We start from the raw sequence: 55499 nt of genomic DNA on the forward strand, positions 1-55499 counted from the left end.
CCGGCCGTAATGGGTCAGGTACATCGCCTCGGGATCGCGCGCCAGCAAGGTACGGATCGAGGCCTTGAGCGGCTCGGGTTCGAATTGCACCGGCGAACTGGTCGGCAGCACGAACGGGCCGCGCGGCGTGTCGAATTCGCGATACGACAGGCCGAAGGTGTCGCCGGTGAACCAGGCGCGGCTGCGCTGATCCCACACGCACAGGTGATGGCGCGCATGCCCGGGCGTGTCCACGCACAGCAGCGGCCGTCCGGCCAGATCGACGACGTGGCCGTCCTTGGCGACGACCACGCGCTCGGCCGGAATCGGCACGATCTCGCCGTAACTGCGGGCGATTTCCTCGGCGCCGTAGACCGCGGTGGCACCGGCCACCAATACCGAAGGATCGATCATGTGCGGCGCGCCGCGCGGATGCACGACCGCGCGCGCATTCGGCAGCCGCCGCATCAGCGCGCCGGCGCCGCCGGCGTGATCGAGATGCACGTGGGTGAGGATCAGCCAGTCGACCTCGGCCGGGGTCAGGCCTTGCCGCGCGAGCGCATCGAGCAGGGCCGGGATCGAATGCTGGGTGCCGCAATCGACGAAGGCGGCGCGGCCGTTCTCGACGAGCAGATAGGCCGCGTCGAACACCGGGCGATGAAAGCCGGTGTCGACGGTGACGATGCCGTGTTCGCAGGCCGCGTTCGTGCTCGGATCGGAAGCTGGGGTCATGGCGAAGAATCGGGCTGTGACTGGCTTGCAGTCTATGCCGTCATGGCTGGTCGCCGCGATGCGGCTTTGGTCGGCATCGTTTCGCGGATTCGCCGGCGGATTCGCCCGTTCTCACTGACGATGATCGACCCCCCCGCGCAACCACCGCCAACGCACCGCGCAGGCGATCGCCAGCACCAGCAGGAACACGCCATAGCCCAGCGAGGTGGCGAGAATCTGCGGCCACATCGCGCCGTGGCCGCGTCCGGCATGCAGGTGCGCCCAATGCACGGTGAGCACGAACGCGCACACCGACACCGCCAGCGACACCGCATCGAACAACTTGCGCGCCGGGTTGCGCGGCCGGCGCGGATACAGCCAGAACAAGGCGCCGAGGATCGCGAACCACGGCAGGAACAGGATCAGCGCCAGATTGAGTTCGACGAAGCGACTCACGACTGGGCCGACTCCTTGGCCGCGCGCGCGTCGGCCTCGGCCTGCGCGATCGCCGCCAGCGCCGCGGCGATCGCCGCGTGTCGCGAGGCTTCGACCGGCTCGGACGCGGCCAACACCGCGTCCAGCTCGCCGCGACCGGCCTTGACCGCGCCGATCAGCTGGCCCACGTCCTTGGGCGAGGCGAAACCGCGGCTCTGCAGCAACACCTGTTCGCCATCGGCAAGCTTGAAATAGAACTGCCCATCGGCTTCGCGATACTGCTTGAACACCGGCACCGAAGCCGTTTTCGCATCGGCATCGGCGGATGCCGATGCGGCCGGCACCTGCGACAGATCGCGCAGACCCACCGCCGCGCGCAGGCGCTTCATGGTCGAATGCGCGTAACGCTCGCGCACCCGGCGCGCGCCGTCGATCAATATTTCCTCGATCTTGTGCGGCTGCGCGATCAGCGTTTCGTACTTCTCGCGCAGCGGAGAAATTTCCGCGTCGATGCGTTCGAACAAGGCCTGCTTGGCCTGGCCCCAGGCGATGCCGCCGGCGAATGCGCGCCGCATCGCTTCGGTTTCCTCGACGCTGGCGAACGCCTGGTAGATCTGAAACAGCGCCGAACCTTCGGTGTCCTTGGGTTCGCCGGGCGCGCGCGAATCGGTGACGATCGAATAGATCAGCTTCTTCAACTGCTCGCGCGGCGCGAACAGTGGAATGGTGTTGTCGTAGCTCTTGCTCATCTTGCGGCCGTCCAGGCCCGGCAGGGTCGCCACGCTTTCTTCGATCAGCGCTTCGGGCAGCACGAAATGCTCGCCGTACAGATGATTGAAGCGCTGGGCGAAATCGCGCGCCATCTCGATGTGCTGGACCTGATCGCGGCCGACCGGAACCTTGTGCGCGTTGAACACCAGGATGTCGGCCGACATCAGCACCGGGTACATGAAGAGGCCGGCATTGATCGCCGCGTCGTCATCCTCGCCCTCGGCGCGGTTCTTGTCGACCGCGGCCTTGTAGGCATGCGCGCGGTTGAGGATGCCCTTGCCGGCGACGCAGGTCAGGAACCAGCTCAGCTCCGGAATCTCGACGATTTCGCTCTGCCGGTAGAACCACACCTTGTCCGGGTCCAGGCCGCAGGCCAGCCACGCCGCGGCGATCTCCAGGGTCGAGCGCTGCACGCGCTCGGGCTCGGTGACCTTGATCAGCGCATGCAGGTCGGCGAGGAAATAGAAGCTCTCCACCTCCGGCGTGAGGCTGGCGGCGACCGCCGGGCGGATCGCGCCGACGTAATTGCCGAGGTGAGGAGTGCCGGAGGTGGTGATGCCGGTCAGGACGCGGGTCTGGGTCATGGTGAATCGCGGGTGGATCGTGGTCGGCCAGTGTACCCGCTGGCCGCCGCGGCCGACCCGGCGGGAGGGGCCGTCCGCCTGAGCGGCAGCTGAGCGCCGTCGGCCGGCGAACTCGCGCGATCGGGCCTGTGATCGCAGCCACAACCCCGTTTCGATCGGGCGGGCGTTTGCAGGATCGAGCCCCTCATCGACCACCAGGAGACCCGCCATGTTCCGCTCGCTAGTCCTGCTCGCCGGCGCCGCGTTGACCGCAAGCGCCTGCACCCCGAGCTACGCCCGCCCGCTGGTCGATGTCGCCGTGGTCGACCGCGACAACGGCGACTGGCTGCCGAGCTGGCCCCATCGCGGCCAGCAATGGATCGCCGGCACCCCGGGCCACCGCTATTCGGTGCGCCTGACCAACACCACCGGCCAGCGCGTGCTGGTGGTGCTGTCGGTCGACGGCGTCAACGCGGTCAGCGGTCAGACCGCCAACCCGTCGCAGGCCGGTTATGTGCTCGATGCCTGGCAATCCACCGAGATCAATGGCTGGCGCAAGTCGCTCGACGACGTGGCCCAGTTCGTGTTCACCGACCTGCCCGACAGCTACGCCGCGCGCACCGGCCGGCCCGACAACGTCGGCGTGATCGGCGTGGCGGTGTTCGAGGAGCGAACCTATCGCGAACCGCCGCGTCCGTATCCGTATCCCTACCCGTATCCGCCGATGGCGCGCGAAGGCGAAGCGGCCAAGGCCGAGCGTCGCGCCTCGGGCAATGCCGCGCCCGCGCCGGCGGCGAGCGAGATGAGCCGCGAATCGGCCGCCGCCGATGCGGCCGCGCAATCGATCGGCACCGGTCACGGCTCGCGCGAATGGTCGCCGGTGTCGCAGACCCAGTTCGTGCGCGCCTCGCGTTCGCCGGCGCAGATCCTGCAGTTGCGCTACGACGACTACGGCAGTCTGGTCGCGCGCGGCGTGGTGCCGCGCTATCGCGATCCGTACTACCGCAATCGCAACGAGCCCAACGCGTTTCCCAGCGGCTTCGTCGCCGATCCGCCGTCGCGTCGGTGGTGAGTCGCGAATCGTCTCGCGTCCTGCTTCGATCAGTCGAATGCACACGTAATAAAAACGGGCCGGATTCGCATCCGGCCCGCTTCTCCTCGTACCTCGCATCGGCGACTGTCCACAACCGCGCCGATGCGATTAGCGCGCGGCGCGATCAGCAGGTTTGATCGGCGCCGCTTGTTGCATCGATCAAACGCGTTGCGTCAGTTCAAGGTCTTGCCGAACTCGCGCACTTCCTTCTCGGCACGATCTTTTTCCCAGCCATAGCGTTCCTGCAGCTTGCCGGCCAGGTATTCGGAGTTGCCTTCGGCGACATCGAATACGTCGTCGGTCAGGTCGCCCCACTTCGCCTTGGCCTTGCCTTTGATCTGGGTCCACTTGCCGGCAATGATGTCTTTGTTCATCGATGTCCACTCCTTCAGTTGGGGGATTCGGATTCGGCGCCGCGCACTTCGCCATGTCGATGGCGTCGTGCGTGATCGGCCTGCCGAGATCACGAGGCCAGCTTCGCAGCCGCGGCATTCGCATCCGATCACGATTGCGTTAGCCCGGACTTGATGTCGATGAACGAAGTGAATCCTTCAGCCGTAAACTGAGCGCTGCTTGGCGTAACCATCACCCAAGCGCGCCTCGCGAACAAAACGCCGGGCAAACAAAAAGGCCGGATCGCTCCGGCCTTTTTGCTTATATCGGTTCGGGCTGCTTATTTGCCGTCGCGTACTTCTTCGGCCTTCTGCTCGACCTTTTCGCCGGCCTTCTTCACGTCCTTACCGGCGCCGGCCACGGTGTTGCAAGCACTCAGGGTGCCCATCGAGAACAGGGCCAGCAGCAACAGGGCAGTCAAACGCTTCATAGAATCTCCTTGGTCATAGCGGCCGCGCCACTCGTCGCGTCCTGAAGCCGATCAGACGCGAATGAACGTGAAGCCCGCGTGGAGTGAGACGCGAAAGCCACGCGAAACAATGCCTTACATGGGTTCGCCCGTTTCGGCGTCAGCCGCGATTCATCGCCGGCCGACATCGACGCGGCCGGCCTCACTCGCGCATCAAGGTGGATTTTCCGAACAGGCTTTCGACCAGGTCCACCGACAGTTTGGCGGTGCGGTTGCGCTTGTCGAGGATCGGATTGAGTTCGACGATGTCCAGCGACGCGAGCCGTCCGCTGTCGGCGATCATCTCCATCACCAGCTGCGCTTCGCGATAGTTCGGACCGCCCGGCACCGTGGTGCCCACGCCCGGAGCGATGCTCGGGTCGAGGAAGTCGACATCGAAGCTCACATGCAGATGGGTGTTGTCGTCCACGCCTTCCAGCGCTTCCTCCATCACCCGCTTCATGCCGATCTCGTCGATGTAGCGCATGTCGTACACGTCCAGACCGTGTTGCTGGATCAATTGCTTCTCGCCCGGATCGACCGAGCGGATGCCGATCTGGCGAATGTCCTCGGCGCGCATCGCCGGCGCCGGGCCGCCGAGCGTGGTCAGTTCCTGCGGGCCGATGCCGCACAGACACGACACCGGCATGCCGTGGATATTGCCCGACGGGGTGACCTGGCTGGTGTTGAAATCGGCGTGCGCGTCGAGCCACAGCACGCGCAGCTGCTTGCCGGTTTCGCGGCAGTAGTTCGCCACCGCGGTGATCGAGCCGAGCCCCAGGCAGTGATCGCCGCCGAGCAGGATCGGCATGCGTCCGGCGCGCAGTTCCGCGCCGACCGCGTCCATCACCAGACGGTTCCAGGTCACCACTTCGGGCAGATGGCGATAGCCTTCGACCGGTTTCTGCCAGGGATTGCGCGGGCCGTCGAGATTGCCTCGATCGACCACGTCGACGCCGCGCGCGGCCAGGGCTTCGCCGAGACCGGCGATGCGCAGCGCCTCGGGTCCCAGACGCGCGCCGCGATGGCCGGCACCGACGTCGGTCGGCGCACCGATCAACGAAACCGGGGGATAGGTACGATTCATAAGGATGTCCTCTGCCGCGCTGGCTGACGGATGAGCGCGCGGCATCGATAGGTGAACGCGGACGATGCCCGCGGCATCGCGCGATCGCCGCAACAGGGCCGTTGCGGCCGCCGACGATGGGGGCATTCTAGTGCCTAAGCGCGAACTGGGCTTAACCGTGAAGGCGTGCGCAAAATGGGGAGGTGAAGGCGCGTTGCGTTGATGCGCGGCGAGTTCAACGCGCTTGCGGTGCGCAGTTGCGTGGTGGGCAATTCGCTGCGTGTGGTTTAGCGGCTCGCGGTGCGAGCGAATGGTGGCGCACGCAGTGGATGCGCTTGGCTGGCGGCGGCGGAACTGCGGCGAGGTGTGCGGCCGGAAAGGGCGCGGCCTTCGGATGGGGTGGCCGGGCGCTTGTGTTCTTCTCGGCGTCACGTGGTGCCGCTTGTCCGAATCGAACGGACGACCGCTCGCTTACAAGGCGAGTGCTCTACCAACTGAGCTAAAGCGGCAGCTTGAGGTGACAGGCGACCATCGAGCGGATCAATGGCGCCGGCGCATTCTATCGCGCCCGGGTCTCATCGCGACAGCGCGACGGCCGGCGGGTCGCGATCAGCCCAAACCGGCGCAGGAACGGCCGCGCCAGCGCGAGGCGCCGGCGGCGCGGCGCAGCGCATCGCCGTTGGAGGTGGTGGTGGCGACATCGATCCAGGTCGGGCCTTCGCCGCTTTCGCCGAGCGCTTCGACCCGCGCGGTGAAGCCGGCCGCGCTCAACTCGGCGCCGCGCTTGCGCGCCGACTCCTCGCTGCGGAAACGGCCCAGGGCGATGGCGTTGGCTTCGCTGCCGCTCATCACGAACAGGTCGCTGAAACCGGCCGCGCGGATGCGCTGCGCGGTCGCCTGCGCGGCCTCGGCGCTCGCCTGCGGCATGTACACGCGCCAGCCGCGTGCATTGCTGGTGCCGGCCTGGGTGCGCGTGGCCAGTTTCTGCGCCAGCGGTTGCAGCTTGGCGCGTGCCTCGGCGGCCGCGGCGGTATCGGCGAACGGGCCGATGCTGAAGCATTGCGGCTTGGCTTCGGGCGGCGGCGCGATCGGCGCGGGCGTGGGAGCGGGTGTCGTCGGTAACGGCGTGGCCGTCGCTACCGCGGAGGTCGCAGGCGGCGATGCGGCCGGCGGCGTTGGCGGTTTCTCCGCCGCCGTGGTCGGTGTCGAACTCGCAGGCGCGGCCGACGCGGGCAGCGGAGCCGGCGATGACGCTGCCGGCGCGGCAGCGGCCGTCGCCTTCGCTGGCGCAACGGCTTGCGGCTTGGCCGTGCTGCGCGGTTCGTCGACCATCCGCAGCCGCGCCACGCCGAGCGGAAGTTGTTCCCGCGGCGGCGCGGGCGGCGCGGGCCGCGCGATCCACCACGCGGCGACGCCGAGGTTGAGCGCGATCAGCAGGACGATGAGGGCACGAACGAGCATGCGCGGATTCTAGCCTGCCCGGTCGCCGCCCCGCTCAACGCGAAGTTTCGATTCCGGCCCAGATCGCGAGACCTTCCAGCACCAGGGTCGGCGCGGCGATCGGCGCAGGCAGCGCGGCGGCGAGCGCGTCGCTGCCGCCGCCGTGCAGCAGCAACTGCGGCACCGTGCCCAGCTTCAACTTGGCCACGGTCAGGCTGCGTTCGATCAGCGCCAACGCCGCGCCGTCGCAGCCCGACGCCAACGCATCCTCGGTGTCGGAGGCGAACGACATGCGCTGGCCGCCGAGTTCGGGCAGTTGCGGCGCGCGGCCGTGCAGCGCTTCGCGCATCAGCGTCGGCGACGGCGCGATCAGGCCGCCGTGATGCAGGCCGTCGGCGTCCAGCAGGTCGATGGTCAACGCGGTGCCGACGCCGCAGATCAAGGCCGCGCCTTCGCCGCGCGCGTGCGCGCCCAGCAAGGCGAGAAAACGGTCGACACCGAGCTTGCGCGGGTCGGCATAGGCGATGCGCACGCGGCCGAAACCGTCCAGTTCGAAACTCGGTTGGGTGCGCGCGATCGAGATCCGTCCGCAACGTTCGGTCAGCGCCTGCAACACCGCCATGCGCAGCGCCGGATGGGCGACGCTGGCCAGATACGCGACCTCGATGCGCTCGTCGGGCAGCGCCTCGGCCAAGGCCGCGGCGACGTCTTCCTCGCGATGCGGCAACGCCAGCGCCGGGCCGGGGCGGCCGTGCGCATCCAGCGGCGCGCACTTGAGCCGGGTATTGCCCAGATCGAACAACCAGGCGCTCATCGCGCGTCTCCCGCGCCGCGGCGCACGCTGACTTCGCCGGCATGGAAACGGCGTTCTTCGCCATCGGCCAGACGCACCCGCAGCGCGCCGTCGTCGGCCAGGCCGATCGCGGTGCCGGCGTGATCGGCCTGAGCGCCGTGGACGGTCACCGCCTGCCCGGCCAGGGCGTCGAACGCGGCGTAGCGGTCGATGAAGGGCGCCAGGCCGGCGGCGTCGAATTCGTCCAGCGCCGGCAGCAGGCTGTCGAGCAAGGCGGCGGCGACAGTGTTGCGCGACAGCGCGCGCTGCGCCGCGAGCGTCGCCAGATCGCACCAGGGTTGATCGATCTGCGCCGCGGCCGCGGCCGGCATGCGCACGTTGAGGCCGAGGCCGATCACCGCCCGCGCCGGACCGGCGTATTCGCCGCCGCCCTCGATCAGCAGGCCGCCGAGTTTGCGCAGGCCGGCGCCGTCGAGCACGACCAGATCGTTCGGCCATTTCAATCGCACGTCGGCATAGCCCAGGCGCTGCAAGGCCTCGACCGCGGCGATGCCGGCGACCAGGCTCAGCCCGCCCAGACGCGCGAGGCCGCCGCCGAAGCTGCGCGACAGCGACAGGTACAGATGCGCGGCCAGCGGCGAGGCCCAGACCCGGCCGCGCCGGCCACGCCCGCCGGTCTGGCGTTCGGCCAGCAGCACCGCGGCGCCGTGCGCGGGCGTGGGCCGGCGCAGCAGCTCGCTGTTGGTCGAATCGATCGTCCAGGCCACGTCCAGCCCCGCCAGGCGCGCGCGCGCATCGGCCTGCATGGCGACGCTGATCACCTGCGCGTCGAGCAGGTCGAGCGGCTGCGACAAGGCATAGCCGCGACCGGGCTTGGCCTCGATCGCGACCCCGGCCTCGCGCAAGGCCTCGATGCGTTTCCAAACCGCGGCGCGGGTCTGCCCGGCCGCGCTGGCCAGTGCGTCGCCGGTGGCGGGACCTTCGATCAGGCGTTGCAGCAGCGCGCGATCGTCCATCAGCTCCGGCGCCAACGGTGCAGCAGACGGGCGCCGTTGAAGCGCGATTCGGTGCCGGCGCGCAGGCGCGCGAGATTGCCGCGATGGGTGAACACGATCAGCACCGCCGCGGCCAGGGCGAAATACAGCCGCGGCAGACCGGCATCGCCGAGCCAGGCCAGCAGCGGCAGGCACAGCGCGGCGATCAACGTGGCCAGGCCGACATAGCCGCTGAGCACGATCACCATCGCCCACACCGCCAGCAGGATCGGCAGCACGAACGGCCACAGCACCGCGAGCCCGCCGACCAGGGTCGCCGCGCCCTTGCCGCCGCGAAACCCGTGCCAGATCGGCCAGACATGGCCGAGCACCGCGGCGAACGCGGCCAGATACCCGTGCGAGGTCACCGACAAGGCATGCCCGACCGGCGCGTAGCGCAGCGCCAGCCAGGTCGCCAGCGCGCCCTTGCCGATGTCGAACACCACCACCGCGGCGGCGAAACGCAGGCCCTGGGTGCGGAAGGCATTGGTGCCGCCGGCATTGCCGCTGCCCTGGGTGCGGATGTCGACCCCGCGCAGCTTGCCCAGCAGCAGGCTGCCCGACAGCGAACCGATCGCGTAGGCGGCCACCAGCAGCGCCACCGACACCGGCGCCAGTTGGGTGACCACGGACAACTGCGGAGAGAGTGGGTCGAACGGCATGCGCGGATTATGCGGGAGCCAGCGCGGGTTCGAGCGCGGCGGGGATCGATTGGCGATCCGCGCAAGACGGTGGTGGCATACGGGTTGTGCCCCGCGTGCGGGTTGCATTCACCGAGGTGCGCGGTCGCCGTCGCGCCGGCGGCCCCGTATCCGACTGTAGGAGCTGCGTAAGCTGCGACCGCGAAACCTCGGCAACGACGTTGGCTGCCGTGACCTGCGCCGTAGCCGCATTCGCGCGGTCGCGGCTCGCGCCGCTCCTACAGGCAGGCCATGCGGCGGCGGTCCTAGGTCGCGTTCGCCCCCGGGCTGTCCCGTATCCGACTGTAGGAGCTGCGCAAGCTGCGACCGCGAAACCTCCGCAACGACGTTGGCTGCCGTGGCCTGCGCCATAGCCGAATCGGCGCGGTCGCGCCTCACGCCGCTCCTACAGGCAGGCCATCAGGAGTCGCCGCGGCGGCACCGTATCCGACTGTAGGAGCTGCGCAAGCTGCGACCGCGAAACCTCGGCAACGACGTTGGCTGCCGTGACCTGCGCCGTAGCCGAATCGGCGCGGTCGCGGCTCACGCCGCTCCTACAGACAGGCCGTCAGGAGCCGCCGCGGCGGCCCCGTATCCGACTGTAGGAGCTGCGTAAGCTGCGACCGCGAAACCTCGGCCACGACGCGGGCTGCAGGGACCTGCGCCGTAACCGCATTGTCGCGGTCGCGGCTCGCGCCGCTCCTACAGGTAGGCCATGCGACGGCGGTCCCGTGTCGCGACCGACGCCATCCTCAAACCGCTCCGGGTACCGGCTGCAACGACACCAGCAACGCGCCGCGCCCGGCATGCGCGCCCAGGGCCGGGCCGGTCTCGACCAGCCAGACCTGTTCCAGATCCAGCCGCCGCCGCAGCGCTTGGAGCAGGCGTTCGCCGTCCGCGCGCGCATCGCAATGGCCGACGATCGCGCGCCAGCGCTGGCTGCGCGGCGCGCGCCGGGCGATGTAGCGCGCGAACGCTTCCGGCGCGCCGGCCTTGGCGAACACCCCGCCGCTGACGCCCAACCGGCCCTCGGGCTTGATCTTCGCGATCGGGGTCAAGCCGGTGAACCGCACCAGCGGCGTCGCCCACGGCGGAATCCGGCCGCCGCGCACCGCATGCGAGATATCGCGCGCCATCGCCCAGGTCAGGGTCAACGGCCGCAGCCGTTCGAGTTCGGCCACGATCGCCGCCAGTTCGATCCCGTCGGCGGCCAGCTCGGCCGCGCGCCAGGCCAGCAAGGCCTGGCCGCCGGCGGCGTTGAAGGTGTCGAACACCTGGACCCGGCGCGAACCGCTGTCGTCGGCGCGGCCGGCGGCCTGTTCGCCCGACTGCAAGGTGCCCGACACCGCCCGCGACAGCCCCACGTACAGCACCTGGGCGCGATGGCCCAGCAAAAATTCGAAGGCGCGGCGGAAATCCCCCGGCGGCGGCTGGCTGGTGCGCGGCAGGTCCGCGCTGACCGCCATGCGCCGATAGAACTCGGCGGTCACCAGGCCGGTCTTGTCGAGGTAATCGCGGCCGTCGATCGACACCCGGACCGGCACCACGTGCAGGCCGTAGTGCTCGGCCAGTTCCTCGGGCAGGTCGGCGGCGCTGTCGGTGACCACGGCCACGCGCTGCACGCGTTCGATGCTGCGCTGCTGCGCGAGCATGTCGTCGGCCTTCATGCCCTCGACCGCGCCGAACCGCGCGCACGCGTCGAACAACGCCTGCGGGGCGCCGACGTGGGCATGCACGCGCATGCGCGTGGCGCCGCCGGCCAGCACCAGCGAATCGGCGCCGATCGCTTCGAGCGCCTCGCGCAAGCGATCGCGCGGCAGGTTCTCGCCAACCAGCAGGCATTCGCTGCACCAGCGCCGCAACGGATCGACCGTTTCGTGCAAGGCGGGAATCGCCGGATCGGCATGATCGGCGGCATGTCCATGGCCGCCGCAGCCTTCGTTCGCGGCGATGCCGGCGCCGTGCATGCGCAGCGCGCGCGGGCCGCCGTCGACGAATTCGGCGATGCCTTCGAGCAGGTCGACGAAACCTTGCGCGCCGGCATCGACCACCCCGGCTTTCTGCAACAACGCCATCTGCTGCGGCGTGTACGCCAGCGCCGCGCGCGCCCGCGCCAGCGCGCTGACGAAGCCCGGACGCGGGTCGCCGTCGGCGCTGGCCGCGGCGGCCTCCTCCAGCGCATCGGCGAAGGCGTTGATGACGCTCAGGATGGTGCCCTCGACCGGGTGCGCCAGCGCGGCCCGGGCATTGGCCGCGCCATGGCGCACCGACGCGGCCAGGGTGGCCGCGTCCAGTTCGGGCTGGGCGCGCGCGTGTTCGGCCACGCCGTGCAGGAACTGGGCCAGGATCGCCCCGGAATTGCCGCGCGCGCCGTCGATGGCGTCGTCGCCGATGCGCTTGAGCAGTTCGCCGATGTGGCGGCTGCGCCGGCTCAGCGCCCCGTTCAGCAGGCTGCCCAGGGTATGCGCGAGGTTGTTGCCGGTATCGCCGTCGGCGACCGGGAACACGTTGATCCGGTTGAGCAGGTCGCGGCCGGCGATGACCCGGCGCGCGCCGGAGATCAAGGCCCGGCGCAGGGCGGGCGCGGTCAGCGGCAGACGGGCGTTCGGCATGGACCCAGTCTGGCGCAAACCCGGACCGGCGCTTGCTGCGGCGCACAAGCGACGGCCCCGCCGGACAGCCGGGCGCACCTGACGACAATCCGGCCGAACGGCCGGGCGCACGCGATGACCATCCGGCCGAACGGCCGGATTCGGTAACGGTTTCGCGCTATAGTCGGCAATGGTCCCGGGCGCATCGCCGGGCCGACCTCCAAGGATTCCGCCATGTTACGGATCTGCACCTGCCTGCTGCTCGCCCTCGCCAGTGTCCTGGTCGTCGCGGAGGTGAGTGCGCGCGAGGTCAACAAGCTCAGCCAGGCCGACGCCTGCTCGGCCTCGCAGAAGACCGCCGCCGCCGACCGCCCCGCCGCGCGCACCAGCGCGCCGCCGCCGACCGCGCGCGACACCAAGGCCAAGCCGAGCATGCACAGCGATTCGGACAGCACCAACCGCTTGCAGTCGCCGCGCTGGCACAATTTCCTGCCGGGCATGTTCCGCTGATCGGATCGTCCCGCTGATCGTCCAGGCCGCCGTACCTTGTTCGAGTTCCTGCGCCGTCTGCGGCGCCCCGCCCCATCCATCGACGACGACCTGTGGCGCATCACCGTCGCCGCCTTGCCGTGGGCGAACGATCTGGACGCGCCGCGACAGCAGCGGCTGCGCGAACTGAGCGCGCGCTTCCTGCGCGAGAAAACCATCACCCCGGTACAGGGCCTGCAGCTGGACGAAGTCCAGCACTGCATGCTCGCGGCGATGTGCTGCCTGCCGCTGCTGGAGTTCGGCGCCGAAGGCCTGCACGGCTGGTCGCAGATGCTGGTCTATCCCGACGAGTTCCGGGTCAAGCTGGTCGACTTCGACGAAAACGACGTGCAGCACGAGTGGCACGAGGAAATCAGCGGCGAGTCGCACGACAACGGCGTGCTGATCGTGTCCTGGGCCGACGTCGCCGCCGAATGCGCGGCGCCGCATCGCGGCGACATGGTCGTGGTCCACGAAATGGCGCACAAGCTGGATTTTCTCGATGGCGTGGTCGACGGCACGCCGCCGCTGCCGCGCGAATGGCAGCTCGAATGGGCGCGCGATTTCCAGGCGGCCTACGAGGATTTCGGCGACGAGGTCGATGCCTTGCTCGATGCCGAGGACGAAGACCCGGATCGCTCAGCGAACGACGACGAAGACGCCGGCTACCTGCACGGCATCCGCATCACCGCGGCCGACGCGCCGGAGGAATTCTTCGCCGTCGTCAGCGAATGCCATTTCAGCAATCCCGACGCGTTGCTGGCGCGCATGCCGCGGGTGGCCGCGCACTTGATCCGGTTCTACGGGCCTTCGCCGTTTGCGTGAACGCAGTCGTTTCGCTTCACGCGGAAGCATTGACTCAAACAACCGTCGCGAACACGAAATCTTCTGCGTCAGGGCTTGGGTTGCGACGACCTTCGCCAGGATCGCCTCGGACTTTCGAACCCGCGAACCACAGGAGAGCGCCGGGACCGAAGCCTCGCCCGCCAAAAAGATTGAGTGAGTCGCAGGTCGATCGCCCTGCGCGCGAATCGAACTCAGGCCCGCGCAAACACCGCGCAAGCCAGGCCTACAACCCCGGCGGCAGCTTCACTTCGAACCGCGTCCCGCCCAGTTCCTGCGACGGCGTGACATCCAGGGTGCCGCGATAACCCCGCACCAGATCCTGCACGATCGCCAGGCCGATGCCGTGGCCGTGCACGCGTTCGTCGCCGCGCACGCCGCGCTGCAGGATCGATGCGACCTTCTCGGGCGGAATGCCGGGGCCGTCGTCGTCGACCGCAAGCAACAGGCCGGGCCGCCGGTTGGCCGCGGTCTCGCCGGGCTGGACCGTCAGCAGCACCCGCGAGTTCGCCCACTTGAACGCGTTTTCCAGCAGATTGCCGAGCAATTCCTGCAAGTCGCCGGGTTCGCCGTGGAACTGCACGCCGTCGGCGAGATCGAACTCGCACAGCACGCCCTTGGAGGCATAGACCTTTTCCAGGCCGCGCACGATTTCCTCGGCATGCGATTCGATCGCGATCGGCGCGGCGAACAAGGCGTGTCCGCCCGACGCGGCGCGCGCGAGCTGGTACGACACCAGATCGTTCATGCGCCGCAGTTGCACGCTGACGTCCTCGCGCAATTCCGGATCGATCGGCACCGGCCCGTTCTCGTCGTCCAGGCGCGCATGCAGCACCGCCAGCGGCGTCTTCAGGCTGTGGGCGAGATCGGCCAGGGTGTTGCGCTGGCGATCGAGATTTTCGCGTTCGCTCTCGATGAAGGCGTTGATGCTTTCGGTCAGCGGTTCGAGCTCGCGCGGGTGGCGCTCGCTCATGCGCGAGGCCAGGCCGCGCTGCACGCGCTTGAGTTCCTCGATCACGCGTTTGAGCGGACGCAGGCTCCACTGCATGATCAAGGCCTGCAACAGCAGCAGGATCACGCCGGCGCCGCCGAGGTAGCGCCACAGCGCCTGGCGGAACACCGCGACCTGATGGCGCAGCGCGCTGGTGTCTTCGAGAATGTAGATCGTGTACTGGAATTCGGCCTTGGCGTCGCCGTCGACGCTCCAGATCAGGCCGCGCCCGTAACGGTAGGCCTCGCCGGTGCGGCCGCTGATCTCGGTGACCGGCAGCGGGCCTTCGAAGGTTTCCTCGGTGGGCTTGAGCATGCCGCCGTCGGGCAGCACCGGGCCTTGCGCCGACATCGAATCCCAGTGCCCGTCGGGCAGGATGACCTCGGCGTACAGACCGCTGCCGGGCCGGTCGAAACGCGGGTCCGGCGGATCGTAGGGCGGGATGATTTCGCCGCCGCGACCGAAATCGGTGTCGGCCGCGTACGCCAGCGCGTAACTGGTCAGGCGCTGGCGCAGATTGCTTTCGGCGGTCTCAAGGAACGCGCGGTCGAGCGCGTAGCCGGCCAGGGCCAGGAACGCCAACAGGCCCAGGCTCGCGGCCAGCAACTGGCGCGCGCGCAACGAACGCGGCTGTCCCCAGCTCACGGCATCGGGCGGGCAACGCGGCCCGCATCAGGAAAAGACGCGGGCCGCATAGGGTCCGTCAGGTACTCCGGATCAGTCGCCGCTGCGCGGAATGGCGAAACGGTAACCGCGGCCACGCACGGTCTCGATCGGCTTGAGCGCGCCATCGGGGTCGAGCTTCTTGCGCAGGCGGCCGATGAACACTTCCAGCACGTTGGAGTCGCGGTCGAAGTCCTGCTGATAGATGTGCTCGGTCAGGTCGGCCTTCGAGACCAGCTCGCCGGCGTGCATCATCAGGTACTCCAGCACCTTGTACTCGTAGCTGGTGAGGTCGACGTTGGTGCCGTTGACGCTGACCGTCTGCGCGGCCAGGTCCAGCATCACCGGACCGCATTCCAGGGTCGGCTTGCTCCAGCCCGCGGCGCGGCGCACCAGCGCGTTGAGGCGCGCCAGCAGTTCCTCGACGTGGAACGGCTTGACCAGGTAATCGTCGGCGCCCTGCTTGAGGCCCTCGACCTTGTCCTGCCAGCTCGAACGCGCGGTCAGGATCAACACCGGGAATTTCTTGCCCTCGTCGCGCAGAGCCTTGATCAGTTCCATGCCCGACATCTTGGGCAGGCCCAGATCGATGATGCCCAGGTCGAACGGCACTTCGCGGCCCATGTACAGGCCTTCCTCGCCGTCTTGCGCGGCATCGACCGCGAAGCCCTCGCGCTTCAGGCGCGCGGCCAGGGTCTCGCGCAGAGGCGCTTCGTCTTCGACCAGCAGAATTCGCATGGGCACTCCCTTGATGAAGTCGGTCCGACCGGATCGTTTGGACCGTCGGAGCGAAGGTTAGTCGTTATCGTTGTCGTCGCGGCGTGTAGGGCGATCGTCGTCGCGGCGCCCACGCTGCTGGGGGTCGTCCATGTAAACACGGACCCGGCCACTGGAATCGACCACTTTGACCCGATTTACGTCACGGCCGTCAAAAGGGATGCGTTCGGCGCTGAGCACCTGGCCGCCGCCGCTTTCGCGTTCGACCCGGCGGATCGCGTCGGACAGGGAGCGGTGGTCCTCGCGACGGTCGTGGCCGCGCCAGGGCCGGCCGCCGTCGTCTTGCTGCTGCGCCATGGCCTGACCGACCGCCGCCGACGAGGCGACGAGCAGCAGCAAGGACAGGACGCGGGCGGACCGGATGCTCATGACTTCGAAGTTGACCCCAGCGGAACAATAAAGTGCGCAAATCGCAATGTGCAGGCATTTTCGAAACGTAGCGGTGAATCCGATCTGAACTTTTCCGAACGGTCCCAGCCGCCATTCAGGCCGGTACGACCGCCGTCACACGTTGGCGCGGGTCGCGGCCGGCCGAAGCCGGCGCCGATCACCATCCCGATCAGTAGATTTCGCCGACGCAGCAACGCAGCGAACCGCCGCCGGCCTCGATCGCATCCAGCTCGACTGTCGCCACGGCGAAACCCGCGTCGGCCAGTCCGGCCAGGGTCGCGGGCGTCAGCGAACGCCCGGCCGCGGCGCTCATCCAGACCTTGTCCTGCGACAGCGCGATCGAATTGGCCGCGAACGCCGCGTGCTCGGCGGCCGACAGCAGCCAGCCGTGCGGCGCATGGAAGCCGGCGATCGCCTCGGCCACGCCGGCATCGGCGAATCCGCCCGGACACACCAGCGCGGCGCGGCCGGCCAGCACCGCCAGCACCACATTGGTGTGGTATTCGCCCGGCGCCAGGTCGAACAGCAAGGTCGCGCGCAGCCCCAGCGCCTCGTGCATCAGCCGCGCGCCGGCCTCGTCGCAGCGTTCGGACAACCCGGCATAGCCCAGCCCGCGGGCGCGATCGATCACCAGCGCGCCGGTAAGTTCGCACGGATGCGGCTGGGTCGACAGGTCCACTTCGGCGTAGCCCAGCACCTGGCTGAAGAAGGCGCGGATGTCGGCCCGGGCCGCTTCGCGCTGGCGCACGGGATGACGCATGCGCCCGATCACGCAGCGCGGGCCGGTGGCCGCGGCGGCGCTGGTGGCGAAGACGTTGTTCGGAAACAGCGCGTCCGGGGTGTCCGGATCGCCGGCGAAGCAGATCGTCGGCAGCACCGCCGACAAGGCGCGCTGCAGCTCGCGGTGCTGGGCGCTGGCCCGGCCCGGGTCGAACTCGTCGGCCTGGGCCATGTAGCGGTTGTCGCCGGCCGATTGCTCGGCGCGGGCGAAGCCGTCGGGCGCGACCAGGAACGCGGCGCGCGCGGTCGCCGCGCCGAAATCGGCCGGCAGCGAGCGGGCGTGGGCGAAGAAGGCGGCGTGGTCGCGGGTGATCATGATTCAGTACGGCCGCTCAGGCGGCGTCGCGCGCGGCGAACGACTCGGTCACCGCCAGCGCCTGTTCGATCAGCGACCAGTCCGCGCCGGGCTTGTGCGCGCCTTCGCTGAGGATCTGCCGGAACGCGCGGCCGCCGCGCTCGCCATGGAACAGGCCGAGCATGTGCCGGGTGATGTGCTTGAGGAACACGCCGCGTTCGAGCTGGCTTTCCACATAAGGCCGCAGCGAGCGCAACAGTTCGGCGCGACTGCTTAGTTCGCCGCCGAACCAGGCGGTGTCGAGCCGATGCAGCACGTAAGGCTCGTGATACGCCGCGCGGCCGAGCATCGCGCCGTCGGTGTGCTGCAGATGCGCGGTCGCCTCGTCCGGCGTGGCGATGCCGCCGTTGACGATCACCTGCAGCGCCGGGCGTTCCTGCTTGAGCCGATAGGCCCAGTCGTAACGCAGCGGCGGCACCTCGCGGTTTTCCTTCGGCGACAGGCCCTTGAGCCAAGCGTTGCGGGCATGCACCACGAACATCCGGCAGCCGGCCGCGGCGACTTCGTCGACGAAGGCCAGGAACACTTCGAAACGATGGTCATCGTCGACCCCGAGCCGGCATTTGACCGTGACCGGCACGTCGCAGGCCTCGACCATCGCCGCGACCGAGGCCGCCACCAGCGCCGGTTCGCGCATCAGGCAAGCGCCGAAGCGTCCGGCCTGGACCCGGTCGGACGGGCAGCCGCAATTGAGATTGATCTCGTCGAACCCGCGCTCGGCGCCGATCCGCGCCGCCTGCGCCAGCAACGCCGGCTCGCTGCCGCCGAGCTGCAGCGCGACCGGATGCTCGACCGGATCCATCGCCAGCAGCCGCGCCCGATCGCCATGGATGACCGCGTTGGCGTGGACCATCTCGGTGTACAGCCGCGCATGCGGGGCCAGGGCGCGGTGGAAGACGCGGCAATGCGAATCGGTCCAGTCCATCATCGGAGCGACGGACAGGCGCAACTGCGCGGCGGGAATGGCGGGCGTGGGGATCATCGCGCTCATTGTAATGGCTGGAGCCGCGTCGACCTGCCGACAGCCGGCGGCGACCGAAGCGCGACGATCCGCGGCCACGGCCCTCGCGATTTGCGACTGCGCACCCGAAACCCGGAAAAAACGCCATTTTCGGCGTCTATCTTGATCTTAATTTCATCGTGACAAGCGGAGTTTGAGCCGGTGCAGGACGCGTCCATGGGGGATGCCGGGCCGCGCCGGGGGAGCCGCATGTTCAGATCGGAGCGAAACCGCCGGGTCGGCCCGCCGATCGTGGCGACCCTGGCCGCGGCGCTGTCGTGCATGTCCGCCGCCCACGCACAGTTCAAGGTCGCCTCGACCTTCCGCAACACCACCGAACCCGGCTGGACGGTGACCGGTACCAACAACACCGGGACCAACGACAGCGGCATCTTCACCGGCGGCTACGGCGCCATTCCCAACAACGTCAACGACGCCAACGGCAGCGGCTGGCTGCGCCTGACCACCAACGTCAACAGCCAGCAAGGCCTGGCGCTGTACACCGGCGGATCGTTCCCGTCCTCGCAAGGCGTGATCGTCGAGTTCGATTACGTCAACTGGGGCGGCAACGGTGCCGACGGCACCGCGTTCTTCCTGTACGACGCGACCACCACCATGGCCGGCGCCCAACCCGGCGCGAGCCTTGGCTACTGCAACGGCACCGGCGGCTACCTGGGCATCGGCCTGGACGAGTTCGGCAATTTTTCGGCCGAAACCACCGCCGGGTTCTGCCCGACCAGCGGCACCAGCCCCGGCTCGGCCGCGGACCGGCTGGTGCTGCGCGGGCCGCGCGCGAACAACAACCCGTACATCGCCGGCGCTTCGGTGGGCGGCGGCGGCATCGACACGCCCAGCGTCACCTCCCGGCCGTCCAACGAGCGCCTGCGGGTGGCGCTGATTCCCAACGGTACCGGCTACCTGGTCTCCGTCGGGCTCGGCGTCGACGGCGCCACGGTCACCCCGTTGCTGACCAACCAGGCGTTCAATTTCGTCGCGCCGACCAACCTGCGCATGGGCTTTTCCGGTTCCACCGGCGGTTTGAACAACATCCACGAAGTACGCAACGTCATCGCTTCGGTGCCGGCCAACATCGGCCTGACCAAGACCGTTTCGGCCGCGCGCATCACCCGCGGCCAGCCGGTGAGTTACCAGGTCGTGATGACCAACCTGGACATCAACACCACCGCCGCCGGCAATCAGGCGCCGAGCATTCCCGGCACCGACGCCCCGGATTTCCTCGACACCCTGCCGCCGCAGATCGCCGGCGCGACCTGGACCTGCGCGGCCAGCGCGGGTTCGACCTGCCCGGCGCCGAGCGGCACCGGCAGCCTGAACTTCACCGGCGGCTACTCGCTCGCCCCCGGCGGCACCCTGACCTTCGCCATCAGCGGCACCGTCGCCAACAACGCGACCTGCAACGGCACGGTCGCCAATACCGCAACCGCGACGTTCTCCAGCACCGACGGCTTCGGCGATATCGACCCCAGCAACAACACCGCCAGCGCGAACTTCGCGGTCGACTGCATCAACCTGGCTGTCGACAAGACCACCGCGCAGACCCAGTTCACCGCCGGCGGCACCGGCACCTACAACATCGCGGTCAGCAACAGCGGGACGATCGCCACGACCGGCACGCTCACCGTCACCGACACCCTGCCCGCCGGCCTGAGCGTGGCCGACGGCGCGGTCGCGCTGAGCGGCGCCAACGCCGCCAACTGGGCCTGCACCGCCGCCGCCAACGCCCTGACCTGCACCAGCGCCACGGCGATCGCCGCCGCGGCCAGCTCGACCTTCGGTTTCAACGTCGCCGTCGATTTCGCCGCCACCGGGCCGGTGGTCAACACCGCGCGCGTGGCTGGCGGCGGCGACGCCAACTGCCCGCTCGCCACGCCCTGCGCCGACCCCACGCCCACCAGCACACCGGTGGTGCGTCCGTCGGTGAGCCTGCGCATCAGCAAGACCGACGGCGTCGGCACGTACACCCCCGGCGGCAGCGCGACCTATGTCATCACCGCCTGCAACCAAAGCGGTCCGGATCCGGCCAACGGCGCCACCATCACCGACCCGCTGCCCGCCGGCGTGACCCTGAGCGGCCCGTGGAACTGCGCTGGCAGCGGCGCGGTGCCGGGCACCTGCCCCGCGAGCGGCGGCGCGGTCGGCGGCAATGCGGTCTCGGTGACCGGCGTGGTGCTGCCGGTCGGCGGCTGCGTGAGCGTGAATGTGCCGGTGAGTTTCAGTTCGAATCCGGCGGATTATTGAGCGTGGTGGCAGCCGCTCGCTGAGGAAACGGCGTGCCACGTTTGAGGCGAAGCGACCCGGTTACGAACGCACCGTTACGCGCCAGCACTGCCGATCGACCTGCACCCAGTCGATCTCCACCGGCAGGAACTTCTCGATCAGGCGCGCGTTGCTCGACAAATGATCGCTGATGAAGGCCGTGGTGAACTCGCCGCCGCCGGCCAGCGCCATCGGCAGCAGCAACTGGTCGGACAAGTGCTCGCCGACCGCGGCCGACGACGCCAGATAGGCCGACACCTGCTTGACCAGGCCGATCGCGACCTGCTCGGCGCTGAGACCGCGCTCGCCCAAGGCACTGAACAACTCGGTGTGCTGCTGCTCGCCCTGCACGCGCAGCATCAGCACGTTGCCCGGGCTTTGCGCGAGCGCGGCGCGACGCAGGTGCTGATGCTCGGGCGCAAGGCCCAGGCGTTCGGCGACGACCTGCAACTCGCGCTGGCCGATCTGGTCGTGCAAGGCCGACAACAACGCGGTCGCATCCAATCGCGGCGCCGGATCGCGCTGGTCGAACGCGTGCGTGCGCAGTCGCGCGTTCGGCGCGACCCGCAGTTGCAGCGCGCCACCACCGGCCGGGAAGAAGCCGTGGCGCAGCAAGGCGAACTCGGTGTCCACGCCCATGCGTCGCAACGCCGGCAAATAGGCCTCGGCGATGAAGTCCGCGCACGGCGCGAGCGGATTATGGGTGCCGCCCTCGATGGTCACCTCCGACGGCCCGTCGCACGACCACAGCGCCGGCAATACCGTCTGCATCACCAAGGTCGCCGACCCGGCGGTGCCGATCGAGAAACGGTAACGCCCCGGATTGACCGCGCCGGGGATGAAACGCAGCGTGGTCGCGCCCAATTGCGCACCGTCCACATGCGCGCAGCCGATTTGCGCCGCCGCGCCGACCGCGGTCAGATGCTGGCGCATCAAGCCCGGGCGCGAACGCTTGGCGCGGATGTGCTGCATCTCGAACGCCGTGCCGGTGCACAGGCTCAGGCTCAATGCGGTACGCAGCAACTGTCCGCCGCCCTCGATCCCGCTGATTTCGATCAATTCCATCTTGCGATCCATGACTCGGGGCGGCCTTGCGGACGCCCGTACTCCTTTATCTATCCAATCTCTCATCGGACGGCCAATACCGTCCATGTGTATCGCCGATCCGCGCGCGGGCGAACTTCATCCGCGCGACGACATCAACCCTTGACGCACACCACCTGCCGCAGCGTATGCACGATTTCGACCAGGTCGCTCTGCGCGGCCATGACCGCGTCGATCGACTTGTAAGCGGCCGGCGACTCGTCGACCACCTCGGCATCCTTGCGGCATTCCACGTGCGCGGTCGCCTTGGCGTGATCCTCCAGGCTGATGCGCTTCTTCGCCTCGGTGCGGCTCATCACTCGGCCCGCGCCGTGGCTGCAGCTGTGGAAGCTGTCGGCGTTGCCCAGGCCGCGCACGATGAAGCTCTTGGCGCCCATGCTGCCCGGGATGATGCCCAGCTCGCCCTTGCGCGCGCTCACCGCGCCCTTGCGGGTCACCAGCACGTCCTTGCCGAAATGGTGCTCGCGGTTGACGTAGTTGTGGTGACAGTTCACCGCCTCGGCCTGGGCCTGGAACGGTTTGGCGATCACCTTGCGCACCGCCTCGACCACGTGCTTCATCATGATCTCGCGGTTGCTGCGCGCGAACTGCTGCGCCCACTCGACCGCATGCACGTAGTCGTTGTAGTGATCGCTGCCTTCGGGCAGATAGGCCAGGTCCTGGTCCGGCAGATTGATCATCCAGCGGCGCATGTCCTGCTTGGCCAGTTCGATGAAGTGGCTGCCGATCGCGTTGCCGACGCCGCGCGAACCCGAGTGCAGCATGAACCACACGCGGTTCTCCTCGTCCAGGCAGACCTCGACGAAGTGATTGCCGGTGCCGAGCGTCCCCAGGTGATTCAAGTGATTGCTGCGCTCGAGCTTCGGATGCTTGGCAATGATGCGATCGAAGCCCTCGTGCAGGCCCGACCAGCGCTGCAACGAAGCCTGCGGCGGATTCGCCCAGGCGCCCTTGTCGCGCAGGCCGCGGCCGACGGTGCGGCCGTGCGGCACCGCTTTCTCGATCGCCGCGCGCACTTCGCCCAACTGGTCCGGCAGATCGTTGGCGGTCAGCGTGGTACGCACCGCGATCATGCCGCAGCCGATGTCGACGCCGACCGCCGCCGGCACGATCGCGCCCACGGTCGGCACCACCGAACCCACGGTCGCGCCCTTGCCGAGATGCACGTCGGGCATCACCGCGATCCAGCGATGGATGAAGGGCAGCTTGGCGATGTTCTGCAACTGGCGACGCGCTTCGTCTTCCAGCGGCACGCCGCGGGTCCAGTGCTTGATCGGCACCGAGCCCGGGTCGTTGATGACATCGTAATGGACGTCGGCGTGGGTATTGGCGTTCATGGTCTTGCTCTCTGTGTTGCGGGCCTCGCGGCCCTCGCTTCCGCCGTCGGTCCTCGCCGGCGGAAAGGTGAAGGATGCAGTGTCGCGGCGCATGCGGCCAGCGCTGGTCAGCGCCCGGGGCATGACGACCGTTCGCGGCGGTAGAGGCGCGGCACGATGCGACAAGTAAAAGCGGAACCTTGAACTTGGAAGGTTGTAGTTCCGCCCGCATTCGCATCGTGACGCGTTTGAAGCAAAAGCCGATGTATCGCGACCAGGTTTACGCGGAACATTCTGTGCTCTACCCGACTGAGCTACCGTCTCGCAACGGGCGGGATTCGAACCCGCGACACCAGGTCAATGTAGTTCCACAGGCATTCGCGATACAGCGGTAAAACGATGAGCACACGGCCCGGACCACATTGGCCGGAGCCGGCGCACTGCGACAAATTTTTGGCGAAACAACTAACTCACCGTTCTACCCGGCTGAACCACCGCCTTGCGGCGGGCGGGATTCGAACCCGCGCCTGTGAGCCCCTATGTAGTTTCGCCGGCATTCGCAGCGCGTCGGCGTGACCGAAAAAAAATCGATTGAAGCATGTGAAGCATTGAGTGCCGATATATCGCGACTAAAGGCGACGAAACGTTTTCCCGCTCTATCCGCTGATCTACCGTCCTGCGACGGGTGGGATTCGAACCCACGACCTGGCACGTGATAGGTGTAGTTTCGTCAAGCATTCGCGATACATCGACCAAGCAAAACCCTGGGCCGGCCGGCGGACCCTATTGTCCGCCGGCCCTTCCTGCACCGCATCGCACCTCCATGGCGCGTGCGGCCGACGGACCGTCCTGGTCCGTCCGCGCGAACGTATCCCTCGTTCGCGTTACGGCGCCTCCCTGCGCCGCGCGGCACCGTCTTGTGGCTGTTTACAGCGCGATCGAATCGATCCGCTCCACCCAACGCGTCGCCGTCCCGCCCTGCGCCGCGTACACCGCCAACAGATCGAACACCGCGTCGCTGAAGCCGCCGATATGCAGCACGTCCGGCGACTCGACCGTCTGGCTGGTCGCGGTCGGCTGCAAGTCGATGCAGACCAGCCGCGCATCCGGGCAACGCGCCTTGATCTGCGCCCACTCGCGCATGGTCGCGGTCGCGCCGCCGTTGCGGGTGTCGCGCCAGCTTTCGTTGTCCGACACGAGCACCAGCAAATCGACCCGGGACTTGTCGCGATTCAACTGCGCCAACGGCGCGCTGACCGCGGTACCGCCGCCGCACAAACCGGCCAACTGCGTCGCCAGCGTCATCACGCTGTCGCGCGGATTCAGGCGCAACTTGCGCACCTCGGTGTCGAACGGCATCACCCGCGCGCCCTTGTGGTTGCGCTGGATGCAGGCCGCGACCAGCGCCGCCACGTCGACACAGCGCATCTTCGTGGTCGCACCCTTGCGGTAACCGGTGACCGGCGACGCCATCGAACCCGACACGTCGACCGCGACCACGACATCGCCTTCCAGCGCCGGCACCTGGCGGGTCGCGATCTCCATCGCGTCCTGCAAGGCCTCCACGATCGCCGCCGGCAGGCCGGAGGCGGCGTGGTAGGCGCTCAACAACTGATACGGAAACACGCGGGCATTGCGGATTTCGTCGGCATCGGTCAGCCGCGCGACGATTTCGTACACGACCCCTTTGTCATCGAACACGCCATGACGCTGGAACGTGTTGAGGTTCATGCGCAGCGTCTGCCACGACACCGTCCGCGCCAGATGAATCCAATGCGACGTGGTCAGCGGCAACGAGCTGAAATACTGCATCGGCAGCTTCGGCATCGGCGCGGACTGCGAGCGCTTGAACGCCTCGTACGCCCGCATCTTGGCCGGCAGCGCCGCCTCGTCGACCGGCTTGCCGAGCAACCACGCATACAGCGCGGCGCGCTCGGCATCGGCCGGCTTGGGATGAACCATCTTGATCACGTCGGCGAGCGAAGGCTGGTTGCCGATCGCCGCGTTCAACAACTGATCCACCGAGGCGCGGTCGAGCCACTGCCGCACCAGACGCTTGGGACGCGAGCCCAGCGACTTGCGACCGACCTGCCCGCTGCGCACGATCTGGACGAAGTTGCGCAGCATGCGGCCGTTGTCGATCACCCGGCCGAACGCGCGCTCGAACGCCTCGCCGTCGCGGCTGGTCAGGCTGGCCAGCAACAGCGCCGGCATGTCCTTCATATGGCCGCGCTGGCGGGTGTAGATCGCGGTCTTGGCGACGAACGCCGGCTCGACCTGCGCGCACAGCTTCAACACGTGATCGAGCTGCTGCTCGGCGCTGGCGTAGAAGGTGTTGTTCAAGCAGCCGGTGGCCGCGTACAGCGCCAGCGCCGACTCCGGGCGGCGCGCATAGGCCAGGCCGCCGGCCTCGTTGCGCGAGGTGGCCGCCGGCAGCGCCGGGCCGCGGGTCGAAGCGAAGAGGTTGAAGTTGGCCATCGGGGCATTCCGGGTTGGGACTTGCCTGTACTAGAGCAAGCGCCGTGCCAACTTCCTGCCGCCATGACTAACCAATTGAACTAGCTGATATTTTCGATATTTCTTGAGCGCCACTCCACAAACGAGACCGGGACATATCTATACTTCAAGATATAAATTTATCCATAAAGATATCCCATGAAGCGCCAGGTCGTCATCGGCATGCTCGGCACCCAACTCGACGCGGCCTCCGGCCCGGGCCGCTGGGAAAAATGGCGTCCGACCGTCTCGCTGGGCATGCACGAGGATTTCCTGCTCGACCGCCTGGAGCTGATCGTCGACGAGCGCCGCTTCGGCAAGCTCGCTCAGCTGGTTGCGCAGGATCTGGCCCAGGTCTCGCCGGAAACCCAGGTGCGGCGCCACGACACCTTTCTCGCCGATCCTTGGGATTTCGAAAGCGTCTACGGCGTGCTGCACGACTTCGTGCGCGCCTACGATTTCCAGCCCGACGAAGAGGACTACTACGTCCACATCACCACCGGCACCCACGTCAGCCAGATCTGCTGGTTCCTGCTGACCGAAAGCCGATTGTTCCCGGGGCGCCTGCTGCAGACCGCGCCGCCGCGCAAACAGACAGGCGAGGCGCCAGGCACGTATGCGGTGATCGACCTGGACCTGTCGCGCTACGACCGCATCGCCCAACGTTTCGCGCAAGAAAGACTGCACGATCGCGACCTGCTCAAGAGCGGCATCGCCACTCGCAATCCCGCTTTCAACCGCATGATCGAGCAGATCGAAACCGTCGCCACGCGCTCGAAGTCGCCGATGCTGCTGATGGGCCCGACCGGCGCCGGCAAGAGCCAGCTCGCGCGGCGCGTGTTCGAACTCAAGAAGCAGAAGCACCAGCTGCCCGGGCGCTTCGTCGAAGTGAACTGCGCGACCCTGCGCGGCGACGGCGCGATGAGCACCTTGTTCGGCCATATCAAGGGCGCCTACACCGGCGCGTCGACCGACCGCGCCGGCCTGCTGCGTTCGGCGCACCAGGGCCTGCTGTTTCTCGACGAGATCGGCGAACTGGGCCAGGACGAGCAGGCGATGCTGCTGCGCGCGCTGGAAGAAAAACGCTTCCTGCCGGTCGGTGGCGACAAGGAAGTCGAAAGCGATTTCCAGTTGATCGCCGGCACCAACCGCGATCTGCAGGTCGCGGTGCATGAGGGCCGTTTCCGCGACGACCTGCTCGCGCGCCTGAACCTGTGGACGTATCGCCTGCCCGGCCTGGCCGAACGCGCCGAGGACATCGAGCCGAACCTGGATTTCGAACTCGAGCGTCACTCACGCGAAAACCGCCAGCGGGTGACCTTCAATCGCGAAGCGCGCGAACGTTATCTGACCTTCGCGCGCAGCGGCGAAGCGACCTGGGGCGGCAACTTCCGCGACCTGGGTGCGTCGGTGATGCGGCTGGCCACTCTGGCCGAGGGCGGGCGCATCCGCCTGGATCTGGTCGACGAGGAAATCGAACGCCTGCGCCGGCAATGGCACGGGGCGGGCGCGCAGCGATCGTTGCTCGATGAGGTGCTCGGCGAAGGCGCGGCGCAGCTCGATCGCTTCGACCGGGTGCAGCTGGAAGACGTGCTGCGCGTATGCCGGCGGGCGAAGAACCTGTCGCAAGCCGGGCGCGAGCTGTTCGCGGTATCGCGTTCGCTCAAGGCCAGCAGCAACGACGCCGATCGCTTGCGCAAGTATCTGGCGCGGTTCGGGCTCGATTGGGAGCAATTGCGCGCAGGGGTTTGATCCCGGCGCGCCGCGCGGCGATCACGCCTCCTGTGGCTGCGCCTCGCGCTGCGCCTGCGCCGCCAACGCCTGACGCGCCAGACACTCGCGTCCACGCCGGCCCGGCGCCATCAACAAGCCGGTGCTGGCGAGGAAGAACCGTTCCAGTTCCATCGACACGCTGCTGACCACGCAGAACTCGTCGCCTTCCTGGTGATTGATCGCGTGGTACAGGCCGATGCCGCGCGCTTCCAGATCGGCCACGACCCGCGGCAGCAACTGCTTCGGTGCCTGCCACGGCAATTGCGGATAGTCCCAGTGCGCATGATGCAGGCGTCGCGGATCGATCTCGCCCATCACGCAGGCGCGCAGCTTGGGGTAGTCGACCAGCAGATCCAATGCGAGCTGATCGAGTTCGACCAGATGCGGCGCGTTTTCCTTGATGTCCACGCACTGGGTCAGTTCGGTCAATGCGCGCGTCGCCGCATGCGTGGCATAGGGCGAAGCGCCGCAGCCGTGCGGAAACACGATTTCCTCGGGCAAGCGTTCCTCGGTCGTGGCGATGAAGGCCGGATAGGCCAGGTCGCTGGTCACGTCGATCAGCAATACGCGACGTTCGAGACGGCGCTGCGCAAGCTCGTGGATACGCGCAAGCTCGGCCGGCAGCGACGACGGCTCGATCAGGCGACCGTAACGCGCCGGCGCGCCGAGGTAGTGCGCGAGCATGAACAACGCCCACGCGTCGCGTTCGACGATCTCGCCGATGCCGTGCAGCGCGGCTTCCTCGAAGCTGGCGCCGATCGCGGTGCCGCTGTTGGAGCTGTAGCGGGTCGCGCTGTGGTAGTCGAAATCGTCGCGCGGATCGCGCAACTCGACCGCGGGCGGATAATCGGGAAACACCATGAACAACGGCACGGCCAGATCGGCCCGGCCAGAATACGACGCGTACTGGCGGCACGCCAGATGGCGCTGGGATTGATCGGCGAACTCGGACACGAACGGCAGGCCGGCGCAGCGCGGGTCGTCGGCGAGTTCGCGCGCGGCTACGAACAGCGGTTCGGTGGCCAGCGCGGACGCGCGGCAGTAGTAGTGTTCGACCGCTTCGTACAAGGCGCCGGTCAACGAGGCGGCGGGTTCGCCCTTGCCGGAACCGCGACTGAGCAGTCGCCCCTGCGCATCGTGCAGGGCGCACTTGATCGTGACCAGGCCATGGCCGAACTCACCGGTCTGCGCGCTCCAGCCGCGCCGCGCGATGCAGGCGTGGATGATGCGGTTGGCCTCGTCCAGGCTGCGCTCTCGTTCGTACGGAATCATTCCTTGTTCCTCGCCAATGGTGCATGCGGTGCATGAGGGCGAACGCATGGCGCGCGACAGTGCGCGCGCCATGCGGGTTCAGCGCTTACTTGGCGAACTCGTCCAGGAACGCCTGCTCCTGCGCGGTCGGCGCATTGAGCTCGTTCATCGCGACCTTGAAATCCACGCCGGACGCGGCGCTGCTGACGCGCAGCGCCTCGGTGGACGGGATGTACTTCGGCTTTTCGAGCACGGTCTTTTCGAAATCAAGGCGGGTAGCACCCATGACTAAACCTCCTGTTAGGTCGAAGAGGCACGGACGCGAACCGACGAGGCGGTGTCCACCAGGCTGCGGGCCGTCCTGTGCCGCAGCCTGCGGCTGCGCGATCAGGGTTAACCGCTGCGACGGACACAGGTCCATGAAGCGCGTCACCAAACCGCGCAGCGGCGGCGCAACCGGGCGACGCGCGGCGCCGATCGCGGAAAATACGGTTCAAACCTGAAACATCGCGGGCGTTGGAGTGTTCGCTGGCGGCAGGCTATGCACCGGCGCGCACCGCGACGGATGTCTCAGTCGCGGCTTTGCGTCGATCAACTGAACACGACAGCGGCGAGCGCCGCCGCCGCGGGTTTCACAGCACGCTGGCCGCGCGCAATTCGTTCGCGGCGAAGGTCGCCGCGGCGCCTTCGGGCAGGTTCAACGGCCCGGTCACGCAGCTGACGAACACGAACGAACGCGTGCCGCGGGTGATTTGACCGACCTGCCAGCGCACCGCTTCGCTGCCGGCCATCACCGCCGATCCGCTCTTGGCGACCACCGAGGTGTCGTTGCGCGCGGGAAAGCGCCCGATCCCGATCGCGCCGTAGTTGCCGATCAAGGCGCCGGGCGGCTGCCGCAGGCCGGCGCGCACGTCGGCCATGGCCTGCTTGTTGACCGGCAATTGCTCGCTGAAGAAGCGGCGCAGGAACAGCATCTGTTCGTCCGGGGAAATCTGCAGCGAGCCGCCCATCCAGAAATTGGCGCCGCTGCTGGTGTCGGCGTTGCCGTAATTGAAGCGGTTCATGTACTCGCGTTCGCGGGTCTCGCCCAAGCGCTGGGCGATGAACTGGAAGTACTCGGTCGATGAATACATCAGCGCGGTGTCGAGCGAATGGGTGCCGCTGCCCGCCAGCGGCTGGCCGGCGCGCACGATGCTGCCGTCGAGCCCGGCCAGGGCGTGCGGAATATCGAAGGTCGCCGCCGGCGTGACCCGGCGCTTGCAGGCCGGCGACGGCGTGCGGCGGATTTCGCCGGCGCTCATGTCGTACAGCAGGAAACAGGCCTGGACCTTGGGCGCCTCGGCTTCCGCGTCGGGCTCGATGAACGGATACGGCAGCGTGCTGGCGCGGTTCTGGGCGCTGGCGTTGAAGCCCAGCACCAGCAGGCTCAAAACGGCGACGAATGAGGCTTTCATGCCTGAAGGACTCCTTGCAGGAAGGGCGCGGGCGGCCGCAGCGCCGTGGCGCGCCCGCGCCGGCCTGCGTCCTTGTCGCGCGGACCGGACCAGAATGCCATGCCCGGCAGGCACATTCGACCGCGGCCGGCCGCGGTTTGCGTGTCGGCGCACGCGCGGCTTGACCTGAAGCGGGCTTGAGGTCCTATGCTCGCCTGCTCCGATACCGCGCGAACCGCTTCGCGAAGGACCGCATGTCCGCCACGCCACCGCAGGTTCCGCCCGCCGCCGAGCCAGCCGCCGTCGATCCGCGCGCGGTCGAGCCACCCACTTCCGCCGAACCCGCCACCTCCGAGGTCACGCCGCTCGCGCGCGCCGCCGGCCACCGCGGCGACTGGTCGGTGCTGACCTCGCTCGCGCCGTACCTGCGTCCTTATCTGGGCCGGATCGCGATCGCCCTGGCGATGGTGTTCGCGGCCAAGCTGCTGAACCTGTACGTGCCGATGGCGCTCAAGCAGCTCATCGACCGCCTCAACGTACCGCTGACCCCGCTGCTGCTGCCGGTCGGCCTGCTGCTGTCCTACGGCGCCGCGCGCATCGGCGTGACCTTGTTCACCGAGCTGCGCCAGGTGGTGTTCGCGCGAGTGATGGCGCGCACCTCGCGCCAGGTGACGCTGCAGGTGTTCCAGCATCTGCACGGGCTGAGCCTGAAGTTCCATCTCGCCCGCCGCACCGGCGGCGTCGCCCGCGACGTCGAGCGCGGCGGCAGCGCGATCGCCGACCTGCTGGACTGGACGATCTACACCATCATCCCGGTGCTGCTCGAAGTGGCGATGGTCACCACCGTGCTGGTATGGATCTACGACTGGCGCTTCGCCGCGATCGCGATCGCGACCTTGCTGCTGTACGGGCTGTGGACGTTCTCGGTGACCGAGTGGCGCACGCGCTACTACCGCGCTCAGGTCGAGGCCGACACCCACGCCAACGAACGCGCGGTCGACTCGCTGCTCAATTACGAAACGGTCAAGTACTTCAACAACGAAGACCACGAGGCCCGGCGCTACGACGACAACCTGCGCCAGTTGGAGAACGCCCAGGTCGTGTCGATCAAGACCCTGGCCGTGCTCAATCTCGGCCAGAGCCTGGTGGTCGCGCTCGGGGTGACCGCGATGATGTGGCTGGCCGCGCGCGGCGTGGCGCGCGGCGAGATGACGGTCGGCGACCTGGTGCTGGTCAATGCCTATCTGCTGCAGTTGTCGGCGCCGTTGTTCATGCTCGGCATGATGTATCGCGAAGTGAAGCAGGCGCTGACCAACATGGAGCGGCTGTTCGGCCTGCTCGACGAGCGTCAGGACGTGCGCGACGCGCCCGATGCGCAGACACTGGCCTCGGCGCGGCCGCGGGTCGCGTTCCGCAACGTGCGCTTCGGTTACGACCCGCGTCGCGAGATTCTGCAGGGCATCGACTTCGATATCCCGGCCGGCGCCACCGTGGCCGTGGTCGGCCATTCGGGCTCGGGCAAATCGACCCTGGCGCGGTTGCTGTACCGCTTCTACGACGTCGACTCCGGCGCGATCGAGATCGAAGGCCACGACCTGCGCGCGCTGACCCAGTCCTCGCTGCGCGGCGCGATCGGCATCGTCCCGCAGGACACCGTGCTGTTCAACGACAGCATCGGCTACAACATCCGCTATGGCCGGCCCGACGCCGACGACGCGCAGGTCGAGGCGGCCGCGCGCGCCGCGCACATCCACGACTTCATCGTCGGCCTGCCCGACGGTTACGACACGCCGGTGGGCGAACGCGGGCTCAAGCTGTCGGGCGGCGAAAAGCAGCGCGTGGCGATCGCGCGCGCCCTGCTCAAGAACCCGTCGATCCTGATCTTCGACGAAGCCACCTCGGCCCTGGATTCCAAGTCCGAGCGCGCGATCCAGTCCGAACTCGACCGGCTCGCGGTCGGCCGCACCACGTTGGTGATCGCGCACCGGCTGTCGACGGTGATGGACGCCGACCAGATCCTGGTCATGGACGCCGGCCGCATTCTCGAACGCGGCACCCATTCGCAGTTGCTGGCGAAGAATGGGGTGTACGCGCAGATGTGGGATTTGCAGCAGCGGCAGGCCGACGAAGTCGCCGTTTAGCCGCACGCCGCCCCTGCAGGAGCGGCGTGAGCCGCGACCGCGACATCACGACAACGACGCAACCCGCACACAGCAATCGCAACTTGCAACCGACGAAAATCCCGCACAACGCCACCGTTACGATCGACCCGCGACCACGCCAATCAGCCCGCCGCCGGCGCCTCCCAGATCATGTACACATCCGCCCGCTGGTAATGCGAGCCCGGACGCGGCGCCGGGTGATGGCGAAACCCGACGCTTTCGTACAACTTCAGCGCCGGCCCCAGCCGATGGCTGGACTCCAGGAATAATTCGCGCCCGCCCATGTCCTGGAACGCGGCGATCGCCCCGGCCATCAGCTTGCGGCCGATGCCGCCGCCGCGCAGGCCGGGCTCGACCGCCATCTTGGTCAGTTCGACCAGGCCGTCGTCGTAACGCAGCAAGGCCACCGTGCCGAGCGCGCGGTCGGCGTCGTCGACCGCGAACAGCACGCGGCCGCCGCCGGCGAGCAGATGGGTTTCCGGATCGTTGAGCACTTCGCGATCGATCGGCTCGACCACGAACCAGCGCTCCAACCATTCGATGTTGAGACGGGCGAAATCGCCGCGCCAGCGCGGCTGGAAATCGACGATGCGGACGTTGCCGACGATTGCGATCGGCGGCGTGTCGGAGGGGGTGGCGGAATCGTTCATGCCCCGATGATAGCCGCGCCGGCCGCGGCTGCACGCAGTACCAAAGTCGCAGGCGAAAACCGTCGGTCGCGACCTCGACCGGCGGCGCCGTTTCGATGGACGAAAGCGCATCGCTCGGTTCGTACCGACCTGCGCGGAACCATCCAGGACACCTCGCCACGAAGCCGATGCCGAAAAACAAACGGCGACCTCGCGGCCGCCGTGTTTATCGCCAAACCCACCCGCGCGACTCAGTCGCGTTTGGCCTCGCCGGAGGCCGGCTTGCCCTGACGCTTGGCCGTCCGCTCGCCGGCGGCGCGGCTTTTACCGGGCACGCCCTTGGCCTTGGCCGCCTCGGCTTTGCCCTTCTCAGGCTTGCCCTTCTCGTCTTTGCCTTTATCGGCCTTGGCCGCGGCCGGCGCCTTCGGCGGCGGATAATCGCGGTACGGCCGGTTGGGAAAATCGCGGTGCAGTTCGGTGTCGATCGTGATCGGCCGGCCCCAGCGGTCGTAGGTCGGCACGAAACCGCGCTTGAGCCGATGGAATTCCGCCGAGCCGGGTTTCACGCCCAGGCGCTGCGCGACCTCGCCCCAGCCCTGGCCATGCTCGCGATCCCATTCGTCGACCACGTAGCGGCACGGCCGTCCCAGCACCTGCGCGATCGCGCAGGCGTAGTACACGTCGCCCGGCGTCCAGCGGCGTTGATCGAGCAGATCGCCGACCAGTTCGCGCGGCGCGCCGTAGTAACGCACCATCTCGTCGACGAACGGTTCGCGGTAACGCGTGGCGTAGCGGCTGATGTCGCCGAGCCACACGTCCACCCAGGCATCGCCGCTGCGCGGGTCCGAGCCCGCGGGCAGATCCTGCGCCTGCGCCGACGTGCCGAGCAACGCGGCGACCGATGCGGCCAAGGCGAAGAAACGGGTCTTGAGCTTGTCGGTCATGGCGGGCTCCTGGGACGGTCCGGCGCGAGTGGCTGTCCGGGTGTCTAGAACGTTGGGACCGGCCGGTCCGGATCAAAGCGTGATGCGTATTGCTATTCATTCGGCAGCCACGTCGACAACGCGCGCGTGGCCGTCGCAACGACGGCGGCGGGACGGCGATCAGGCCGCGCCCGCGCCGGATCGACCTCAACGCGAAATCGTGAACTTGCCGAAGGCCACGCCGAGGTCCCAGCCCTGGCCGGTGCCGGCCAGGGCCAGCGACACATCGCCCTTGGTCATGACCTGCGCCTTGCTCGACTTGGACGCGCCGGCATGGGCTTCGGCGGTGGCGTAGCTGCCCAGGGTGTCGTTGAGGTTGTGGACGCCGGCGAATTCACCGGTGCCGTGATCGATGCGCGACTTGCCCACCGTGAGGCCGCCGCCCTTGGCGCTGATCTTCACCGACGCGCTCTGGCCGTTGCTGCAGCTGATGGTGCCGCGGCCGGAGGAGGTCTTGTAGAACACCGACCAGCCGGACATGGAGAATTTGAGCTTGCAGGTGATGGTGTCGCGCGCCGAGGCGGCGCCCGGCAGGCCGATCGCGGCCAGCAGCAGGGCGGCCAGGATCATGCGGTGCGGACGGCGGGCGGACGCGACGGCGGATGCGGCGATGGAGCGCATGGCGGACCTCGGTGCGGAACGTTCGGCTGGAATCGTTCGTGATGGAATCGGGGACGCCGTACCACGGCGCCGGGAAGCGGCAGGCTACCACCCGGCGCCGCTTTGGCGACCGGGGCCGATGACGAAATCCGGCGATGCCGATGCGGCAAGCCGGGCACGGCGGCCGCAAGCGCAGACGGCGCCCTCGGGCGCCGTCGTTGCACATACTGCCAAGCGGTCAGTCGTCGTGACGATCGCGCCAGCGGCCGTTGTCGTGACGGCCGCGATAGTCGTCGCGGTCGTAGCGGTTGTAGTGACGGTAATCGTCGCGACGGTCGCGGCGCGGGTCGTAATACGTCACCCGGCACTTGCCGTGGCGATTGCAATCGCGGTCGTAATAGCGATTGTTGTTGTAACCGTTGTTGTAGCCGTAATAGCGCGGCGGCGGCGCCGGGCGATAGCTGGCGTAACGCGGGACGTTGCGGTAATAGGTCGGGCGGCCCCAGCGATCGTTGACCACGATCAGCCGATCGGCGTAGCCGTAATTGCCGTAGCGGTAGTACGGGGTGTTGTTGCGCACGATGACGTCGGCGATGTCGACGATCACGCGGGCCAGCTGATCATCGGCGCGGGCCGGCGCCGGCACCATCGCCACCGCGCCCAAACCCAGGGCGAGTACGACGGGGGCAAGCCAACGGGACAGGGCAGTCATGGAGGGTCTCCTGAGAAGCCTGCATCGTCGGCAGGCACGCTGCGACTGTGAGCCCGCGACAGTGAACCGGTTTTTAATGATTCGGGTCCGCGCCGACGCCGCTCAGCCGGCGTTGCCGTGGCCGGACGCGGGTACGCGACCCGCGCCGGCCGATTGCTCTCAGGTCAGGCCGCCGCGACCTTCGCCAGCTCGCGCACCGCCTGCGGCAGGTCGGCGGCCTGATCGACCCGGCGCAGCCGCGGCGCGTCGGCGGCGATCTCGGCTTCGTTCTCGTGCGCCCAGGTGGTGTGGTACGGGATGTGGATGCCCCAGCCGCCGAGCGCGAGCACCGGCGCGATGTCCGAGCGCAGCGAATTGCCGATCATCACGAAACGCTGGGCCGGCAGATCGAACACGCGCAGCAGCCGCGCATAGGTCTGGGTATCTTTCTCGCTGACGATCTCGATGCGCTGGAACAGATCGGCCAAGCCGCACTGGCGGACCTTGGCTTCCTGGTGGAACAGATCGCCCTTGGTGATCAGCACCACCTCGAACTCGGCGGCGATCTGCGCCACCGCCTCGGGGATGCCCGGCAGCATTTCGACCGGATGCCGCAGCAGGTCCTTGCCCAGCTCGACGATGCGGTGCAGGTCGGCGGCGCTGATGCGTTCGCCGGTGATCTCGACCGCGGCCTCGATCATCGACAGCACCATGCCCTTCACGCCATAGCCGAAGATGCCGATGTTGCGTTTCTCGATCTCGTACAGGCGCTCGTGCAGGCGCGCGTCGCGCAGGTCGACATAGCCGCCGACGATGCGTTCGAAATCGAGCTGGGCCTGATCGAAGTAGTCCTGACTGCGCCAGAGGGTGTCGTCGGCATCGAAACCGATCATGCGGATACGCGAATCCGCCACGGGGGTACGGGAGTTCATGGGCGGCATTATGCGCCCGCGCGCATTGCAGCGGTTGCCGAGTTGGGGCTCGAGCCCTCGCCAGTCCTGCCGAGCGATCCACCCAGGATTGCGACTTCCGAGGACTCATCGCCGTCCCAAGCCGGATTCCCGCTTTACAAATGGGGGCCACGGGATTCGCTCTTGCCCTTACCTACAAAGGCCCCAGCCGAAACGAATCGCACACATACATCACCCGCCCTGCCCGCCAGAACGCCACCAGCGCAAACAAAAAGAGAGGGCGGCCGAAGCCGCCCTCACCACAACGCAGGTACAACCTACACCCCAAGGGCGCGGCCGGAATCAGCCGCCCTTCTTGCTGCCGCCGCTGGACTGGACCTTGGCGACGTAATTCTTGTACTCGTCCGGCGTCAGCGAACCATTGGCGTCGGAATCGGCCTGATCGAACACCTGACCCAGCGCCGGCACCGCGGCGGCTTCGGTCTTGCTCAGATTGCCGTCCTTGTCACCGTCGACGTCGGACCAGCTCTTCTTCTGCGGCGCGGCGGCGGTGGCCTGCGCGTCGCTCGCCGCGCCCGCATCCTGAGCGGCGCTGGCCGGGGTCGCCGCTTCGGTCGGCGGCGCCTGTTCGGCGGTCTGGGCGAACGCCATCGGCGCGGACAGCGAAGCAACCAGAGCCAACGTACCGATCAGCGACTTGCGGTTGGTGAAGTTCATGAGTCGTGTCTCCTGGAATGAGTGTGCTGTGCTGCGCGGTGCGAGCCGTCGATCGGCGTCGCTTGTTGCGCAGGGCGCTTACCGCACGGCCCCAACCTTGCCGCCGCGCGTCTGAACAAAACCGCGGACGCGGGTGTTAAAGCTACGTTCGCTTAACCACACGGCGCGGCGCACGCGTTAGGGCCGCAACGCTGCGCGGGCCGAAAGCGCCGCAAAACGTGACCTGCGGCGAGAATCTGCGCACGCGTCATCGCGGCGATTTGCCTGAATGAAACACAACGTTTACGAATTCGGCTGTCAACGAGGGATTGAGGTTCGAGGCGATCACTGGAAGGTGCGGCTCGAATTGAGGATTTGCAGCGATCTGAAACGAGATCGCGAAGAGTGAAGGTGTTCTGATAAACGCCGTCGCGCCCATCGAGCGCTTGGCGTTTCAATTTTCACCGTGAGCGGCTCTGAGCCCCGAGGCTGTTCGACCCGACGAGACAGGGCCAGCGGCTGCCTCAACCGTATGCATTCAGACGATGCCTCGCGTACCGAAAGACGCGGATCGACCGCTAGGCACCGAACACGGACAAACGCACCTCGTGCCGCGAATATCCGGGCGCCGCAACCCGCAGACAATCCTCAGCCTCTTGCTGCAACGCCGCCCGGTCCGCGGCCCGCGGCCGCTTGAACGTCTCGACGACCACCGTCGCGGTATCGCGTTCGCGCTGCAGCTTCCAGACGCCGGCGACGAAGCCGTCGATCAATACCGTCGCGGCCACCAGGCCGTTGCGGGTGAAGATCGCTCCGCGCAAGCCCTCGTCGAAGATGCGCGAGCGGTCGCGATGCGCCAGCAATACGTTGTCGAACTCCGGTAACAGCCGCACCGACGCCGCCGTCTCGGGCGCGGGCCGCGGCGCATCGGGCAGATCGAACAACTCGGTGCCGGCCTCGTCGACAAACACACGCAGGCGCGGACGCAGGCGTTGCAGACGCTCGCGGGTGCCGGTCAGGCCCGACCATGCGCTCGCGTCGCGCGCGCTGGCCGGCCCGAACGCGGCCAGATAACGCAGCAGCATCGCATCGGCGGCATTTTCGTCGGCGTCTTCCGCGACCGGCGCGCCCAGCCAATCGTGGGCGACGGCGAAGGTCGCGGCCTGATGCGAATCCCAAACGCCGGCCGGCGGCACATGCACCAGCAGCTCGATGCTACGCACCAGCTTCGCCAGCTCGGCGGTGTCGTGCGACGGCCAACGCGCCCGCAAGGCCTCGCCGAGCGCGGTCGCACTGAGCGCACCGCCCTGCAGCGCGTCGACGCCGGCCTTGCGCAATTCGCCCAGCTCCAGGCCGCGCAAGGCCTTGGCATGCGCGCTTTGCAACGACAGGCGCCGCAACACCGGCTGCAGCACCGGGCGCAGCGCGCGGTAATCGTCGGCGCTGACCAGGTGCAAGGTGCCGCGCATCATGGTCGCGCGCACGATCCGGCGCGCGCGCATGGCCTGGGTCAGATCGTCGAGAGCGAATTCGCGCAGCCGCGTCCACAGGCCGAGGTACGGCGGATTCGGCGCCTGCGCCTGCAAGCCGACCAGTTGCTCGATCATCGCCAGCGGCGACGCCGCGCTGCGTTCGAGCAGCGATTGCCGCGCCAGCAACGCGCGGTTGAGCGCGCGCGTGCCGAGCCGTTCGGGATGGTCGGGACGTGTGCGGGCTACTCCGCGCGCTGCAGACGGCGTCGTCACAGTCGATGCAGTCTCGTTCGGCGCGGGGTCGTCGCAGCGGGCGCAGCGAACCGTGGCGCGGCCTCTATGTCGGGAACCCCGCGATTCACGCCTCGTCCTCGGCATAGACATCGACCCGCGGCTCGCCGTCTTCGTCGACGCTGACCGCGACCACGATCGGTCGGCAGCACACCTGGCAATCTTCGATATAGCGCTGATCGCCCGCGGAATCGTCGACGATCAACTCGATCGGCTCGCCGCAGTAGGGACAATCGACTTCGACACTGGGCAACATCGCGCGCCTCATGGGGTCGCCGGGAATGGGCACAGCATGGTGGCGCGGCGCGGGGGCGTCCAGTGATCTTACTCACGTCATGCGCGGCCCGATCGACCGGCCATGTCCGACGGTCCGAGGCGGCGCAGCACCCGCCGTGCGAGCTCGATCAGGCAACCCGCGCCCATCACCGCCGACTAACCCGATCCGGCCCATGCTCGGCGCAGGGCCCAGGCTGGTAACCGTCGGGCCGGGCCGGTGCGATCCGCGTCGTTCGCCGACGCGGTCAGGCGGCGCTCGCTGTCCGCTCGCGAGCGCCCGGGAGACCGTCATGAAAACCCGCCACGTATTCAGCACGCCCGATCTCGTCGCCGCGCAGGCCACGATGGATGCGGCGCGCGAGGCCGGCGTCGACGACCGCGACATTCTGCTGATCGCGCGTTCGGATATCGAACTGGCCTCGATCCCCAACGAACGCAAGGAAGCCGACACCGACCTGATGCCGGCGGCTTTGCGCGGCGCGGGCTACGGCAGCGTGGCGGGCTTGCTCGCCGGGCTGACCGCGGTGGTGATCGCGCCGATCGGCCTGACCCTCGCCGGCGCGGCGGCGGCGACGGTGGCCGGCGGTCTGGTCGGGTGCTGGGCCTCGGCGTTGATGGGTTCGGCGTTGCCCGATCCGATCCGGCGCAAGTTCGATGCGCTGATCCAGCAAGGCCGCATCCTGGTGATCATCGACGGCGATCGCGAACTGCTCGCGCAAGCCGAAGCGCGCGTGCTCGCCAATACCACCGACGTCGCCGTGCTGCCGTTCGATGCGCTCAGCGCGATGGCTTGAAGCCACGGCGGTTTAAAGCCGCGATGGCGGCAAGCGGGCGATCCCGAGCGGCGCGATAAGCCGATCGTGTGCCGCGCATGCGCGTTTGCATACGCGGTCGGCACAAACGCATCCGTGTTGCGTCGCGCCGTGCGAAACCGCATGCGCGCGATGGTGAGAACTGCGTCGTGTTCCCCGCACGGCGCGCTTACGATTTCCTAGCGCGAACACCCCATTGCCCGCGTGATCGCGGTTGCGAATCGCGGCAGCGTTCGCGCCTGCGCCGCGAACTGCCGAACCGGTCGCAAGACCGCCCCGGCTTCGATGGCACTCTCGGCCGGCCTCAACCCCACGTCACCGGATCCCGGAGAAACGCAGATGAAACGTTCGACGCTCTCCATCGTGTGCTCCACCGCGCTGCTGGCCGCGTTCGCCGCGCCGGCCGCGGCCACGCCCGACAACGCCGCGCAGGACAACGACACCGCCGACGCCAGCGCCCAGGCGGTCAAGGCCAATCCGTTCACCGCGACCGAAGTCGCGCGCTTCAACGAACCCTGGGCAATGACCTTCCTGCCCAACGGCCGCCTGCTGGTCACCGAAAAGCGCGGCGTGCTCAAGGTGCTGACCATCGGCGGCACCGCGCAGACGATCACCGGCGTACCGGCGGTGGCCTACGGCGGTCAGGGCGGTTTCGGCGATGTGGTTCTGCATCCGCAGTACGCGACCAACGGTCTGGTCTACATCAGCTATGCCGAGAAAGGCAGCACCACCGGCACCGCCGGCGCGACCGTCGCGCGCGCCAAGCTCACCCTCACCAGCAGCGGCGGCTCGCTGAGCAATCTGCAGGTGCTGTGGCGTCAGCCGAAAGTCAGCGGCAGCAATCACTACGGTCATCGCATCGCGTTCGGCCCGGATCGCAAGCTGTGGATCACCTCCAGCGAACGGCAGAAGTTCGATCCGGCGCAGGATCTGAACTCGCCGCTGGGCAAGGTGATCCGGCTCAACGACGACGGCACCGTGCCGACCGACAACCCGTTCTACAGCCGCGGCGGCGTCGCCGCGACGGTGTGGTCGTACGGCCACCGCAACCTGCTCGGCATCGCCTTCGATGCGCAGAGCAAGCTGTGGATCCACGAGATGGGCCCGATGGGCGGCGACGAACTCAATCTGATCGAACGCGGCTCCAACTACGGTTGGCCGCTGGTGTCGCAGGGCGATCACTACGACGGCACGCCGATCCCGCGCCACAGCACGCGCCCGGACCTCAACGCGCCCGAAGCGTGGTGGAACCCGGTGATCGCGCCGGCCGGTTTCGTGATCTATTCGGGGACGCGCTTCCCGGCCTGGAACGGCAGCGGCCTGATCGGCGGCCTGGCCTCGCAAGCGCTGGTGCGAGTGCGCTTCAACGGCAACACCGCGGCCGAGGCCGAGCGCTACCCGATGGGCAAGCGCATTCGCGAAGTCGAGCAAGGCCCCAATGGCGATGTGTGGCTGTTGGAGGATGGGGCTAATGCGCGGTTGTTGCGGCTCACTCCGATTTGAGGAATGAGTTCAGAGGAGTGAGGAGTGAGTAAAAGCGGTTAACGCGCCTGCGCGATCCTCGCGAGAAAAAAAGCGGGCTTCGGCCCGCTTTTTTTTGCTCCGCGCTTGCACTCGCCCGTTTCTCATTCCTCTTGACTCTTTGCGCTCCACCGCCCCGCACTTACTCGTTCCTCACTCCTCTCAACTCACTCCTGCTTCACTGCGCCGCCTTCAACACCGGCTTCCGCGTCCCCATCGCCAACTGATAACGCTGATGCAGCGCCTGCACCTTGGCGATGTATTCCTGGGTTTCGCGATACGGCGGCACGCCGCCATAGCGGGTGACCGTGCCGATGCCCGCGTTGTAGGCCGCCGCGACCAGCATCAGGTCGTTGTTGTAGCGGCGCATCAACGCCTTGAGATGACGCGCGCCGGCGTTGATCGATTCGGCCGAGGAGAACGGATCGACCACGCCGTATTCCTTCGCGGTGTCCGGCATCAGCTGCATCACGCCCTGCGCGCCCTTGCTCGACACCGCCTTCTCGTTGAAGCCGCTTTCGGCATGCGCGATCGCGCGCAGCCAGGCATCGTCGAGGCCGTTGGCCTTGGCGGCGCTGCTGAACTGCTTGGGGAATTTGTCCAGCTGCGGCTTGCCGACCGTGCCCAGGCCCGGATGCGCGGGCTCGCCCGGCGGCGTCTCGACGGTGAAGCCCATCACCCGCACCGAACCGGGCAGCTTGCGCGTGCTGTAGACGGTCTTGCCGTCCTGCTGGCGCTCGTAGAGATTGCCGTTGATCACGCCCATCTCGCCCCACAGATTGGGCAGCTTGACCGCGTTGTCGTCGATCTCGCGCGCGGTGCAGCGCGAACCGGGCTCCGGCGCGGTCGCCAGGCTGACCGTGCCGTCGCGCACGCAGCGGTACACGGTGCGCGCCTGCGCGCCGGCCGTCAGCGCCAGCAGCAGCGTGGCGACGACGAGGCGCGGCAGGGATTTAGATGGACGCGCGTTCATGGGGCGCGATTCTAGGGCCATGCACGGCCCGCGCCAGCGCCACAGGTCAGGGGGCCGGCGCGGCGTTCACGAATGCAGCGGCGGCGTTCAGCCTGGCCGCGTGGGTCGCGCAGGGACGGCGCGGGTGGATCATTCGGCAACCGGTTCCAAAAGGCCGCCCCGCAACGAATGTCCCAACAAAACGGGCGGCTCGTGGCCGCCCGCGGTGAATATTGCGCAGCCCGCGGGCTACGCGCCTGGGTTCAAGTCCCCGAACCGTCGCCGGTCGCGGGCGGCGCGCCGCCGGTGTCGGCCGGTGCCGCTTCGGCGGGCGTCGCGCTGGACGCGGCCGGCGCGTCGGTGGTCTCGCCCTTGCTCGCGCAGGCGGCGAGCGACAGCGTGCCAGCGGCGGCCAATACGTACAGTGCGTTGCGGATCGTGGTGTTCATGGATGCGGTTACCTCCGTTCGTGGCCGGGACGCTTGCGGGTCCCGGCGTCGGTTGCTTCGGTGAAAGGCGAGCGATGCATTCGACCGCACTCGCCGCGATCGAATCGGCTGCCGCCGCGCTGGTCTGTCGGAATGTTTTGTCGAGAACGGCGGCAGCGCATGCACACTGGCGTCACCGCGATGAACCACAGTGCGACGGCGGTCCGCCTGGGTACGTTTTCTTAACCCGCTGCACGCGGATGTTCGCTAGGTCCACGCATCCAGGCGCTGAAACTGTGCGCTGCGCCGCGTTGATGGGCGATGCGCGATGGCTTTCGCGGCTGAATGGAACAAAACGTTTACAACTCGCCCTTTGCGAAAACCTGCCGCAAGCGCGAATCCCGCATCGGCATCGACAAAGACCAACGGATCTTCGTCGGCTTGCTCGCGATGAGCGATCGCTTGTTTGCGACGCGACAACGAGTTCGCTTGCGATCGCTTGTTCGCAGGCCGCGACGCATCGCCCACAAAGACCGCGCAAATCGACCGACAAAACGCAGCGCGATGTCCCTTCCGCCGGCGGACAAAGCGCTCCGCCCGCACTCATCCCACCTGCCCGACCGCGCCGCGGCTTGACCCGCTTCGACCAAGGGCGGCCAGGATCGAGCACGCCGGCCTTGCATAGCCACATGCCGCAACGCACATTGAAACCCGCCGCCCACACCCTCTAAGGTGCGGGCAGACCGGCGCAGCCAACGCCGCACGCCACCGAGCGAGGGGAATCACCTTTTGAGCCAGCCGCCGAGCCAGCCGACGCCGCACGCGTCCGTCCCGTCCTCGTCCACCCTCAGCCAGACGCCCGGCACCGTGCGCGCGGTCAGCCGCTGGCAGATCGTCGGCCTGTCGATCAACGACGTGATCGGCAGCGGCATCTACCTGCTGCCGGCCGCCGCCGCGCTGCTGCTCGGGCCGGCCAGTCTGTGGGCGGTGCTGCTGGCGGGCTTCGCGGTCGCGCTGCTGGTGCTGTGCTACGCCCAGGCCGCCAGCTACTTCGATCAGCCCGGCGGCGGCTATCTGTATGCGCGCGAGGCGTTCGGGCCGTTCGCCGGGTTCGAGGTCGGCTGGATGCTGCTGCTGACCCGCATCTCCACCGCCGCCTCGCTGAGCAACGGCCTGGCCGAGGCGGTGGCGTTGTTCTGGCCCGCGGCCAAGGCCGGGCCGGCGCGGGTGTTCGTGGTCGCCGGGTCGCTGGCGCTGCTGGTGCTGATCAACGTGATCGGCGTGCGCACCGCCGCGCGCGCCGGCGTCGCCCTGGCGATCGGCAAGCTGGTGCCGCTGGTGCTGTTCGTGGCGATCGGCGCGTTCTACTTCGACCCGAGCCTGCTGCATACCGATGCGCCGTTCCCGGTGCACAACCTCGGTGAAGCCGCGTTGCTGCTGCTGTTCGCCTACGCCGGCTTCGAGAACCTGCCCGCCGCCGCCGGCGAATACCGCAACCCGCGCCGCGACGTGCCGTTCGCGCTGCTGACCATGATCGTGCTGGTCACGATCATCTACTTCACCGTGCAGTTGGTCGCGTTGGGCACGCTGCCCGGCATCGCGACATCGTCCAGCCCCTTGGCCGAAGCGGCCGCGCGTTTCAGCGGCACGGGCCTGGCTTTGGTGCTGACCATCGGCGCGGCGATCTCGATCCTGGGCACCAACAGCAACACGGTGATGATGGGGCCGCGCTATCTGCTGGCATTGTCGAAGGACGGCTACGGCCCGCGCGCGCTCGGCGCGATCCATCCGCGCTTCCACACCCCGGCGCGCGCGGTGCTGTTCATCGGCGTGATCGCGCTGGCGCTGGCGCTGACCGGTTCGTTCCAGCAACTGGCGCTGTTGTCGGTGGTCGCGCGGCTGTGCACCTACATCGGCACCGCGGTGTCGGTGCTGGTGCTGCAAAAGCGCCACCACGGCCGCGAGGGCGCGCTGCATCTGCCCGGCGGGCCGTTGATTCCGATCGCCGCGATCGTGTTATCGCTCGGATTGCTGGCCAGCGCGAGCACCGCCAACCTGATCGCCGCCGCGGTCGCGCTGGCGATCGGCGCGGTGATCTACAAGCTGCGACGCAAGCCCGAGGCGACCTGATTCGCTTACCGGTGGGCCTGGCCCGAGCAGGTTGGCAACGGCGCGAATGCGACGCGCCGGCGCCCGCCCGCTTGACCTGAACCAAGATTGAGGTTTTAGCCTGCACGCCTTCCCTTCCTGTGGAATGCCTGCATGAATCCCAATCTCCATCTGGCGCTGATCTACGGCAGCGCCCGCGAGGGCCGTTTCTGCGACGTGGTCGCCGACTGGGCGAAGCGCCGCATCCTGCGTCATGGCGGTTTCGACGTCGACGTCATCGATCCGGTGGACTGGCCGCTGTCGGGCCGCATCGGCCGCCAGGACGAAGCGCGGCTGCAATCCCTGCGGCAACGCCTGCACGCCGCCGATGCGTTCGTGGTGGTGACGCCCGAGTACAACCACGGCTATCCGGCGCCGTTGAAGGCCTTGATCGATGCCTGCTACGAACCGTGGCAGGCCAAGCCGGTCGCGTTCGTGAGCTACGGCGCCAGTTCCGGCGGCCTGCGCGCGATCGAGCAACTGCGTCAGGTCTACGGCGAGTTGCACGCAGTCACCCTGCGCGACTGCGTCACCCTGGCGCACGCGTGGCGCCAGTTCGGCCCCGACAGCGAACTGCGCGAACCGCAGGCCGCGCACAAGGCGATGACCACCTTGCTGTCGCGCCTGAGCTGGTGGGCGCTGGCCTTGCGCGATGCGCGCGCCAGCACGCCGTACGAGGTGGCCGCATGAACGGTTTCGAGCGCGCCACCCGCGAACCGGTGCGGCGTCACGACTTCGACGACGGCGATCATGCGCAAGGCCCGCAATCGGGCGACCGCCTGCTGTCCAGCGGCGGCGTGTTGCCGTTCCTGGTCGGCGCGACGGTGCCGGCCGGTCGCCCGCTGCTGTTGCTCAGCGGGCATACGCCGCCGGTGATCGATCGCGACGCGCCGGCCGACAGCATCGCCGCATTCGGCGACACTCATGCGCAGACCGACGGCTGCCTGCGCGAACTGGAACGCAGCCTGCGGCGTCTGGGACTGGAGATGGGCGATCTGGTGCAGTTGCGGGTGTACGTGGTCGGCGACCCGGCGCTCGGCGGACGCATGGACAACGAGGGCTTTTCGCGCGCCTACGCCCGCTGGTTCGGCACGCCCGAGCAACCGCATCGGGTGGCGCGCACGCGGGTGCAGGTGGTCGGTCTGGTCAATCCGGGCTGGCTGGTGGAGATCGAGGCGATCGCCGCGGCTTGAGTTCGGCCCGATGCGGCGCGGCGCGCATCAATCGCGGAATGGCTCGCGCCGCGAGCGATTCGAATCCCGATCGCGGCGACGCATCGCCCCGCTCGACGACTGCCTCAGCGCAGCGGCTGCGCCGGCAGCGGCGTCGGCGCTCCATCGGGCAGCGCCAGCAGCTGGCGTTGCAGGTCGTACAAAATCTCCGCATCGCCCGCCTGCCACTCGCGCACCTCGTTGCCGCGGAAGTGGCGGTGGAAGGACGCCAGCGCGGCGCCGGGCTCGCGCAGGTCGTAGCCGATCAGGCGCAAGGCCGCCCAGGCATCGAAGCCCGGCGGCGGCGCGCTCAGCGGCGCGCGCGGCCACAGGCCATAACCGGCCTGCGCCAATCGCTGCCATGGGAACAACACGCTCGGATCGGTCTTGCGGGTCGGCGCGATGTCGCCGTGCGCGACGACCAGGTATGGCGGGATGCTCAGCCGCTTCGTGAGATCGGCGAGCAGGCGGATCAGGCTGTCGATCTGCGCATCGGAGAACGGCTCGGTGCCGTCGTTGTCGAGTTCGATCCCGATCGACGCCGAATTGAGGTCCGAGATATCGCCCCAGCGGCCGGCGCCGGCATGCCAGGCGCGCTGATCGTCGGCGACCAACTGGAAGATGCGGCCGTCGTCGCCGATCAGATAGTGGGCACTGACCTGACCCTGCGAATTGCGCGTGCGCAGCGTCTGCAACGAGCGCTCGACGCTGTCCTGCTGGGTGTGGTGCAGCACGATCAACTGCGCGCGCCGCTGGTTGTAGTTCGGCGAGGGATGCCACTGCGCGAGCGGATTGTGCGGCGGAACCGAGGCGCAACCGGCCGCGAACAGAATCGACGACAGCGCGGCGGCGCGCAGCGAGCGGTGCAGTGCGGAGGTCACGGGCGGCACTCGTGCGGCGGGGGTTGCGGCGATGATCGCGCGATGGGGCGACCCGGGGCAAATCCGCGATCGCCGGATTTGGATTCGGAGCGGTCGCGAAGCATTTGGCTTGAAGGCCTTCCCGCAAACACTCGGCGACGCGCGATCTCGCGCCCATCCCTTCAAGACCGACGCTTTTTGTTCGCTAGCGACGAAAACCGAACACCAATGTGTTCGAGCAACCCGACGAAAACCGCGGGCTCCGCCCTGTCCCATCACGCGTCGAAACCTCGCGTGATGGGCAAACCCTTACAACTGTCATCCCCACGGCCTTTGGTGATGCATTGGACAGTTCGCGCCCGATACGTGGCCTACAGTGGCCGCGGCGCGAGCGCTCGCCCGCGCTCCGGCGTTCGCGATCAGCGCCTTGTTCGGTTCGCCGGCTCAATCGCCACGGCAGGAGGATCACCCATGAAATCCAGGACGATCGGCTATCTGGCCGCGTTCGCGTTGGCCGCTTTCGGATTCGGGTTCGGCGTGCAGGCCGCTTCGTCGGCGCCGCCGGATAAAGCGCTGTGCAGTTACAAGGTATGCCAGGACCGCTGCGGCGGCCTGCCGGGCTGGAGCCCGGGCAACGGCGAGCCGTGCCGCTGCTGCGATTGAAGATGCATGTCGCAGGACCGGTCGAGGTCGCGCGCCTCAAGACGCGCGCCTGAAGCCGGTCGATCGCCGCGCGGGCCGAAGACCCGCGCGGCGACCGGTTGCGATCAGCCGCAGCCTTCCGGGCCGCACGGCGACAGATTGCGGTTCTGCAGCGCCCGATCGGCGTTGTCCTTGTTGCTCTTCTTCTCTTCGCGGCGCTGGGCCACGGTCTTGCAGATGCGCTCGACCCGGTTGCTGCCGACGGTGCGCACGCGTTCGCAGACCAGACGGTCGTCGTCGGTCTTGCCGGCGTATTCGATCCAGGCCATGTCGACCCGAGCCTGATCCTGCTCGGCCTGGCTGAGGTCTTCGTAGCGGCGGTTTTCCAGCAGCTTGCTCAGCTTGTCCTGGCGCTCGCGTACTTCCTGGCGAGTGGCCGGATTCAACTTGCCGTAGGCGCCCTTGCCGGCATCGATGTCGGCGCGGATGGTCTTTTGTTGTTCGAGCACGGCCTGTGCGTCGAACGGCGTCGCCGGGGGAGCGGCGAACGCGGTGGCGGTGGCGCACAAAGCCGTCAAGACGACGGACAGAAAAATCTTACGCATGGCAATGGCTCTCGGTCCTGGATTGAAAACGAGCGGGAGCATCAGTGCTCCACGCTTACGACGCATGGCCCGGCCGGTCATGAACGTCCGGGCCCCGCGGGCAACGCACGGGCTCCGCCCGCGCGCTGTACAACACTTCAGATGCAGTTCAACGCATCGGGCTTGCAACTGCTCAGGCTGCGATTTTGCAACGCGCGATCGGCGTTGTCCTTGCTGTTTTTCCTGTCGTCGCGGCGCTGGGCCAGGGTCTTGCATACGCGCTCGACCCGGTTGCTGCCGATGGTGCGCACGCGTTCGCAGACCAGGCGGTCGTCGTCGGTCTTGCCGGCGTATTCGATCCACGCCAGATCGAGCCGCGCCTGATCCTGCTCGGCCGGGCCGAGGTCTTCGTAGCGGCGGTTTTGCAGCAGCCGGCTCAGCTTGTCCTGGCGCTCGCGCACTTCCTGGCGGGTCGCCGGGTTCAACTGGCCGTACACGCCCTTGCCGGCGTCGAGGTCGGCGCGGATGGCCTTTTGTTGTTCGAGCACGGCCTGTGCGTCGAACGGCGTCGCCGGGGCAGCGGCGAACGCGGCGGCGGTGGCGCACAAAGCCGTCAACACGACGGACAGAAAGACTTTACGCATGGCGGTGGCTCTTGCTCGAGGCCTGGAAGCGGGCCGAAAAGGAAGGACGGGCGCCCGCGCTCACGGGGCACGCGCTTGACGATGGCGGACGCTCAGCAACCGCCCGGACCGCACGGGCTGATCGTGCGGTTCTGCAGCATCTGCATGGCCTGGTCCTTGCTGTTCTTGGTCTCGTCGCGCAATTGCGCCACCAGCTTGCACACGCGCTCGACCCGGTTGCTGCCGGTGGTGCGCTTGCGTACGCAGATCAGCTGATCGTCGTCGGTCTTGCCCAGGTACTTGATGAAGACCATGTGGGTGCGCGCGCGGGTGCGCTGCGCTTCGTTGAGATCGTCGTACTGATGGCCCTGGAGCATCGCCACCAGCTTGCGCTGGCGCTCGCGCAGTTCCTGCATCGAGATGTCGTCGAGCTGGGCGTAAGGCCCGGCGCCGGCCTCGATGTCCTTATCGATCTGGGTCTGTTCGTCCAGCACGGTCTGGACGTCGAAGGGTTCGCCCGGCAGGGTCTGCCCGACGGCGGGTGCAAGGGCGGGTGCGATAGCGGTGAGCAAGATCAAGCCCAATAGGATGGCGCGCATGTCCGTTTGCCTCGTTGGTGGCGGCCGCACGGCCGCAGGCGAGGCGCCGGCCGGCGCCTCGCGGCACTCCATAGATCCACTACGCCGACGGGCCCCAACCGTGCCGGCGATTCGATCCTAATGGAGACCCGAGGCACACTCCACCGACTTTTGGCCTAAATCGGTACGAAGGTTTTGCAAAATTCGTTTGTTTCGTGCTGCATCGCAACACAAACGCAGGGGAGCCGACGGCGCCCTACCCCACACGGCCGCGCCGTTGCGGGCGGCGCCTGAGCGCCGCCCGCCGCCGGACTCAGGGCTTGAGCCAGTTGTTGGACACCGCCAGCATCGACAGCAGCTTGACGCTGTCGCCGTAGTAATCGCCCGGCGCGCCGCTGGCCATGTAGGTCCACAGCTTGTCGAGCCAGGCCTGCGCGTCGGGGTCGACGGTCGCCGCGACCGCGAACGGCGCGGTGAAGAACACTTCGTTGTAGTTGTCGATCACGGTGCCGTCGAGCTTGTAGCCGGCCTTGACGTTGTTGGGATTGTTGCCGGCCTTGACCCGGATCCATTGGCTGAGCTTGCGCGCCGCGGCGCGCGAGCGGGTGTCGCCGCTGACCGCCGCGTCGATGCCGATCCGCCACGGCACCCGGCCGGCGTTCCAGGAATAGTGGCCGTCGTGGTCGCCTTCCAGGAAGCCCGCCGATGCCGGCTTGGCGGCGGTGTTGGTGTTGACGATGAAGTCGGGCAGCAGGCCGGTGTTGGGCGCGTAGCTGCTCTGCATCCGGGCGATCAGGGTCTGGTGGGCGTCGAGCACGCCGGTCCAGTAGCTGTCGCCGAGCTTGGCGCCGAACGCGCGGAAGTGGCCGAGCATCCAGTCCGAACTGCGGGTGGAGTTGTAGTAACTCGGCGAACTGCTGTCGACCCAGTCGCCCAGGTTCACCAGCTTGCTGGTCGGATGCACGTTGCTGCGGCGGATCGCCGCGATCACCTTGCGCGCCTCGCTGGCGTAGTTGATCGCGCCGCCCGAGCCCCACTGCAGATCGGCCAGCAGCAGCGCGTAGGCGATGTCGAGATCGCCGTCGGTGGCCGAATCGGCGCCAACCACGTTGTTGCAGTTGACGTCCTGCGCCCAGGCCAACAGATCGGCGTCGTTGTTGCTGGGATGGCCGCGGTTGTAGCGGTGCAGGCCGTCGAAATACGCCTGCGCCTGCGGATCGTTGCCGGCCATCATCACCGTGATCAACATGCCGTAGCCCTGACCTTCCGAGACCGTGTAGGCGTCGCCGGTGTCGGCCTTGATCCGGTATTCGCCGGACCGGCACGCCGGCTTGAGATAGCGCTGTTTCCAGGTGGTGTAGAACGACGCGGTGGATTGATCGGCCGAGGCGCGGCCGACGCTCGGGCTCAAGGTGCCGCTGACGTAGGCCTGGCGATGGCTGCCGAACGGATAGTTCGGCGCGGCGATCGCCGTGCCGGCCGCGGTGGCGGCGACCAGGGCGAGCAATTGCATACAGCGCCGCAGCGGCAGCCGGCGCGAGGGGGAGGTGACGGTGGTCATGGGACGTCTCCGAAGTGGGGAACGAAGCGGGACGGCGCCGCGCACTCCAGCGTCCGCCGACGCGCCGCGCGCGCTGCGTTTCGACGATGGACGAATGAAAAACCGATCCGGTGTGGCGGCGAAGGATTGCGTCGCGTTGCCGCGCATGCCGGGCAACGAACGCAACCCAGGCTAGCGCGCCAGGCGCGGCGCGTACCTGAGCGGCCGTGACCGCGCGTGTGAACCTGGCTTGCGCTGCTTCGCAGATCGACCAAGGTCTTAGGTCTTAGATCACAGGTAGCTCAACCAGCGATCGCGGCGCCGCCGCTTGAGCTGCGCGAACCAGCGCGAGAACGGATACAGCAGCGCCAGCACCGCCAGCCAGACCGCGAACACCGCCGGCAAGCCCAGGCCCCAGCCCGATTCGAACACCTCGCGCGGATGGCTCAGGATGCCCACGAACACCGCGGCCGGAATGCCGCCGGCCACGCCGATCATCAAGGCCGCGGCGTGGACCACATAGATATGCAGCAGGTAGGTGAACAACGGCGTGCGGCCGTAAGCGAGCAGGACCGCGCGCAACGGCCCGCGCAGGCGCTGCAGCGCCAGCATCAGCAGCAGCGACACGCCGAGCGTCGCCAGCGCGTACTGCAACGACGGCGGGTACTTGGACACGTTGAGGAAGGACAGCGCATCGAACAAGGGATCGGGCATGCGTCGCCATGGCGAGGGATCGCCGATCGAGGCCAGACGCAGCAGCGCGAACGCGACCAGCATCGCCAAGGCCAGCGCGGCGAGTGCGCGCGCTCGGCGCGCCTGGGGCAACACGAACAAGGGGCCGATCCCGTAGCCCAACAGCATCAGGCCGATCCACGGCAGGGCCGGATAGGCGACGAAGCCCTCGATGCCCGGCAGCACGCCGGGCCGCATCGACAAGGTCCATACCGGCGCCAACGCGCCCAGCCGCGCCGGGTCGAATCCGCCCAACGCGCCATGCCCGGCGACGATCGCGATGCCGAACGCGAGCACCAGCGGTCGCGGCAACCACAGCAACGCCGCCATCGCGATCATGCCCGCGCCGATCGCCCAGATCACCTGCAGAAACAGGAACGGCCACAGGAACTGGAAACCGAACACGATCACGGTGAGCTCAAGCACGATCAGCCAGGCGCCGCGCGCGAGCAGAAACCGCGACAATTCGGAACGGGACTTGCCGCCGATGCTCTGCAGGAAGATCGACACGCCGGCGAGCAACACGAAACTGGGCGCGCACAGATGGGTGACCCAGCGCGTGGCGAACAGCAGCGGCGTGGTCTGGTCGAGATCGGTGGGGTTGAACGCGAACGCCTGACGATGGAAATAGTCGCGCACGTGATCGAGCACCATCAGCGCGATCACCAGCCCGCGCAGAGTATCGATCATGTCCAGGCGCGGCCGGCCCAGGCGGGTCAGGCCGGCGCGGTCGGGATCGGTCTGGCCGGCCGCGGCCGCTATCGGCGGGGAATCGGCCGCGGTGGCCGAAGTCGGCGATGAGGTCGACATGCGCAAGCCCTGAGTGCCGCCGGATGCGGCGCAGGCGAGCATAACGCGGCGGCCTGGAGCGAGCGCTTGCCGACCCGCGCGGGCCGGCGAGTCAGCGAAGTGTTTGCGCGACGGTGTTCAGACCCGGCCGTTTTCGAATCGGAAGGGGCTGACGCGGGCCGATCCAACGTCGGCAGCGAGCCCGCTACAGCGCAAGCACCGAAACCAGGCGGCCTCGGCCGCCATGCTGTTTCCGAACCGGCCTCACCGCGCCGCGTTTTTATTCCTTGCGAATCGCATGCCCGCCGAATTCGTTGCGCATCGCCGCCAGCAATTTGTCGGCGAACGAATCCTTGTCGCGCGAGCGCAAACGCTCCAGCAAGGACGCGGTGATGACCGGCGCCGATACGTTGAGATCGATCGCCTCGGCCACGGTCCAGCGGCCTTCGCCGGAGTCTTCGACGTAAGGCGCGATGCCGTCCAGGCTCGGGTTCTTGCCCAGCGCGTCCGAGCTCAGGTCCAGCAGCCACGAACGCACCACGCTGCCGTGGCGCCAGATTTCCGCGATCTGATGCAGGTCCAGGCCGAAGTCGGCCTTGTGGCCCATGATCGCGAAGCCTTCCGCGTACGCCTGCATCAAGCCGTACTCGATGCCGTTGTGGACCATCTTGGTGAAGTGGCCGGCGCCGCTCGGCCCGACCCGGCCCCAGCCGCGATCGGCCGCGGGCGCGAGGGTTTCGAAGATCGGCCGCAGCCGTTCCACCGCCGCCGCTTCGCCGCCGATCATCAGGCTGTAGCCTTCCTTCAGCCCCCACACGCCGCCGCTGGTGCCCGAATCGACATAGTGCAGGCCATGCCCGGCCAGTTCGGCCGCGCGCCGCATCGTGTCCTTGTAATTCGAATTGCCGCCGTCGATCACGGTATCGCCGGGCGACAGCAGCGGCAGCAGTTCGGCGAGGGTCGCGTCGACCACCTGCCCGGCCGGCACCATCAGCCACACCGCGCGCGGCGCGGGCAGCGCGGCGACCAGTTCGGCCAGCGAGGTCGCCGGCACGATGCCGCGCGCGGCGGCCTGCTCGCGCGCGGCCGGACCGGGATCGTAACCGCCGACGGTGTGGCCGCCGCGGACCAGGCGTTCGGCCATGTTGGCGCCCATGCGGCCGAGGCCGACCATGCCAAGTTCCATGTTCTCTCCAGTAGCGATTGCTGTTCGGTGGGCCGGACCTGCGGAGGATTCCGCCGCGGCGAAGCCGCTGATGTTCCCGCCCGGCCCGATAAGGAAGTGTGAGCGAAAACGCGCGATCAAAGTCCGCTCACGCAACGCAGTGTCGCGCTTTCGCTCAAGCCGGCGCGGATGCGGCCGCGGCGGCGGCCCGGCGCGCGGCGCGGCGGCGATGGATCGCGTGCATGCCCATCGGCAGCAACGCCAGCGCGAGCAATAGCGCGTTCACGCCGATCGCCAGCCAAAGAAACTCCGCATCGCGATAGTCGATCGAGGCCACGAGCAGACCGATGACAGGGCCGACCGCGGCGATCGTGCTGTGCCAGCGCGCGAGCGTGTGCGAGCAGTAGCGATCGAACAAGGCCAGAAACGCGAACACCACCAGATGCAGCGCGCTCCACGGCAGCACCAGGTAGAAGGTGAAGAACAGCGCCAGCATGCCGTCGTAGTTCGACGCCCAGGCCGGGCCCGACACGGCCAGCACGGCGAATGCCGCCAGGGTCGTGGACAAAGTCTTCGCCCGCATGGTCCTCGCCTGCGTTGGAAGGGACGCTGCGACTATCGGCGTTCGCCGCGCGCGCCGCAAGCATGCGGCGACCGGCTCAATGGAACGCGCGATCGCCGATCCGCCACAGCAATCCACGCGAAGCCTGATCCTTGCCCCGCTTGCGCATCTGCATCGCCTCGAACACCGCGATCGCGGTCGCGGTGGGCTGATCGTTGGGAATATCGTGGCTGCTGTTCTCGATCACCACCCGCTTGCCCGCGCGCGAACTCGCCATCAACGCGAGGTGGGTCTGCTCGCGCGCCGCGGTCAACGCCTTGAGATCGTCGGGCGCGACGCCCTGATACGGTCGGTCGGCGCTGAGCACGATCAGCGGCTTGCCGTCGTGGCGTTCGCTCTTGGCCACCGCGCCGGCATACAGCGCGGCGCGCTGCTGCGAAGCGGAGATCATGCTTTCCCAGAACGCGGGTTGGGACCGCCAGCCGCGGATGGCCGCGTTCAAGCCGTCGCTGTAGTTCGGGTTCGCGCCGCGCAGGCAGTTGCGCAGCGCCGGCGGCGGCGTGGCCGCCGCGAGCTTGCCGTCCTTCGCGCCTTGTTCGCAGGCGCGGTACATCGCCAGCATCTTCGGCGCGACCTCGGTCTCGGCCTTGGCGTAGGCCGGCGAGAATTCGCCGACGTTCTGCTCCGGCGGATCGATCAGGATCAGCGCCGACACCCATTTCGGATACAGCGTGTCGAAGCGGCGCACGACCTGGCTGCCGTAGGAATGGCCGACCAGGATCACCGGCGTGTCGATATCGGCCGCGTCGATCAAGGCATGCAGATCGTCGACATCGGCCGCAAGATCGCGCGGCAACGGGCCGGCATCGCTATAGCCCATGCCGGCGCGGTCGTAGGCGCACACGCGGTTGTGCTCGGCGATGGCCGGCTGCGACCTGGCCCAGGCCAGCGAATCAGCGGCGAAACCCGCTTCCAGAATCACGGTCGGCTCGCCCTGGCCGCTGCAGCGCAGATTGAGATGGCGGCCCTTGCCGATGTCGACCCGCTGCGCGGGCGCGGCATAGACGTCCAAGGCCGGGTCGGGCTTGGGCGCGGATGGCGGCGCCGCGAACGCCGGCACCGTAGCCAACGACAGCAACGCCCACCACGGCGGCGACACACGCCCGCGCTTCGTCCCGGAATCGCTCATGCCCGCCCTCGCCTTCGGTCGATGAAGGCGCGATGGTAAACATCGGATTGTCATGTCCGCTCGCGCGATCGCGCGGCCGAGACAGACCCGATTCAGCTGCGCGGCGCGGGCCCGATACGCCAGTGAAAAAGTCCGCCGCGTGTGTCGATCCGGCCGCGGCCGGTTCGTCGTCCTTACAAGAACGCGGCATTGCAGCATGGCCCAGCGCCGACGCCAGCCGCGACCAACCACCCGCTACACCACGGAGACACGTCCATGCGCTTCATGATGCTGATGATTCCCAAGGGCTACGAATCGGCCGCGCCCGGCACCCTGCCCAGCGCCGAACGGATCGAGACGATGACGGCCTATAACCACGCGCTGCAGGAGGCCGGCGTGCTGATCGCGCTCGACGGCCTGCATCCGCCGTCGATGGGCGCGCGGGTCAGTTTCCCCAAGGGCCAGCCGCCCCGGGTCGTCGATGGACCGTTCCCGGAAG

General features: G+C 68.1%; 55 protein-coding genes and 1 tRNA gene (2 of these 56 cut by a window edge). 14 read left to right on the forward strand and 42 right to left on the reverse strand.

Annotation, left to right across the window (positions count from 1 at the left end; translation table 11 throughout):
* The 3 genes from IEQ11_RS20495 to IEQ11_RS20505 all read right to left on the reverse strand — a co-directional run.
* Nucleotides 1-711, reverse strand: the 5' portion of a protein-coding gene (locus tag IEQ11_RS20495; protein ID WP_191822782.1) for an MBL fold metallo-hydrolase. It extends 252 nt beyond the left edge of the window; only the first 711 of its 963 coding nucleotides appear in the window; it begins with the start codon at nt 709-711; its stop codon lies beyond the left edge, outside the window.
* A gap of 111 nt (nt 712-822) precedes the next feature.
* Nucleotides 823-1146 (reverse strand): hypothetical protein, encoded by a 324-nt coding sequence (locus IEQ11_RS20500; protein ID WP_247024622.1) that lies wholly within the window; start codon nt 1144-1146, stop codon nt 823-825.
* Complete coding sequence (locus tag IEQ11_RS20505) at nt 1143-2690, reverse strand: tryptophan--tRNA ligase (protein WP_343226511.1); 1548 nt, start codon at nt 2688-2690, stop codon at nt 1143-1145. Before IEQ11_RS20505 ends, IEQ11_RS20500 begins: the two co-directional genes overlap by 4 nt.
* Between IEQ11_RS20505 and IEQ11_RS20510 the strand changes: the two genes are divergently transcribed.
* Nucleotides 2689-3531 carry a hypothetical protein gene (locus IEQ11_RS20510; RefSeq protein WP_057922550.1) on the forward strand — a complete coding sequence of 281 codons (843 nt, stop codon included), beginning with the start codon at nt 2689-2691 and terminating at the stop codon, nt 3529-3531. The two genes, IEQ11_RS20505 and IEQ11_RS20510, sit on opposite strands and share 2 nt — an antisense overlap.
* Before the next feature lie 194 nt (nt 3532-3725).
* Here the strand turns inward: IEQ11_RS20510 and IEQ11_RS20515 are convergent, their stop codons facing one another.
* The 9 genes from IEQ11_RS20515 to IEQ11_RS20555 form a co-directional block, all read right to left on the reverse strand.
* Nucleotides 3726-3926 (reverse strand): CsbD family protein, encoded by a 201-nt coding sequence (locus IEQ11_RS20515; protein WP_036106652.1) that lies wholly within the window; start codon nt 3924-3926, stop codon nt 3726-3728.
* Nucleotides 3927-4225: 299 nt separating this feature from the next.
* On the reverse strand, nt 4226-4375 hold the full coding sequence (locus tag IEQ11_RS20520) for an entericidin A/B family lipoprotein (RefSeq protein ID WP_036106649.1): 150 nt from the start codon (nt 4373-4375) through the stop codon (nt 4226-4228).
* A 181-nt stretch (nt 4376-4556) separates the two neighbouring features.
* Nucleotides 4557-5480, reverse strand: coding sequence for an arginase (gene rocF / locus IEQ11_RS20525; protein WP_036106645.1), 924 nt, complete (start codon nt 5478-5480; stop codon nt 4557-4559).
* A 412-nt stretch (nt 5481-5892) separates the two neighbouring features.
* Nucleotides 5893-5968 (reverse strand) — tRNA-Thr (locus IEQ11_RS20530).
* 100 nt (nt 5969-6068) lie between these two features.
* Nucleotides 6069-6920: an SPOR domain-containing protein gene (locus IEQ11_RS20535; RefSeq protein ID WP_191822780.1), complete on the reverse strand. Its 852-nt coding sequence runs from the start codon at nt 6918-6920 to the stop codon at nt 6069-6071.
* A gap of 34 nt (nt 6921-6954) precedes the next feature.
* Nucleotides 6955-7713: a type III pantothenate kinase gene (locus IEQ11_RS20540; protein ID WP_057922552.1), complete on the reverse strand. Its 759-nt coding sequence runs from the start codon at nt 7711-7713 to the stop codon at nt 6955-6957.
* Nucleotides 7710-8708 (reverse strand): bifunctional biotin--[acetyl-CoA-carboxylase] ligase/biotin operon repressor BirA, encoded by a 999-nt coding sequence (gene birA / locus IEQ11_RS20545; RefSeq protein WP_191822779.1) that lies wholly within the window; start codon nt 8706-8708, stop codon nt 7710-7712. Before birA ends, IEQ11_RS20540 begins: the two co-directional genes overlap by 4 nt.
* Entirely contained in the window at nt 8708-9388 is a 681-nt protein-coding gene (gene plsY, locus IEQ11_RS20550; protein ID WP_191822778.1) for a glycerol-3-phosphate 1-O-acyltransferase PlsY, read from the reverse strand. The genes birA and plsY overlap by 1 nt, the downstream gene beginning before the upstream one ends.
* A gap of 770 nt (nt 9389-10158) precedes the next feature.
* Complete coding sequence (locus IEQ11_RS20555; RefSeq protein ID WP_191822777.1) at nt 10159-12018, reverse strand: DegV family protein; 1860 nt, start codon at nt 12016-12018, stop codon at nt 10159-10161.
* A 213-nt stretch (nt 12019-12231) separates the two neighbouring features.
* Here IEQ11_RS20555 and IEQ11_RS20560 point away from each other — a divergent pair, with 213 nt between their 5' ends.
* Nucleotides 12232-12507 carry a hypothetical protein gene (locus IEQ11_RS20560; protein WP_036106632.1) on the forward strand — a complete coding sequence of 92 codons (276 nt, stop codon included), beginning with the start codon at nt 12232-12234 and terminating at the stop codon, nt 12505-12507.
* A gap of 36 nt (nt 12508-12543) precedes the next feature.
* Nucleotides 12544-13350 carry a M90 family metallopeptidase gene (locus IEQ11_RS20565; RefSeq protein WP_228464839.1) on the forward strand — a complete coding sequence of 269 codons (807 nt, stop codon included), beginning with the start codon at nt 12544-12546 and terminating at the stop codon, nt 13348-13350.
* A gap of 244 nt (nt 13351-13594) precedes the next feature.
* Here IEQ11_RS20565 and IEQ11_RS20570 read toward each other — a convergent pair whose 3' ends face one another.
* The 5 genes from IEQ11_RS20570 to dusA all read right to left on the reverse strand — a co-directional run bounded on the left by IEQ11_RS20570 (nt 13595) and on the right by dusA (nt 18315).
* On the reverse strand, nt 13595-15004 hold the full coding sequence (locus tag IEQ11_RS20570; RefSeq protein WP_036106629.1) for an ATP-binding protein: 1410 nt from the start codon (nt 15002-15004) through the stop codon (nt 13595-13597).
* 72 nt (nt 15005-15076) lie between these two features.
* Nucleotides 15077-15760 carry a response regulator transcription factor gene (locus tag IEQ11_RS20575; protein WP_036106626.1) on the reverse strand — a complete coding sequence of 228 codons (684 nt, stop codon included), beginning with the start codon at nt 15758-15760 and terminating at the stop codon, nt 15077-15079.
* A 57-nt stretch (nt 15761-15817) separates the two neighbouring features.
* Complete coding sequence (locus IEQ11_RS20580; RefSeq protein ID WP_228464837.1) at nt 15818-16168, reverse strand: hypothetical protein; 351 nt, start codon at nt 16166-16168, stop codon at nt 15818-15820.
* 190 nt (nt 16169-16358) lie between these two features.
* Nucleotides 16359-17285 carry an arginine deiminase-related protein gene (locus IEQ11_RS20585; protein WP_191822776.1) on the reverse strand — a complete coding sequence of 309 codons (927 nt, stop codon included), beginning with the start codon at nt 17283-17285 and terminating at the stop codon, nt 16359-16361.
* A gap of 16 nt (nt 17286-17301) precedes the next feature.
* Nucleotides 17302-18315 (reverse strand): tRNA dihydrouridine(20/20a) synthase DusA, encoded by a 1014-nt coding sequence (dusA, locus tag IEQ11_RS20590; protein WP_191822775.1) that lies wholly within the window; start codon nt 18313-18315, stop codon nt 17302-17304.
* Nucleotides 18316-18534: 219 nt separating this feature from the next.
* Between dusA and IEQ11_RS20595 the strand changes: the two genes are divergently transcribed.
* On the forward strand, nt 18535-20583 hold the full coding sequence (locus IEQ11_RS20595) for a DUF7933 domain-containing protein (RefSeq protein ID WP_191822774.1): 2049 nt from the start codon (nt 18535-18537) through the stop codon (nt 20581-20583).
* Nucleotides 20584-20643: 60 nt separating this feature from the next.
* Here IEQ11_RS20595 and rtcA read toward each other — a convergent pair whose 3' ends face one another.
* From rtcA to IEQ11_RS20610, 3 genes are all read right to left on the reverse strand, one after another.
* Nucleotides 20644-21666, reverse strand: coding sequence for an RNA 3'-terminal phosphate cyclase (gene rtcA, locus IEQ11_RS20600; protein WP_191822773.1), 1023 nt, complete (start codon nt 21664-21666; stop codon nt 20644-20646).
* Between the two features lie 134 nt (nt 21667-21800).
* Entirely contained in the window at nt 21801-23042 is a 1242-nt protein-coding gene (locus tag IEQ11_RS20605) for an RtcB family protein (RefSeq protein ID WP_191822772.1), read from the reverse strand.
* Between the two features lie 906 nt (nt 23043-23948).
* Entirely contained in the window at nt 23949-25499 is a 1551-nt protein-coding gene (locus IEQ11_RS20610; RefSeq protein ID WP_191822771.1) for a TROVE domain-containing protein, read from the reverse strand.
* 177 nt (nt 25500-25676) lie between these two features.
* Between IEQ11_RS20610 and rtcR the strand changes: the two genes are divergently transcribed.
* Complete coding sequence (rtcR, locus tag IEQ11_RS20615) at nt 25677-27269, forward strand: RNA repair transcriptional activator RtcR (protein WP_191822770.1); 1593 nt, start codon at nt 25677-25679, stop codon at nt 27267-27269.
* A 21-nt stretch (nt 27270-27290) separates the two neighbouring features.
* Here rtcR and IEQ11_RS20620 read toward each other — a convergent pair whose 3' ends face one another.
* From IEQ11_RS20620 to IEQ11_RS20630, 3 genes are all read right to left on the reverse strand, one after another.
* Nucleotides 27291-28562, reverse strand: coding sequence for a YcaO-like family protein (locus IEQ11_RS20620; RefSeq protein WP_191822769.1), 1272 nt, complete (start codon nt 28560-28562; stop codon nt 27291-27293).
* Between the two features lie 85 nt (nt 28563-28647).
* Nucleotides 28648-28827 carry a hypothetical protein gene (locus tag IEQ11_RS20625; protein WP_036106603.1) on the reverse strand — a complete coding sequence of 60 codons (180 nt, stop codon included), beginning with the start codon at nt 28825-28827 and terminating at the stop codon, nt 28648-28650.
* Nucleotides 28828-29173: 346 nt separating this feature from the next.
* Nucleotides 29174-29995: a penicillin-binding transpeptidase domain-containing protein gene (locus IEQ11_RS20630; protein WP_046657910.1), complete on the reverse strand. Its 822-nt coding sequence runs from the start codon at nt 29993-29995 to the stop codon at nt 29174-29176.
* Nucleotides 29996-30228: 233 nt separating this feature from the next.
* On the opposite strand from IEQ11_RS20630, the gene IEQ11_RS20635 reads away from it, so the two are divergent.
* Nucleotides 30229-32115 (forward strand): ABCB family ABC transporter ATP-binding protein/permease, encoded by a 1887-nt coding sequence (locus IEQ11_RS20635; protein ID WP_191822768.1) that lies wholly within the window; start codon nt 30229-30231, stop codon nt 32113-32115.
* Between the two features lie 143 nt (nt 32116-32258).
* On the opposite strand, the gene IEQ11_RS20640 is transcribed toward IEQ11_RS20635, so the two are convergent.
* The 8 genes from IEQ11_RS20640 to IEQ11_RS20675 all read right to left on the reverse strand — a co-directional run bounded on the left by IEQ11_RS20640 (nt 32259) and on the right by IEQ11_RS20675 (nt 38665).
* Nucleotides 32259-32786 carry a GNAT family N-acetyltransferase gene (locus IEQ11_RS20640; RefSeq protein WP_191822767.1) on the reverse strand — a complete coding sequence of 176 codons (528 nt, stop codon included), beginning with the start codon at nt 32784-32786 and terminating at the stop codon, nt 32259-32261.
* A 230-nt stretch (nt 32787-33016) separates the two neighbouring features.
* Nucleotides 33017-33709 (reverse strand): hypothetical protein, encoded by a 693-nt coding sequence (locus tag IEQ11_RS20645; protein ID WP_191822766.1) that lies wholly within the window; start codon nt 33707-33709, stop codon nt 33017-33019.
* Between the two features lie 186 nt (nt 33710-33895).
* Nucleotides 33896-34318, reverse strand: a complete 423-nt coding sequence (locus tag IEQ11_RS20650) for a hypothetical protein (protein ID WP_046657912.1) — start codon at nt 34316-34318, stop codon at nt 33896-33898.
* Between the two features lie 268 nt (nt 34319-34586).
* Nucleotides 34587-35060 carry a hypothetical protein gene (locus tag IEQ11_RS20655; RefSeq protein WP_152670132.1) on the reverse strand — a complete coding sequence of 158 codons (474 nt, stop codon included), beginning with the start codon at nt 35058-35060 and terminating at the stop codon, nt 34587-34589.
* Between the two features lie 164 nt (nt 35061-35224).
* On the reverse strand, nt 35225-35971 hold the full coding sequence (locus IEQ11_RS20660; RefSeq protein ID WP_036106599.1) for an HAD family hydrolase: 747 nt from the start codon (nt 35969-35971) through the stop codon (nt 35225-35227).
* 321 nt (nt 35972-36292) lie between these two features.
* Nucleotides 36293-36667, reverse strand: a complete 375-nt coding sequence (locus tag IEQ11_RS20665) for an EF-hand domain-containing protein (protein WP_036106595.1) — start codon at nt 36665-36667, stop codon at nt 36293-36295.
* Nucleotides 36668-37224: 557 nt separating this feature from the next.
* Complete coding sequence (locus tag IEQ11_RS20670) at nt 37225-38391, reverse strand: winged helix DNA-binding domain-containing protein (protein ID WP_247024625.1); 1167 nt, start codon at nt 38389-38391, stop codon at nt 37225-37227.
* An 85-nt stretch (nt 38392-38476) separates the two neighbouring features.
* On the reverse strand, nt 38477-38665 hold the full coding sequence (locus tag IEQ11_RS20675; RefSeq protein WP_036106593.1) for a CPXCG motif-containing cysteine-rich protein: 189 nt from the start codon (nt 38663-38665) through the stop codon (nt 38477-38479).
* Between the two features lie 310 nt (nt 38666-38975).
* Here IEQ11_RS20675 and IEQ11_RS20680 point away from each other — a divergent pair, with 310 nt between their 5' ends.
* Both IEQ11_RS20680 and IEQ11_RS20685 read left to right on the forward strand, forming a co-directional pair.
* Nucleotides 38976-39479: a hypothetical protein gene (locus IEQ11_RS20680; protein WP_191822765.1), complete on the forward strand. Its 504-nt coding sequence runs from the start codon at nt 38976-38978 to the stop codon at nt 39477-39479.
* A 357-nt stretch (nt 39480-39836) separates the two neighbouring features.
* The gene (locus IEQ11_RS20685; protein ID WP_191822764.1) at nt 39837-41000 is read left to right on the forward strand and encodes a PQQ-dependent sugar dehydrogenase; all 1164 of its coding nucleotides are present in this window, start codon (nt 39837-39839) and stop codon (nt 40998-41000) included.
* Nucleotides 41001-41196: 196 nt separating this feature from the next.
* Here IEQ11_RS20685 and IEQ11_RS20690 read toward each other — a convergent pair whose 3' ends face one another.
* Together IEQ11_RS20690 and IEQ11_RS20695 are read right to left on the reverse strand one after the other, a co-directional pair.
* Nucleotides 41197-41991 (reverse strand): lytic transglycosylase domain-containing protein, encoded by a 795-nt coding sequence (locus IEQ11_RS20690; RefSeq protein ID WP_191822763.1) that lies wholly within the window; start codon nt 41989-41991, stop codon nt 41197-41199.
* Nucleotides 41992-42233: 242 nt separating this feature from the next.
* Nucleotides 42234-42419 carry a hypothetical protein gene (locus tag IEQ11_RS20695; RefSeq protein WP_056106162.1) on the reverse strand — a complete coding sequence of 62 codons (186 nt, stop codon included), beginning with the start codon at nt 42417-42419 and terminating at the stop codon, nt 42234-42236.
* Between the two features lie 324 nt (nt 42420-42743).
* Here IEQ11_RS20695 and IEQ11_RS20700 point away from each other — a divergent pair, with 324 nt between their 5' ends.
* The 4 genes from IEQ11_RS20700 to IEQ11_RS20715 all read left to right on the forward strand — a co-directional run bounded on the left by IEQ11_RS20700 (nt 42744) and on the right by IEQ11_RS20715 (nt 45739).
* Nucleotides 42744-43034 carry a hypothetical protein gene (locus IEQ11_RS20700; RefSeq protein ID WP_191822762.1) on the forward strand — a complete coding sequence of 97 codons (291 nt, stop codon included), beginning with the start codon at nt 42744-42746 and terminating at the stop codon, nt 43032-43034.
* 231 nt (nt 43035-43265) lie between these two features.
* Nucleotides 43266-44528 (forward strand): APC family permease, encoded by a 1263-nt coding sequence (locus tag IEQ11_RS20705; protein WP_232526375.1) that lies wholly within the window; start codon nt 43266-43268, stop codon nt 44526-44528.
* A gap of 132 nt (nt 44529-44660) precedes the next feature.
* Nucleotides 44661-45236, forward strand: a complete 576-nt coding sequence (locus IEQ11_RS20710) for an NADPH-dependent FMN reductase (protein ID WP_191822761.1) — start codon at nt 44661-44663, stop codon at nt 45234-45236.
* Complete coding sequence (locus IEQ11_RS20715) at nt 45233-45739, forward strand: RidA family protein (protein ID WP_052756387.1); 507 nt, start codon at nt 45233-45235, stop codon at nt 45737-45739. Before IEQ11_RS20710 ends, IEQ11_RS20715 begins: the two co-directional genes overlap by 4 nt.
* A 104-nt stretch (nt 45740-45843) precedes the next feature.
* On the opposite strand, the gene IEQ11_RS20720 is transcribed toward IEQ11_RS20715, so the two are convergent.
* Nucleotides 45844-46647 (reverse strand): N-acetylmuramoyl-L-alanine amidase, encoded by an 804-nt coding sequence (locus tag IEQ11_RS20720; RefSeq protein WP_247024627.1) that lies wholly within the window; start codon nt 46645-46647, stop codon nt 45844-45846.
* A gap of 441 nt (nt 46648-47088) precedes the next feature.
* Between IEQ11_RS20720 and IEQ11_RS20725 the strand changes: the two genes are divergently transcribed.
* Entirely contained in the window at nt 47089-47280 is a 192-nt protein-coding gene (locus tag IEQ11_RS20725) for a hypothetical protein (RefSeq protein WP_057922571.1), read from the forward strand.
* Nucleotides 47281-47384: 104 nt separating this feature from the next.
* On the opposite strand, the gene IEQ11_RS20730 is transcribed toward IEQ11_RS20725, so the two are convergent.
* The 8 genes from IEQ11_RS20730 to IEQ11_RS20765 form a co-directional block, all read right to left on the reverse strand.
* Entirely contained in the window at nt 47385-47864 is a 480-nt protein-coding gene (locus IEQ11_RS20730) for a hypothetical protein (protein ID WP_096415928.1), read from the reverse strand.
* Between the two features lie 137 nt (nt 47865-48001).
* Nucleotides 48002-48487, reverse strand: coding sequence for a hypothetical protein (locus IEQ11_RS20735; protein WP_191822759.1), 486 nt, complete (start codon nt 48485-48487; stop codon nt 48002-48004).
* A 92-nt stretch (nt 48488-48579) separates the two neighbouring features.
* Entirely contained in the window at nt 48580-49065 is a 486-nt protein-coding gene (locus IEQ11_RS20740; RefSeq protein WP_191822758.1) for a hypothetical protein, read from the reverse strand.
* Between the two features lie 292 nt (nt 49066-49357).
* Nucleotides 49358-50605, reverse strand: coding sequence for a family 8 glycosyl hydrolase (locus IEQ11_RS20745; protein WP_228464833.1), 1248 nt, complete (start codon nt 50603-50605; stop codon nt 49358-49360).
* A gap of 270 nt (nt 50606-50875) precedes the next feature.
* Nucleotides 50876-52126, reverse strand: a complete 1251-nt coding sequence (locus tag IEQ11_RS20750) for an acetyltransferase domain-containing protein (RefSeq protein ID WP_228464831.1) — start codon at nt 52124-52126, stop codon at nt 50876-50878.
* A 259-nt stretch (nt 52127-52385) separates the two neighbouring features.
* The gene (gene gnd / locus IEQ11_RS20755; protein WP_096415936.1) at nt 52386-53291 is read right to left on the reverse strand and encodes a phosphogluconate dehydrogenase (NAD(+)-dependent, decarboxylating); all 906 of its coding nucleotides are present in this window, start codon (nt 53289-53291) and stop codon (nt 52386-52388) included.
* Between the two features lie 154 nt (nt 53292-53445).
* Nucleotides 53446-53853: a hypothetical protein gene (locus tag IEQ11_RS20760; protein WP_191822757.1), complete on the reverse strand. Its 408-nt coding sequence runs from the start codon at nt 53851-53853 to the stop codon at nt 53446-53448.
* A gap of 76 nt (nt 53854-53929) precedes the next feature.
* Complete coding sequence (locus tag IEQ11_RS20765) at nt 53930-55021, reverse strand: alpha/beta fold hydrolase (RefSeq protein ID WP_191822756.1); 1092 nt, start codon at nt 55019-55021, stop codon at nt 53930-53932.
* Nucleotides 55022-55276: 255 nt separating this feature from the next.
* Between IEQ11_RS20765 and IEQ11_RS20770 the strand changes: the two genes are divergently transcribed.
* On the forward strand, nt 55277-55499 hold the 5' portion of the coding sequence (locus IEQ11_RS20770) for a YciI family protein (RefSeq protein WP_046657924.1). The gene runs 170 nt beyond the window's last position; the window shows 223 of its 393 coding nt (coding positions 1-223); the start codon lies at nt 55277-55279; its stop codon lies off the right edge, out of view.

Source organism: Lysobacter capsici (assembly GCF_014779555.2).
GTDB classification, from domain to species: Bacteria; Pseudomonadota; Gammaproteobacteria; order Xanthomonadales; family Xanthomonadaceae; genus Lysobacter; species Lysobacter capsici.

Excerpts from the sequence above, each read along its gene's own strand:
- IEQ11_RS20510 (WP_057922550.1), top strand. The coding sequence starts at position 2,689 with ATGTTCCGCTCGCTAGTCCTGCTCGCCGGCGCCGCGTTGACCGCAAGC.
- IEQ11_RS20665 (WP_036106595.1), bottom strand. The coding sequence starts at position 36,667 with ATGAACTTCACCAACCGCAAGTCGCTGATCGGTACGTTGGCTCTGGTT.
- IEQ11_RS20580 (WP_228464837.1), bottom strand. The coding sequence starts at position 16,168 with ATGAGCATCCGGTCCGCCCGCGTCCTGTCCTTGCTGCTGCTCGTCGCC.
- IEQ11_RS20560 (WP_036106632.1), top strand. The coding sequence starts at position 12,232 with ATGTTACGGATCTGCACCTGCCTGCTGCTCGCCCTCGCCAGTGTCCTG.
- IEQ11_RS20685 (WP_191822764.1), top strand. The coding sequence starts at position 39,837 with ATGAAACGTTCGACGCTCTCCATCGTGTGCTCCACCGCGCTGCTGGCC.
- IEQ11_RS20690 (WP_191822763.1), bottom strand. The coding sequence starts at position 41,991 with ATGAACGCGCGTCCATCTAAATCCCTGCCGCGCCTCGTCGTCGCCACG.
- IEQ11_RS20760 (WP_191822757.1), bottom strand. The coding sequence starts at position 53,853 with ATGCGGGCGAAGACTTTGTCCACGACCCTGGCGGCATTCGCCGTGCTG.
- IEQ11_RS20650 (WP_046657912.1), bottom strand. The coding sequence starts at position 34,318 with ATGATCCTGGCCGCCCTGCTGCTGGCCGCGATCGGCCTGCCGGGCGCC.
- rtcA (WP_191822773.1), bottom strand. The coding sequence starts at position 21,666 with ATGGAATTGATCGAAATCAGCGGGATCGAGGGCGGCGGACAGTTGCTG.
- IEQ11_RS20745 (WP_228464833.1), bottom strand. The coding sequence starts at position 50,605 with ATGACCACCGTCACCTCCCCCTCGCGCCGGCTGCCGCTGCGGCGCTGT.
- rocF (WP_036106645.1), bottom strand. The coding sequence starts at position 5,480 with ATGAATCGTACCTATCCCCCGGTTTCGTTGATCGGTGCGCCGACCGAC.
- IEQ11_RS20765 (WP_191822756.1), bottom strand. The coding sequence starts at position 55,021 with ATGAGCGATTCCGGGACGAAGCGCGGGCGTGTGTCGCCGCCGTGGTGG.
- IEQ11_RS20725 (WP_057922571.1), top strand. The coding sequence starts at position 47,089 with ATGAAATCCAGGACGATCGGCTATCTGGCCGCGTTCGCGTTGGCCGCT.
- IEQ11_RS20675 (WP_036106593.1), bottom strand. The coding sequence starts at position 38,665 with ATGTTGCCCAGTGTCGAAGTCGATTGTCCCTACTGCGGCGAGCCGATC.
- IEQ11_RS20710 (WP_191822761.1), top strand. The coding sequence starts at position 44,661 with ATGAATCCCAATCTCCATCTGGCGCTGATCTACGGCAGCGCCCGCGAG.
- dusA (WP_191822775.1), bottom strand. The coding sequence starts at position 18,315 with ATGAGCGCGATGATCCCCACGCCCGCCATTCCCGCCGCGCAGTTGCGC.
- IEQ11_RS20595 (WP_191822774.1), top strand. The coding sequence starts at position 18,535 with ATGTTCAGATCGGAGCGAAACCGCCGGGTCGGCCCGCCGATCGTGGCG.
- IEQ11_RS20645 (WP_191822766.1), bottom strand. The coding sequence starts at position 33,709 with ATGACCGACAAGCTCAAGACCCGTTTCTTCGCCTTGGCCGCATCGGTC.
- rtcR (WP_191822770.1), top strand. The coding sequence starts at position 25,677 with ATGAAGCGCCAGGTCGTCATCGGCATGCTCGGCACCCAACTCGACGCG.
- IEQ11_RS20585 (WP_191822776.1), bottom strand. The coding sequence starts at position 17,285 with ATGATCACCCGCGACCACGCCGCCTTCTTCGCCCACGCCCGCTCGCTG.
- IEQ11_RS20640 (WP_191822767.1), bottom strand. The coding sequence starts at position 32,786 with ATGAACGATTCCGCCACCCCCTCCGACACGCCGCCGATCGCAATCGTC.
- IEQ11_RS20660 (WP_036106599.1), bottom strand. The coding sequence starts at position 35,971 with ATGAACTCCCGTACCCCCGTGGCGGATTCGCGTATCCGCATGATCGGT.
- IEQ11_RS20695 (WP_056106162.1), bottom strand. The coding sequence starts at position 42,419 with ATGAACACCACGATCCGCAACGCACTGTACGTATTGGCCGCCGCTGGC.
- gnd (WP_096415936.1), bottom strand. The coding sequence starts at position 53,291 with ATGGAACTTGGCATGGTCGGCCTCGGCCGCATGGGCGCCAACATGGCC.
- IEQ11_RS20520 (WP_036106649.1), bottom strand. The coding sequence starts at position 4,375 with ATGAAGCGTTTGACTGCCCTGTTGCTGCTGGCCCTGTTCTCGATGGGC.
- birA (WP_191822779.1), bottom strand. The coding sequence starts at position 8,708 with ATGGACGATCGCGCGCTGCTGCAACGCCTGATCGAAGGTCCCGCCACC.
- IEQ11_RS20535 (WP_191822780.1), bottom strand. The coding sequence starts at position 6,920 with ATGCTCGTTCGTGCCCTCATCGTCCTGCTGATCGCGCTCAACCTCGGC.
- IEQ11_RS20625 (WP_036106603.1), bottom strand. The coding sequence starts at position 28,827 with ATGGGTGCTACCCGCCTTGATTTCGAAAAGACCGTGCTCGAAAAGCCG.
- IEQ11_RS20715 (WP_052756387.1), top strand. The coding sequence starts at position 45,233 with ATGAACGGTTTCGAGCGCGCCACCCGCGAACCGGTGCGGCGTCACGAC.
- IEQ11_RS20575 (WP_036106626.1), bottom strand. The coding sequence starts at position 15,760 with ATGCGAATTCTGCTGGTCGAAGACGAAGCGCCTCTGCGCGAGACCCTG.
- IEQ11_RS20655 (WP_152670132.1), bottom strand. The coding sequence starts at position 35,060 with ATGACTGCCCTGTCCCGTTGGCTTGCCCCCGTCGTACTCGCCCTGGGT.
- IEQ11_RS20740 (WP_191822758.1), bottom strand. The coding sequence starts at position 49,065 with ATGCGCGCCATCCTATTGGGCTTGATCTTGCTCACCGCTATCGCACCC.
- IEQ11_RS20735 (WP_191822759.1), bottom strand. The coding sequence starts at position 48,487 with ATGCGTAAAGTCTTTCTGTCCGTCGTGTTGACGGCTTTGTGCGCCACC.
- IEQ11_RS20515 (WP_036106652.1), bottom strand. The coding sequence starts at position 3,926 with ATGAACAAAGACATCATTGCCGGCAAGTGGACCCAGATCAAAGGCAAG.
- IEQ11_RS20680 (WP_191822765.1), top strand. The coding sequence starts at position 38,976 with ATGAAAACCCGCCACGTATTCAGCACGCCCGATCTCGTCGCCGCGCAG.
- IEQ11_RS20540 (WP_057922552.1), bottom strand. The coding sequence starts at position 7,713 with ATGAGCGCCTGGTTGTTCGATCTGGGCAATACCCGGCTCAAGTGCGCG.
- IEQ11_RS20700 (WP_191822762.1), top strand. The coding sequence starts at position 42,744 with ATGGAACAAAACGTTTACAACTCGCCCTTTGCGAAAACCTGCCGCAAG.
- IEQ11_RS20610 (WP_191822771.1), bottom strand. The coding sequence starts at position 25,499 with ATGGCCAACTTCAACCTCTTCGCTTCGACCCGCGGCCCGGCGCTGCCG.
- IEQ11_RS20620 (WP_191822769.1), bottom strand. The coding sequence starts at position 28,562 with ATGATTCCGTACGAACGAGAGCGCAGCCTGGACGAGGCCAACCGCATC.
- IEQ11_RS20750 (WP_228464831.1), bottom strand. The coding sequence starts at position 52,126 with ATGTCGACCTCATCGCCGACTTCGGCCACCGCGGCCGATTCCCCGCCG.
- IEQ11_RS20630 (WP_046657910.1), bottom strand. The coding sequence starts at position 29,995 with ATGAAAGCCTCATTCGTCGCCGTTTTGAGCCTGCTGGTGCTGGGCTTC.
- IEQ11_RS20605 (WP_191822772.1), bottom strand. The coding sequence starts at position 23,042 with ATGAACGCCAATACCCACGCCGACGTCCATTACGATGTCATCAACGAC.
- plsY (WP_191822778.1), bottom strand. The coding sequence starts at position 9,388 with ATGCCGTTCGACCCACTCTCTCCGCAGTTGTCCGTGGTCACCCAACTG.
- IEQ11_RS20730 (WP_096415928.1), bottom strand. The coding sequence starts at position 47,864 with ATGCGTAAGATTTTTCTGTCCGTCGTCTTGACGGCTTTGTGCGCCACC.
- IEQ11_RS20505 (WP_343226511.1), bottom strand. The coding sequence starts at position 2,690 with ATGGCGGGTCTCCTGGTGGTCGATGAGGGGCTCGATCCTGCAAACGCC.
- IEQ11_RS20555 (WP_191822777.1), bottom strand. The coding sequence starts at position 12,018 with ATGCCGAACGCCCGTCTGCCGCTGACCGCGCCCGCCCTGCGCCGGGCC.
- IEQ11_RS20635 (WP_191822768.1), top strand. The coding sequence starts at position 30,229 with ATGTCCGCCACGCCACCGCAGGTTCCGCCCGCCGCCGAGCCAGCCGCC.